The sequence below is a fragment of the Burkholderia sp. 567 genome (assembly GCF_040545115.1).
GTDB classification, from domain to species: Bacteria; Pseudomonadota; Gammaproteobacteria; order Burkholderiales; family Burkholderiaceae; genus Burkholderia; species Burkholderia ambifaria.
Genome location: NZ_JBEPLG010000009.1, coordinates 55494 through 111109, shown reverse-complemented (window position 1 = coordinate 111109; position 55616 = coordinate 55494). Strand labels below are relative to the sequence as shown.

The 55616-nt window shown below is 66.4% G+C and carries 53 protein-coding genes and 3 pseudogenes (2 of these 56 cut by a window edge); 33 read left to right on the top strand and 23 right to left on the bottom strand.

Annotation, left to right across the window (positions count from 1 at the left end; all coding sequences use genetic code 11):
* Positions 1-487, bottom strand: partial view of an SDR family NAD(P)-dependent oxidoreductase gene (locus ABIC50_RS24940; protein WP_165753047.1) — the 5' portion only. 314 nt of this gene lie to the left of the window's left edge; only the first 487 of its 801 coding nucleotides appear in the window; it begins with the start codon at positions 485-487; the stop codon falls past the left edge of the window.
* Between the two features lie 142 nt (positions 488-629).
* Here ABIC50_RS24940 and ABIC50_RS24935 point away from each other — a divergent pair, with 142 nt between their 5' ends.
* A complete protein-coding gene (locus ABIC50_RS24935) occupies positions 630-1589 on the top strand; it encodes a GlxA family transcriptional regulator (RefSeq protein WP_354167512.1) in 960 nt (319 codons plus the stop codon).
* Between the two features lie 10 nt (positions 1590-1599).
* Here ABIC50_RS24935 and ABIC50_RS24930 read toward each other — a convergent pair whose 3' ends face one another.
* Positions 1600-2091 carry a 2,4'-dihydroxyacetophenone dioxygenase family protein gene (locus ABIC50_RS24930; RefSeq protein ID WP_175654837.1) on the bottom strand — a complete coding sequence of 164 codons (492 nt, stop codon included), beginning with the start codon at positions 2089-2091 and terminating at the stop codon, positions 1600-1602.
* A gap of 167 nt (positions 2092-2258) precedes the next feature.
* Here ABIC50_RS24930 and ABIC50_RS24925 point away from each other — a divergent pair, with 167 nt between their 5' ends.
* A complete protein-coding gene (locus ABIC50_RS24925; RefSeq protein WP_354167509.1) occupies positions 2259-2729 on the top strand; it encodes a MarR family winged helix-turn-helix transcriptional regulator in 471 nt (156 codons plus the stop codon).
* Positions 2730-2873: 144 nt separating this feature from the next.
* Entirely contained in the window at positions 2874-4124 is a 1251-nt protein-coding gene (locus ABIC50_RS24920; protein WP_354167506.1) for an MFS transporter, read from the top strand.
* A gap of 6 nt (positions 4125-4130) precedes the next feature.
* Here ABIC50_RS24920 and ABIC50_RS24915 read toward each other — a convergent pair whose 3' ends face one another.
* Positions 4131-5111, bottom strand: a complete 981-nt coding sequence (locus tag ABIC50_RS24915; RefSeq protein WP_354167503.1) for a LysR family transcriptional regulator — start codon at positions 5109-5111, stop codon at positions 4131-4133.
* Positions 5112-5216: 105 nt separating this feature from the next.
* Between ABIC50_RS24915 and aptA the strand changes: the two genes are divergently transcribed.
* Both aptA and ABIC50_RS24905 read left to right on the top strand, forming a co-directional pair.
* Positions 5217-6575, top strand: a complete 1359-nt coding sequence (aptA, locus tag ABIC50_RS24910) for an omega-aminotransferase AptA (protein ID WP_354167501.1) — start codon at positions 5217-5219, stop codon at positions 6573-6575.
* Between the two features lie 49 nt (positions 6576-6624).
* Positions 6625-8142, top strand: coding sequence for a CoA-acylating methylmalonate-semialdehyde dehydrogenase (locus tag ABIC50_RS24905; protein WP_354167499.1), 1518 nt, complete (start codon positions 6625-6627; stop codon positions 8140-8142).
* A gap of 162 nt (positions 8143-8304) precedes the next feature.
* Here the strand turns inward: ABIC50_RS24905 and ABIC50_RS24900 are convergent, their stop codons facing one another.
* From ABIC50_RS24900 to ABIC50_RS24890, 3 genes are all read right to left on the bottom strand, one after another.
* The gene (locus ABIC50_RS24900) at positions 8305-8679 is read right to left on the bottom strand and encodes a COG4315 family predicted lipoprotein (RefSeq protein ID WP_012366002.1); all 375 of its coding nucleotides are present in this window, start codon (positions 8677-8679) and stop codon (positions 8305-8307) included.
* A 306-nt stretch (positions 8680-8985) separates the two neighbouring features.
* Positions 8986-9918: an AEC family transporter gene (locus ABIC50_RS24895; RefSeq protein WP_354167496.1), complete on the bottom strand. Its 933-nt coding sequence runs from the start codon at positions 9916-9918 to the stop codon at positions 8986-8988.
* 174 nt (positions 9919-10092) lie between these two features.
* Positions 10093-10977 carry a LysR family transcriptional regulator gene (locus ABIC50_RS24890; RefSeq protein ID WP_354167494.1) on the bottom strand — a complete coding sequence of 295 codons (885 nt, stop codon included), beginning with the start codon at positions 10975-10977 and terminating at the stop codon, positions 10093-10095.
* Between the two features lie 271 nt (positions 10978-11248).
* On the opposite strand from ABIC50_RS24890, the gene ABIC50_RS24885 reads away from it, so the two are divergent.
* Positions 11249-11626, top strand: a complete 378-nt coding sequence (locus tag ABIC50_RS24885; protein WP_006754380.1) for a nuclear transport factor 2 family protein — start codon at positions 11249-11251, stop codon at positions 11624-11626.
* A gap of 18 nt (positions 11627-11644) precedes the next feature.
* Here ABIC50_RS24885 and ABIC50_RS24880 read toward each other — a convergent pair whose 3' ends face one another.
* Positions 11645-12445, bottom strand: coding sequence for a helix-turn-helix transcriptional regulator (locus ABIC50_RS24880; protein ID WP_354167491.1), 801 nt, complete (start codon positions 12443-12445; stop codon positions 11645-11647).
* A 183-nt stretch (positions 12446-12628) separates the two neighbouring features.
* On the opposite strand from ABIC50_RS24880, the gene ABIC50_RS24875 reads away from it, so the two are divergent.
* A complete protein-coding gene (locus ABIC50_RS24875) occupies positions 12629-14035 on the top strand; it encodes an APC family permease (protein ID WP_354167488.1) in 1407 nt (468 codons plus the stop codon).
* 64 nt (positions 14036-14099) lie between these two features.
* Positions 14100-15209 carry a DmpA family aminopeptidase gene (locus tag ABIC50_RS24870; RefSeq protein ID WP_354167485.1) on the top strand — a complete coding sequence of 370 codons (1110 nt, stop codon included), beginning with the start codon at positions 14100-14102 and terminating at the stop codon, positions 15207-15209.
* A 159-nt stretch (positions 15210-15368) separates the two neighbouring features.
* Here the strand turns inward: ABIC50_RS24870 and ABIC50_RS24865 are convergent, their stop codons facing one another.
* Both ABIC50_RS24865 and ABIC50_RS24860 read right to left on the bottom strand, forming a co-directional pair.
* Positions 15369-15581, bottom strand: a complete 213-nt coding sequence (locus ABIC50_RS24865; RefSeq protein ID WP_011658750.1) for a hypothetical protein — start codon at positions 15579-15581, stop codon at positions 15369-15371.
* A 157-nt stretch (positions 15582-15738) separates the two neighbouring features.
* Entirely contained in the window at positions 15739-17919 is a 2181-nt protein-coding gene (locus ABIC50_RS24860; protein WP_354167482.1) for an FUSC family protein, read from the bottom strand.
* Positions 17920-18109: 190 nt separating this feature from the next.
* Between ABIC50_RS24860 and ABIC50_RS24855 the strand changes: the two genes are divergently transcribed.
* A complete protein-coding gene (locus tag ABIC50_RS24855; RefSeq protein ID WP_011658752.1) occupies positions 18110-19057 on the top strand; it encodes a LysR family transcriptional regulator in 948 nt (315 codons plus the stop codon).
* A gap of 145 nt (positions 19058-19202) precedes the next feature.
* Here the strand turns inward: ABIC50_RS24855 and ABIC50_RS24850 are convergent, their stop codons facing one another.
* Positions 19203-19505: a DUF4148 domain-containing protein gene (locus ABIC50_RS24850; protein WP_354167479.1), complete on the bottom strand. Its 303-nt coding sequence runs from the start codon at positions 19503-19505 to the stop codon at positions 19203-19205.
* 227 nt (positions 19506-19732) lie between these two features.
* Positions 19733-20875, bottom strand: coding sequence for a porin (locus ABIC50_RS24845; protein WP_175699100.1), 1143 nt, complete (start codon positions 20873-20875; stop codon positions 19733-19735).
* Positions 20876-21182: 307 nt separating this feature from the next.
* On the opposite strand from ABIC50_RS24845, the gene ABIC50_RS24840 reads away from it, so the two are divergent.
* The 3 genes from ABIC50_RS24840 to ABIC50_RS24830 all read left to right on the top strand — a co-directional run bounded on the left by ABIC50_RS24840 (position 21183) and on the right by ABIC50_RS24830 (position 24474).
* The gene (locus ABIC50_RS24840; RefSeq protein ID WP_229082180.1) at positions 21183-21647 is read left to right on the top strand and encodes a VOC family protein; all 465 of its coding nucleotides are present in this window, start codon (positions 21183-21185) and stop codon (positions 21645-21647) included.
* 72 nt (positions 21648-21719) lie between these two features.
* Positions 21720-22961, top strand: coding sequence for a cytosine deaminase (gene codA / locus ABIC50_RS24835; protein WP_354167476.1), 1242 nt, complete (start codon positions 21720-21722; stop codon positions 22959-22961).
* 178 nt (positions 22962-23139) lie between these two features.
* Positions 23140-24474, top strand: coding sequence for a chloride channel protein (locus ABIC50_RS24830; RefSeq protein WP_354167473.1), 1335 nt, complete (start codon positions 23140-23142; stop codon positions 24472-24474).
* A 158-nt stretch (positions 24475-24632) separates the two neighbouring features.
* Here ABIC50_RS24830 and ABIC50_RS34015 read toward each other — a convergent pair whose 3' ends face one another.
* Both ABIC50_RS34015 and ABIC50_RS24825 read right to left on the bottom strand, forming a co-directional pair.
* A complete protein-coding gene (locus tag ABIC50_RS34015) occupies positions 24633-24989 on the bottom strand; it encodes a hypothetical protein (RefSeq protein WP_502913504.1) in 357 nt (118 codons plus the stop codon).
* A complete protein-coding gene (locus ABIC50_RS24825; protein ID WP_502913502.1) occupies positions 24929-25126 on the bottom strand; it encodes a hypothetical protein in 198 nt (65 codons plus the stop codon). The genes ABIC50_RS34015 and ABIC50_RS24825 overlap by 61 nt, the downstream gene beginning before the upstream one ends.
* A 758-nt stretch (positions 25127-25884) precedes the next feature.
* Here ABIC50_RS24825 and ABIC50_RS24820 point away from each other — a divergent pair.
* From ABIC50_RS24820 to ABIC50_RS24790, 7 genes and pseudogenes are all read left to right on the top strand, one after another.
* A pseudogene (locus tag ABIC50_RS24820) lies at positions 25885-25968 on the top strand (type VI secretion system contractile sheath small subunit); the annotation flags it as partial.
* Positions 25966-26097 (top strand): annotated as a pseudogene (locus ABIC50_RS24815) (type VI secretion system contractile sheath domain-containing protein); the annotation flags it as partial. The pseudogenes ABIC50_RS24820 and ABIC50_RS24815, both read left to right, overlap by 3 nt.
* Before the next feature lie 193 nt (positions 26098-26290).
* Complete coding sequence (locus ABIC50_RS24810; protein WP_354167471.1) at positions 26291-27307, top strand: hypothetical protein; 1017 nt, start codon at positions 26291-26293, stop codon at positions 27305-27307.
* Positions 27308-27396: 89 nt separating this feature from the next.
* Positions 27397-28194, top strand: a complete 798-nt coding sequence (locus ABIC50_RS24805; protein WP_354167468.1) for a DUF3304 domain-containing protein — start codon at positions 27397-27399, stop codon at positions 28192-28194.
* A complete protein-coding gene (locus ABIC50_RS24800) occupies positions 28187-30418 on the top strand; it encodes a hypothetical protein (RefSeq protein ID WP_354167465.1) in 2232 nt (743 codons plus the stop codon). The genes ABIC50_RS24805 and ABIC50_RS24800 overlap by 8 nt, the downstream gene beginning before the upstream one ends.
* A gap of 387 nt (positions 30419-30805) precedes the next feature.
* A pseudogene (locus tag ABIC50_RS24795) lies at positions 30806-31091 on the top strand (type VI secretion system baseplate subunit TssG); the annotation flags it as partial.
* A complete protein-coding gene (locus ABIC50_RS24790) occupies positions 31071-31223 on the top strand; it encodes a hypothetical protein (protein WP_354167833.1) in 153 nt (50 codons plus the stop codon). The pseudogene ABIC50_RS24795 and the gene ABIC50_RS24790, both read left to right, overlap by 21 nt.
* Here ABIC50_RS24790 and ABIC50_RS24785 read toward each other — a convergent pair.
* From ABIC50_RS24785 to ABIC50_RS24770, 4 genes are all read right to left on the bottom strand, one after another.
* The gene (locus ABIC50_RS24785) at positions 31184-32512 is read right to left on the bottom strand and encodes an MFS transporter (protein ID WP_354167463.1); all 1329 of its coding nucleotides are present in this window, start codon (positions 32510-32512) and stop codon (positions 31184-31186) included. The genes ABIC50_RS24790 and ABIC50_RS24785 overlap by 40 nt on opposite strands.
* 233 nt (positions 32513-32745) lie before the next feature.
* Positions 32746-33678, bottom strand: coding sequence for a 3,5-dioxohexanoate:acetyl-CoA acetone transferase (kce, locus tag ABIC50_RS24780; RefSeq protein WP_006752654.1), 933 nt, complete (start codon positions 33676-33678; stop codon positions 32746-32748).
* Positions 33679-33713: 35 nt separating this feature from the next.
* Positions 33714-34511 (bottom strand): SDR family oxidoreductase, encoded by a 798-nt coding sequence (locus ABIC50_RS24775; RefSeq protein WP_126225365.1) that lies wholly within the window; start codon positions 34509-34511, stop codon positions 33714-33716.
* A gap of 73 nt (positions 34512-34584) precedes the next feature.
* Entirely contained in the window at positions 34585-35295 is a 711-nt protein-coding gene (locus tag ABIC50_RS24770; protein WP_175654819.1) for a GntR family transcriptional regulator, read from the bottom strand.
* A 323-nt stretch (positions 35296-35618) separates the two neighbouring features.
* Between ABIC50_RS24770 and ABIC50_RS24765 the strand changes: the two genes are divergently transcribed.
* Complete coding sequence (locus ABIC50_RS24765; protein WP_006759284.1) at positions 35619-35936, top strand: helix-turn-helix transcriptional regulator; 318 nt, start codon at positions 35619-35621, stop codon at positions 35934-35936.
* Positions 35929-37188: a type II toxin-antitoxin system HipA family toxin gene (locus ABIC50_RS24760; protein WP_354167460.1), complete on the top strand. Its 1260-nt coding sequence runs from the start codon at positions 35929-35931 to the stop codon at positions 37186-37188. Before ABIC50_RS24765 ends, ABIC50_RS24760 begins: the two co-directional genes overlap by 8 nt.
* Before the next feature lie 15 nt (positions 37189-37203).
* Here the strand turns inward: ABIC50_RS24760 and ABIC50_RS24755 are convergent, their stop codons facing one another.
* Together ABIC50_RS24755 and ABIC50_RS24750 are read right to left on the bottom strand one after the other, a co-directional pair.
* Positions 37204-38622 carry a cytochrome-c peroxidase gene (locus tag ABIC50_RS24755; RefSeq protein WP_354167457.1) on the bottom strand — a complete coding sequence of 473 codons (1419 nt, stop codon included), beginning with the start codon at positions 38620-38622 and terminating at the stop codon, positions 37204-37206.
* 111 nt (positions 38623-38733) lie between these two features.
* A complete protein-coding gene (locus ABIC50_RS24750; RefSeq protein WP_354167454.1) occupies positions 38734-40407 on the bottom strand; it encodes a phospholipase C in 1674 nt (557 codons plus the stop codon).
* A gap of 401 nt (positions 40408-40808) precedes the next feature.
* On the opposite strand from ABIC50_RS24750, the gene ABIC50_RS24745 reads away from it, so the two are divergent.
* Positions 40809-41666, top strand: a complete 858-nt coding sequence (locus tag ABIC50_RS24745) for an EamA family transporter (RefSeq protein WP_175705784.1) — start codon at positions 40809-40811, stop codon at positions 41664-41666.
* A 45-nt stretch (positions 41667-41711) separates the two neighbouring features.
* Here ABIC50_RS24745 and ABIC50_RS24740 read toward each other — a convergent pair whose 3' ends face one another.
* On the bottom strand, positions 41712-42185 hold the full coding sequence (locus tag ABIC50_RS24740; protein WP_006759289.1) for an Lrp/AsnC family transcriptional regulator: 474 nt from the start codon (positions 42183-42185) through the stop codon (positions 41712-41714).
* Between the two features lie 319 nt (positions 42186-42504).
* Between ABIC50_RS24740 and ABIC50_RS24735 the strand changes: the two genes are divergently transcribed.
* From ABIC50_RS24735 to ABIC50_RS24710, 6 genes are all read left to right on the top strand, one after another.
* Positions 42505-43890 carry an amino acid permease gene (locus tag ABIC50_RS24735; protein ID WP_105831010.1) on the top strand — a complete coding sequence of 462 codons (1386 nt, stop codon included), beginning with the start codon at positions 42505-42507 and terminating at the stop codon, positions 43888-43890.
* Positions 43891-43933: 43 nt separating this feature from the next.
* The gene (locus ABIC50_RS24730) at positions 43934-45136 is read left to right on the top strand and encodes an amino acid aminotransferase (RefSeq protein ID WP_354167451.1); all 1203 of its coding nucleotides are present in this window, start codon (positions 43934-43936) and stop codon (positions 45134-45136) included.
* A gap of 129 nt (positions 45137-45265) precedes the next feature.
* Positions 45266-45664, top strand: coding sequence for a DUF488 domain-containing protein (locus ABIC50_RS24725; RefSeq protein ID WP_011658771.1), 399 nt, complete (start codon positions 45266-45268; stop codon positions 45662-45664).
* A 117-nt stretch (positions 45665-45781) separates the two neighbouring features.
* Complete coding sequence (locus ABIC50_RS24720; RefSeq protein WP_126225373.1) at positions 45782-46075, top strand: DUF1488 family protein; 294 nt, start codon at positions 45782-45784, stop codon at positions 46073-46075.
* A 16-nt stretch (positions 46076-46091) separates the two neighbouring features.
* On the top strand, positions 46092-46331 hold the full coding sequence (locus tag ABIC50_RS24715) for a hypothetical protein (RefSeq protein WP_006752669.1): 240 nt from the start codon (positions 46092-46094) through the stop codon (positions 46329-46331).
* Positions 46332-46473: 142 nt separating this feature from the next.
* Positions 46474-46830 (top strand): metal ABC transporter ATPase, encoded by a 357-nt coding sequence (locus tag ABIC50_RS24710; RefSeq protein WP_354167449.1) that lies wholly within the window; start codon positions 46474-46476, stop codon positions 46828-46830.
* Between the two features lie 24 nt (positions 46831-46854).
* Here ABIC50_RS24710 and ABIC50_RS24705 read toward each other — a convergent pair whose 3' ends face one another.
* From ABIC50_RS24705 to lhpI, 3 genes are all read right to left on the bottom strand, one after another.
* Entirely contained in the window at positions 46855-47628 is a 774-nt protein-coding gene (locus tag ABIC50_RS24705) for a helix-turn-helix domain-containing protein (RefSeq protein ID WP_354167447.1), read from the bottom strand.
* A gap of 17 nt (positions 47629-47645) precedes the next feature.
* Positions 47646-48053 (bottom strand): response regulator, encoded by a 408-nt coding sequence (locus tag ABIC50_RS24700; RefSeq protein ID WP_006752672.1) that lies wholly within the window; start codon positions 48051-48053, stop codon positions 47646-47648.
* Positions 48054-48241: 188 nt separating this feature from the next.
* Complete coding sequence (lhpI, locus tag ABIC50_RS24695; RefSeq protein WP_354167444.1) at positions 48242-49177, bottom strand: bifunctional Delta(1)-pyrroline-2-carboxylate/Delta(1)-piperideine-2-carboxylate reductase; 936 nt, start codon at positions 49175-49177, stop codon at positions 48242-48244.
* 262 nt (positions 49178-49439) lie between these two features.
* Between lhpI and ABIC50_RS24690 the strand changes: the two genes are divergently transcribed.
* From ABIC50_RS24690 to ABIC50_RS24670, 5 genes are all read left to right on the top strand, one after another.
* The gene (locus tag ABIC50_RS24690; protein ID WP_006755371.1) at positions 49440-50177 is read left to right on the top strand and encodes a FadR/GntR family transcriptional regulator; all 738 of its coding nucleotides are present in this window, start codon (positions 49440-49442) and stop codon (positions 50175-50177) included.
* A 121-nt stretch (positions 50178-50298) separates the two neighbouring features.
* Complete coding sequence (locus ABIC50_RS24685; protein ID WP_105831018.1) at positions 50299-51420, top strand: branched-chain amino acid ABC transporter substrate-binding protein; 1122 nt, start codon at positions 50299-50301, stop codon at positions 51418-51420.
* A 54-nt stretch (positions 51421-51474) separates the two neighbouring features.
* The gene (lhpH, locus tag ABIC50_RS24680) at positions 51475-52482 is read left to right on the top strand and encodes a trans-3-hydroxy-L-proline dehydratase (protein ID WP_354167441.1); all 1008 of its coding nucleotides are present in this window, start codon (positions 51475-51477) and stop codon (positions 52480-52482) included.
* Positions 52483-52688: 206 nt separating this feature from the next.
* The gene (locus ABIC50_RS24675) at positions 52689-55256 is read left to right on the top strand and encodes a penicillin-binding protein 1A (RefSeq protein ID WP_471685736.1); all 2568 of its coding nucleotides are present in this window, start codon (positions 52689-52691) and stop codon (positions 55254-55256) included.
* A gap of 78 nt (positions 55257-55334) precedes the next feature.
* Positions 55335-55616, top strand: the 5' portion of a protein-coding gene (locus ABIC50_RS24670; protein WP_354167436.1) for a PilZ domain-containing protein. The gene runs 594 nt beyond the window's last position; only the first 282 of its 876 coding nucleotides appear in the window; it begins with the start codon at positions 55335-55337; its stop codon lies beyond the right edge, outside the window.

Below are 55616 nucleotides of genomic sequence, written 5' to 3'. Positions count from 1 at the left end.
GCACGAACGCCTTGCTGCCGCCATAGACACCATTGAGCGTTTCCGGCGACAGCGCGACGATCGACGAAATGTTGATCACGGCGCCGCGCCCGCGTGCGACGAAGCCGGGCACGGCCGCATAGGTCAGGCGGGTGAGCGCGGTCACGTTCAGGTCGATCAGCCGCGTCATCGCGTCGACGTCGCTGTCGAGCAACGGCGCGTGGGTGCCGACGCCCGCGTTGTTCACGAGCAGCGTGATGCTCGCGTCCTGCTTCAGCTTCGCCTCGACTGTGGCGAGCGCGGCGCGGTCGTTGAGATCCGCGCCGACGATTTCCACGCTGCGCTGCGTGTCGTTCGTGATGCGCTCGGCGAGGGCGGTCAACCGGTCGCGGTTGCGCGCGACCAGGATCAGGTCGTAGCCGCGGCGCGCGAGCCGGTCGGCGTAGATTGCGCCAATGCCCGACGATGCGCCGGTAATGACGGCGGTACCGCGATGTGCTTCAGTCATGATGTCGCTCCGTTGCGAAGAAAGGGTGAGTGCGTGAAAGCATTCTGGCTTCGAATCACGGCGACGCAAATGACGTAGATGGGTATGATTTCGGACATCGGGGTGGTCATGACGGCCATCACCCCCGGCACCGGAGACACGCATGCACCGAATCGGCTTTTTGATCAGCGACGGCTTCCAGATCATGGCGCTCGCCGCGCAGTCGGTGTTCGAGTACGCGAACATGGGCGCCGGCGAACCGTTCTACGTGCTGGACAACTATTCCGTCGACGGCGGCGACGTGCGCTCGTCGCTCGGGTTGCCGGTCGCGACGCGCGCGCTGCGCGTGCGGCTCGACGTCGATACGTGGATCGTCGCGGGCGTCAACGATCCGGTCGCATCGCCGGCGCCGGCCGGCGTCGTCGCGTTCCTCCGCCGCCCGAACGCGCGCGCGCGGCGAATCGCCGGCATCTGTACCGGTGCGTTCGTGCTCGCCGAGGCCGGGCTGCTCGCGCAGCGTCGCGCGACGACGCATTGGGCGTACGGCCGCGACATGCAGAAGCACTTTCCGGAGGTTCGCGTCGAGGAAGACCGGATCTATATCGTCGACGGGCCGATCTGGACGTCGGCCGGGATGACGGCCGGCCTCGACCTGGCGCTCGCGATGGTGGAAAAGGATCTCGGCGCGGACGCCGCGCGCTCGGTCGCGCACAAGCTCGTGATGCACCAGCGCCGCGCGGGCGGGCAGTCACAGCATTCGGAAATGCTCGATCTCGCGCCGAAATCCGACCGGATCCAGAATGCGCTGAACTATGCGCGCCAGCATCTCGGCCGCGCGCTGACCGTCGAGGAACTCGCCGACGCCGCGCACCTGAGTCCGCGCCAGTTCAGCCGCGTGTTCACGCTCGAAACCGGGCAGTCGCCGGCGAAGGCGATCGAGCGGCTGCGGCTCGAGGCCGCGCGGCTGATGATCGAGCAGAGCCGGCATTCGCTCGACGTGATCGCGAAGGAGAACGGTTTCCGCGACCGGCGCCACCTGCGCGATGCGTTCGTGCGCGGCTTCGGCGTGCCGCCGCAGGCGGTGCGGCGCGACGCGCGGGCCGACGAGCGCGAAACGGCCTGAGCGGTGCTGCTCAGCGCGTGACGAACGCCGTGGCGTCGTGCGGCGCCGTGCGTGCATGCTTGCGCTGGCGCAGCAGCGCGACGCGGCAATTCTCGCGCGCGGTCTCGCGGCCGTCGTCGTCGAGCAGCACCAGGTCGCCGCGCATCACGTTGAGCGTGATCACGTCGTCGCCCGGTGCGCCGAGCGTTTCCGGCGTATGCACGGACCCGGCCGGTTCGAGCACCGTCGAGCCGGCTTGCGCGATCCAGTCGTACTCCCGGTAGCGCCACGCCCCCTGCAACGTATGGACGAACACGTCGCCGTCGTGACGATGGCGCGGCAGCGTGCCGCCGGCCGGCATCTTCAGCAGCGCGGTCAGCGTGTCTTCCGCGGCATTGATATGCAGATACTTGATCGCGAGCCCCGGCAGGTCGGCGCTCATCGGCAGCCACGGCAGCGCGTCGCCGGGCAGGCACGAAATCGGCGGCAGGTCGGTGGGAAGCGGGGCGGACGGCTGCGTCATGGCGGGAGGCGGAGCGGAAACGGGGAGTGCGCATTATCGCAGAGGCGGATCGGGCTGCAGGGCTGACATGGATTGCCGGGGCGCCGGCGAGCGGACACGCGTTCTTCCTGCATCGATATATACAGCTTAACTGTACAGTTTTTCTGTAGATATGCTATCGTGGATTCATGAACGTCCCATCTTCGTCCCCCGAAACGCCACCCCTGGCCGGTCTCGCCGGCGAACTCCGGATCTCGGTCAGCAAGCTGATGCGGCGGCTGCGCGAGCAAACTCATCCGGATGACCTCACCTCGTCGCAGAAGTCGGTGCTGTTGCGCCTCGACCGCGACGGCCCCGCGACTGTCTCCGCGCTCGCGCGGGCGGAAAGCGTGCGGCCGCAGTCGATGCGCGTGACGGTGGCGACGCTGGAAGCGAGGGGCGCCGTCAGCGGCGCGCCCGATCCGACCGACGGTCGGCAGACGCTGATCGCGCTCACGCCGGACTTCCGCAAGCGGCTGCAGGCCAACCGCGCGGCCAAGGACGATTGGCTGTTTCGCGCGCTGCATGCGCAACTGTCGGCGCACGAGCAGGCCGAACTCGCGTCGGCCGTGCAGCTGATGCAGCGGCTCGCCGAATTCCAGGACGCGGCGCGCCCGTGAACCCGATCGACCCGCCCGGCGGGAGGAACGCCCGAACATGAACATCCTGCATCTCGTGTCGTACTTTTTCGGCGGCGCCTTTCTGACGAATGCCGTTCCACATCTCGTCAGCGCGCTGCACGGCGGCAACGCGCCGCAGCGGCCATGAGCGTGCCGGCCGCGGGCGTGTTCCGCTCGCTGCGCAGCTTCAACTATCGCATGTGGGCGGCCGGCGCGCTGGTGTCCAACGTCGGCACGTGGGTTCAGCGCACCGCGCAGGACTGGCTGGTGCTCACGCAGCTCACACACCATGACGCGTCGGCGGTTGGCATCGTGATGTCGCTGCAGTTCGGCCCGCAGCTTCTGTTGCTGCCGTGGACGGGCTATGCGGCCGACCGTTTCAACCAGCGCCGGCTGCTGATGGCAACCCAGGCGCTGATGGGCGGCCTCGCGCTCGCGCTGGGGCTGCTGACGGTCGCGGGCGTCGTGCAGCTGTGGCATGTGTATCTGTTCGCGTTCCTGTTCGGCTGCGCGTCCGCGTTCGATGCGCCGGTGCGGCAAACCTTCGTCGCGGAGCTGGTCGGCGACCGCGAGCTTGCGAACGCGGTCGCGCTCAATTCGACGTCGTTCAACGCGGCGCGGATGATCGGGCCGGCGGTGGCCGGCTTCATCATCGCGTCGGTCGGCACGGGCTGGGCGTTCCTGCTGAACGGCGTCAGCTTCGTCGCGGTGCTCGCGTCGCTGTCGCTGCTGCGCGCCGACGAGCTGCGCGAGAACACGCGCGCCGTCCATACGCGGGGCAGCCTCCTCGACGGTTTTCGGTACGTGTGGCGGCGCCCGGACCTGAAGACGACGCTCGCGATGCTGTTCCTGATCGGCACGTTCGGGCTGAATTTTCCGCTGTTCATCTCGACGATGGCGGCCGGTGTGTTTCACGTCGATGCGCGCGGCTTCGGCATCCTGTCGTCGATGATGGCAGTCGGCACGATCTCGGGCGCGTTGCTCGCGGCGCGCCGCGAACGGCCGCGGTTCCGGCACTTGTGGATCGGCGCGGCCGTGTTCGGGATCGGCTGCACGCTCGGCGCGATCGCGCCGAGTTACTGGCTGTTCGCGGCGGCGCTCGTGCTGACCGGGATCGCCGCGATGACGTTCACCACGTCGACCAATGCACTGATGCAGCTGTCGACCGAGCCGGCGATGCGCGGGCGCGTGATGGCGCTGCGCCTCGCGGTCGCGTTCGGCGGCACGCCGATCGGCGCGCCGGTGGCGGGTTGGGTCGCGAACCATCTCGGCCCCCGCTGGGCGCTCGGCGTCGGCGCGGCGTCCGGGTTCGCGGCCACGCTGGTCGCCGTGGTGTTCCTGATCCAGGGGACGCGACAGTCGCTGCCCGACAGCGGCGCCGGCGGCGAAGCCTGAGCCCGGTTACACGTCACCGCCGTCGCCGCCATCGCCATCACCGCCCAGCCGCACCGCCGCATGCGCGGCTTCGAGGCACGACTGGAACAAGAGCGCCGCGCGTGACGGCCGCGGCGAGCGTCGCAGCAGGCTCACGAACCGGCACCGGTAGTTGAAGCGGTGCGGCGCGATCGCCTGCATCAACCCTTTGTTTTCGAAGCTCTCCGCGTAATGGTCGGGCAGGAAGCCGAGGTAGCGGCCCGACAGAATCAGCGTCGCGATCGATTCCTGATCCGACGCGGTCGCGCTGCGCGTGAGCTTCGCGCGATGGCTCAGTTCCATGTTCGGCGAATGGAAGCCGAGCCCCGCGAATGCGTGGTTGCGGATCGTCGTCCACGTGAGCTTGCCGTGCGGCGCGTCGAAAAGCGGATGCTGGCGGCCGCAGTACAGCAGCATCCGTTCGTCGAACAGCTCCGAATACACGAGGCTCCCCGAACTGCGGTGCGCGGGGATGATCCCGACCTGATAGCTGCCGTCGATGATCCCGCGCTCGACCTCGTTGATCGACGCGACATGCAGGTTCAGCGCGACGTCGGGCGCCTCGTCCGCGAACTGGCGGATCGCGTCGCCGAGCCGCGCCTTCGGGTTGGTGGCCGTCTTGTCGAATACGGCGATGTGCAGTTCGCCGCCCATTTTGTCGTGAATGCCGTCGATCCGGCTGCGAAATGCCTCCATCGACGCGAGCAGCCGCAGGGTTTCCTCGTACACCGTCTGCCCCTCGGCCGTCAGCGTGAAGCCCGCGCGGCCGCGCCGGCACAGCACGAGGCCGAGGCGCGTTTCGAGATCCTTCACGTGCCGGCTGATCGTCGAGATGCCGATATTCAGTTCCAGTTCGGCCGCCGCCATCCCGCCGCACTGCACGACGCCCTTGAAAACCCGCAGCAGCCGCAGATCCATGTCGCTGAGCTGCCCGAGCAGCGCGCGGCTCTTCGGTTTCTTTGCTTGCATAGATGAGCAAGTGAACATTGATATTGCGATATTCAAAAGACTAATTGGCCTCCCGACAATGCGCAACATCAACACAAGCACGAGGGGCGCGTCGCGCCGACCGACATGACCAATACGATCACCACTCCCCAGCACGAAGAGACCGACCTCCGCACCGACGCCGCGTGGCTCGACGCCCACTGGATGCCGTTCACGGCGAACCGCCAGTTCAAGTCGGACCCGCGCATGATCGTGTCGGGCAAGGACGCGTATTACACCGATGGCGAAGGCCGCAAGATCTTCGACGGCCTGTCGGGCCTGTGGTGCACGGGGCTGGGCCACGGCCGCGCGGAAATCACGGAAGCCGTGAGCCGTCAGGTCGCGCAGCTCGACTACGCGCCGGCGTTCCAGTTCGGCCATCCGAAGTCGTTCGAGCTCGCGAACAAGATCAAGGACCTGACGCCGGCCGGCCTCGACTATGTGTTCTTCACCGGCTCGGGCTCGGAAGCGGCCGACACGTCGCTGAAGATGGCCCGCGCATACTGGCGCGCGAAGGGCAAGGGCACGAAGACGCGCCTGATCGGCCGCGAGAAGGGCTATCACGGCGTGAACTACGGCGGCATCTCGGTCGGCGGGATCGGGCCGAACCGCAAGCTGTTCGGCCAGGGGATCGACGCCGATTTCCTGCCGCACACGCAACTCGCCGAAAACAAGTTCTCGCGCGGGATGCCGGAGAACGGCGCCGAGCTCGCCGACCGTCTGCTCGACCTGATCGCGCTGCACGACGCGTCGAACATCGCGGCCGTGATCGTCGAGCCGTTCTCGGGTTCGGCGGGCGTCGTGGTGCCGCCGAAGGGCTATCTGAAGCGCCTGCGCGACATCTGTACCGCGCACGACATCCTGCTGATCTTCGACGAAGTCATCACGGGCTTTGGCCGTGCCGGCGCGATGACGGGCGCCGACGCGTTCGGCGTGACGCCGGACATCATGAACTTCGCGAAGCAGGTGACGAACGGCGTGCAGCCGCTCGGCGGGGTGATCGCGACGAAGGAGATCTACGACACGTTCATGGCCGTGGGCGGCCCCGAATACATGCTCGAGTTCCCGCACGGCTATACGTACTCGGCGCACCCGGTCGCCTGCGCGGCCGGCGTCGCGGCGCTCGACCTGCTGGTGAAGGAAGACGCGGTGGCCCGCGTGCGCGATCTCGCGCCGCATTTCGAGGCGGCCGTGCACGGGCTGAAGGGCCAGCGCCACATCACGGACATCCGCAACTACGGGCTGTCGGCCGGCCTGACGATCGCGGCGCTGCCGGGCGAGCCGGCACGGCGCCCGTACGAGATCGCGATGCGCTGCTGGGCGAAGGGCTTCTACGTGCGCTACGGCGGCGACACGATCCAGCTCGCGCCGCCGTTCATCTCGGAGAAGCGCGAGATCGACAACCTCGTCAACGCGCTGTCCGACGCGCTGAACGAAGTGGACTGAGCCGCGTGCTGCCCTGAGCGACAACCGAATTCACGAAAGAGTCTGAACGATGAAACACGACAGCAATGTGACCTCCACCGTCGGCCACCTGATCGACGGCAAGCGCGTCGACGGCGGCAGCCGCGTGCAGCCGGTGTTCGACCCGGCGACGGGCGAATCGCACAAGAGCGTCGCGCTCGCCGACAAGCTGACCGTCGAAGCCGCGATCGCGTCCGCGCAGGCCGCGTTCCCCGCGTGGCGCAACACGCCGCCGCTGAAGCGCGCCCGCGTGATGAGCCGCTTCAAGACGCTGCTCGAGGAGCACGCGGACGAACTGTGCGCGCTGATCACCGCCGAGCACGGCAAGGTGCTCGCCGACGCGATGGGCGAGCTGCAGCGCGGGATCGAGAACGTCGAATACGCGACCTACGTGCCCGAGCTGCTGAAGGGCGAACACAGCAAGAACGTCGGCCCCGCGATCGATTCGTGGAGCGAGTTCCAGGCGCTCGGCGTGGCCGCCGGCATCACGCCGTTCAACTTCCCGGTGATGGTGCCGCTGTGGATGTGGCCGATGGCCGTCGCGTGCGGCAACACGTTCGTGCTGAAGCCGTCCGAGCGTACGCCGTCGTCGACGCTGCGCATGGCCGAGCTCGCGCTCGAGGCCGGCCTGCCGCCGGGCGTGCTGAACGTCGTGAACGGCGACAAGGAGGCGGTCGACACGATCCTGACCGACGCGCGCGTGAAGGCGGTGAGCTTCGTCGGCTCGACGCCGATCGCCGAATACATCTATTCGACCGGCTGCGCGCACGGCAAGCGCGTGCAGGCGCTCGGCGGCGCGAAGAACTTCGCGGTGGTGATGCCCGACGCCGACATCGGCAACGCGGTGAACGCGCTGATGGGCGCCGCGTACGGTTCGTGCGGCGAGCGCTGCATGGCGATTCCGCTGGTCGTCGCGATCGGCGATGAAACGGGCGACAAGGTGGTCGAAGGGCTGAAGGCCGAGATCGAGAAGATGAAGGTCGGGCCGGGCAACGGTGCCGGCATCGACATGGGGCCGCTCGTCACGAAGCAGCATTTCGAGAAGGTGACGGGCTTCGTCGAAGCGGGCGTGGAAGCGGGCGCGACGCTCGTCGTCGATGGCCGCGGCGTGAAGGTCGACGGCCACGACGGCGGCTACTACCTCGGCCCGTGTCTGTTCGATAACGTGAAGCCCGGCATGCCGATCTACCAGCACGAGATTTTCGGGCCGGTGCTCGGGGTGATCCGCCTGAAGTCGCTCGACGAGGCGATGGCGCTGATCGACGCGCACGAATACGGCAACGGCACGTGCCTGTTCACGCGCGACGGCGAAGCTGCGCGCTACTTCAGTGACAACATCCAGATCGGCATGGTCGGCATCAACGTGCCGCTGCCGGTGCCGGTCGCATACCACTCGTTCGGCGGCTGGAAGCGTTCGCTGTTCGGCGACCTGCACGCGTACGGCCCGGATGCGGTGCGGTTCTACACGAAGCGCAAGACGATCACGCAGCGCTGGCCGTCGGCCGGCGTGCGCGAAGGGACGGTGTTCAGCTTCCCGTCGAACCGCTGACAAACGCTGACGCGCATTCCGGCTGCACTTGGTGCCTGCCGCCCGGCGGGTGTCGCCATGCAGCCGGCGCAAGCATGCCCAAGCCTGCCCCGATCCGCGATCGGAGCAGGCTTTTTTACGCGTGCCGCGGCCGTGCCGACACGCAACGCGTGGAACGAACGCTTACGGGGCGACCACGTGCCACACGTTCTTGAAATTGTCGCCGTTGCGATCGCCCTGTTTCATGTCCTTCGAGAAGAAGTACAGCGGCTTGCCCTTGTACGCCCATTGCGGGCTGCCGTCGTCACGCTTGACGATCGTGTAGGGGCCGGCCGGTACGTCGGTCGCGCTGGCCTTGTACGGCGGCCAGAGGGTCTCGCATGGGCCCGAGCAGGCACTGGTGCCGGCGTTGGGCTTGTCCTTGTCGAATGCGTAGACGGTCATTCCGTTGGCTGCGACGAGCGCGCCGTTTTCGACTTTGGTGATCGAGCCTTGAGCCGAAGCTGAAATGGACGCCATGGCGAGCACGGCGGAACTGACAAGCAGCACGGCTTTCATGGGTACCTCCTTATAGTCCGGTGGGCGGCGCGAATCGCGTGCACGGCCGGGCGTGCGCACGATCGCGGGGAATGGTGCCGGAACACGGCGCCGTGTCAGCCGGTGCGAGCGACGCGGAGTCGAATGGCGGCTGAACGGACGCCATTCATTCACCATAGGCGGTTTTTGGCAGGGCTGCGAGAAGAACCGGGGGCGCATCGGCAGCGCGTAGGCCCCGCGCAACGGGGCGGCGGTTGCGCGCGGCGGGCGGATTCGGGCCCGTTCAACGGCGATTGCGGTTTCGTTGCGCGCGCCTGTGCCGGGCGGTCAGCGAAACATCGGCGCCGACGCGAGCGTCGTCAGCACGGCCGGCATCGCGAGCGCGGCGACGATCGTCTGGAACGCGGTGATGCCGGCCATCAGCGGTGCGTCGCCGCCGAGCTGGCGCGCCATGATGTACGACGAGGACGATGTCGGCAGCGCCTGGAACAGCAGCGCGATGGTCAGCGCGGCATCGCCGAGCCCGAACAGGCGGCCGGCCGCGAGCGTGACGAGCGGCATCGCGAGGAACTTGAAGGCCGATGCGATGCACATCGGCTGCATCCATGCGCGCGCCGCATCGAATTTCAGCGCCGCACCCACGCACAGCAGGCCGAGCGGCATCGACGCGGCGCCGAGCGCGCGCACGGCCGGTTCGACGGCGGCCGGAAACCCGACGCCGGCGGCCTGCATCGCGATCCCGAGCGCGCAGCCGACGACGAGCGGATTCGACAGTATCTGGCGCACGAGCGCCCCTGCGCCGAGGCGCGTTTCGCCGTAGCGCGCGAACACCAGCACGCACATCAGATTCACGGTCGGGACGATCGCCGCGACGCACACGGCCGCGAGCGCGATCCCGTGCGCGCCGAGCAGTCCGGCGGCGAGCGCCGTGCCGACATAGTTGTTGAAACGCACCGCGCCCTGGAATACCGACGTGAACCCGGCGCCGTCCACCTGCACGAACCGGCGGACCAGCAGAAGCAGTGCCGCGACGAGCACGGTCGAACCGACCAGCGCCGCCGCGAGCGGCAACACGGGCAACGATTGCAGCCGCGCATTCGCGAGGCCATGCGCGAACAGCGCGGGCAGCAGCACGTAGTAGCAAAGCCGCTCGGCATGCGGCCAGAACGCATCGCCGATGAAGCCCGTGCGCCGCAAGCCGTGGCCGAACGCGACCAGCAGCGCGACCGGCGCGAGCGCGAGCAGGATCGGGCTGATCATCGGCGCGCCTTCAGGTGGATGGGGCGGGCCAGGCGGGACGGCCGGCAGGCGCAGCAGCGGAGCGAAGCGGGGATCCATCCAGCGGGCGACATGGCGGTGCGTAATCCAAAGAGTAACGATGCTGCCAAGTTAAACACGCGGAGGAAGCAGGAATAATGGTTAATTATCGGGTGTTCAATGAGAAATTCTCATCGATGACGCGGTGATTTCCGCGCCCAGCGCACGCGCGAAACGCTCGGCCGGGCGCGACCGGTGTTCGAGCAGCACGACCGCGCGGCCCATCTGCGGCTGGCCGAACGGCAAGCGCGTGACGGGCGGCAGGCGCGCGAGCGTCGAGTCGGGCAGCGCGACGATCGCCGCGCCGAGGCCGCGCGCGACCATGCGTGCGATCGTCTCCGCGCTGTCGAGCACCATTTCCTCACTCACGCGCACGCCGATGCGGCGCAGCTCGGCGGCGATCATCCGACCTGCCCACGCCTGCGCGTCGAAGCGGATGAACGGCAGCGCCTCGAGCAGCGTGCGCGCGTCGCGCTCCGCGTAGTGCGGCGGCGCGAGCAGCCAGAAGCGGTCTTCGTACAGCGTGGTCCACGTGAGTTCCGCCGGATGCGGGCGCACCGGGCGGGTCGTGATCGCCGCGTCGAGTTCGCCGGCCGCGACGCGGTTCGCCAGTTCGGCCGACATGCCGGCCGATACGTGCACGCGCAACGACGGATGCGCGTCGCGCAGCGCGAGCAGCGCATCGGGCAGCGGGCCGGACAGCGCGGTCTGGATCGCACCGACCCGCAGGCGACCGACGAGCTTCTTCTCGTCGCTGAGCGCATCGGGAATCCGGTCGACCATCGCGAGCACCTGCTCGGCCTGCGCGACGAGAATGTTGCCGGCTTCGGTGAGTACCGGCTGGCGGCGCGAACGGTCGAACAGCTGGACGTTGTATTCGCTTTCGAGCGCCTTGATCTGCAGGCTCACGGCGGACTGCGTGAGCCCGATCGCCTCGCCGGCGCGTGCGACGGTCCGGTATCGGGCGATCGCGACCAGCGTTCTGAATGCGCGTAGTGACATGGACTCGGTGAGGTGGGCGGCCGGGGCCGGCACGCGGATTGCTCGATGATGCCGGCGGCGGCGCATGAACGGCACGCCGATTGCGGCCCCGATGGCCGCGGACGCAGCCCGCACGCCGGCGGACATCATGCCCGTGCGTGCGCAAACGGGCAACCGCGGCATCGGCTGGCCGACCCGAAAAGCGGTGCGCGCATGCCGCCCATACATGTTTCATCGATGCATCGGGGCGACGCGGGCCATCGCGTCGTCCCGGTCCTTCGCGGAGGGAACGATGCCTGACGACCCCGGTGATGTAGCACGCGCGAGCTATCGCGCGTATGTCGACAAGGACCGCGACGCGATCGAAGCGCTGATCGCGCCGGACTTCCATTTCACGAGCCCGCTCGACAACCGGCTCGACCGCGACGCGTATCTGGCGCGCTGCTGGCCGAACAGCGCGATGCTCGCCGGTTTCGACTTCGTCGATGTTGCCGTGCACGGTGAATACGTGTTCGTCGTGTATGAAGCCGAAACGAGCGCCGGCCGGCGCTTCCGCAACGCGGAGCGATTGCGCGTGCGCGGCGGGCGGATCGTCGAGGCCGAGGTGTATTTCGGCTGGTATGTGCCGCACCAGGCGCCCGATGGCGGGTTCATCGAATCGGGTCGTTGACGGCGCGCATCGACATGCTTACCCCGCCGCATGCTCTCCCAGCGCCTGAATGAACCGCGAAAACAGCTCCGGCTGGGACGAGATCCCGAGCTTCGCGTAGAGATGCCGCCGATGCACCTTCACCGTCTCCGGTGAAATCGCAAGCCGCTCCGCGATCGCCTTCGACGAATTGCCGCGCAGCACCATTCGCGCGATCGACATCTCGCGATCCGTCAGCACGCCCGCGCCGAAGCGCGCGAGCGCCTGCTCGACGCGCGCGCCGAGATCGTCGTCGGGCGTCGCGCGCGCGGCATCGCCCACCAGCCGCCAGTGCTGCCGGATCGCCGCGAGCACCCACGGCATCGCGGCTGTCAGCTTGCCGAGCGGCTCGACGTCGAAGCGCGTGGATGCGCCGAGCGACAACGACAGCAGCAGGTCGGGGTTCGGCCGCAGCAGGATCTGGATTTCATCGTCGCCGACCGCATCGCGGAAGTAGCTCAGGAAATATTCGCTCTGCCGGAACAGGTCGGGCGCGACTTCCTCGAGCCGGTAGCAGCCGTCGGCGAGCCCGTCGTGCGCGGCCTGCAGGAACGGATCGAGCAGATATAACCCGTTGAGGTAAAGCGGCACCGGCGACGCGCTGTCGGTGCCGCCCGTGTCGTATTCGTCCAGCACGAGCGGCACGCCGTCGCGGCCGATCGCGGTCGCGAGCGCGTTGTCGAACGGCGCCATTTCGTTGAGCAGCAGCACCAGGAACCGCCAGAAGCGCGGCTGGCCGAGATGATCGATTGCGCGGCCGAGCGCCTGGTGCATCGCGATTTCGGAGAAGAGTCGATCCATACCACCACCGGAGGGCGTAACACGAAGGGGGGATAGCGGTCCTGAATTTGGCTTCCTAGACTGCCACGCAATCAATCGGGCCCGAGTATGGGCGTTCAAAAAAACGGCGCAAAGGATCTGTCCGCGCATGAAACGCGCAGGCGTCATGCATGGGCGGAAAGGCCGCAAGCACAGGAGAACGAAATGGCGATGATGTCGGAATCGACGGGCACGCTGCAAGCGACGCCTGCCACGGAACACGCGCCGCGCGCGTTGTCGCAGACGCTCAGCGTGCGCGATGCGGTGATGATCACCGTGTCGGGCGTGACGCCTGCAAGCTCGATCTTCGTGATCGCGCCGTTCGCGATCCAGCAGGCCGGCAGCGGCGCGGTGCTGTCGTTCCTGCTCGGCGGCGTGCTCGCGCTCGCGTTCGCGCTCTGCTACGCGGAGCTCAGCGCCGCCCACCGCAGCGCGGGCGGCGAGTACGTGATGGCCAAGCGCGTGTTCGGCACGCTGCCCGGCTACCTGACTTTCATCACGGTACTGTCCGTCAGCGTGTTCATCCCGGCCGTGCTCGCGAGCGGCGCCGCGCCGTACCTGAACAACGCGCTCGGCACGCACTTCGGCAACCAGTCGGTCGCGCTGACGATCGTGCTGCTCAGCTACGTGCTCGGCATGCTGAACATCAAGACGAATGCGTGGATCACGGGCGCGTTTCTCGTCGTCGAGATCGGTGTGCTGATGCTGATCGCGGGGCTCGGCTTCGGCGCCCCGCATCGCGGCGCCGAGGTGCTGGTCGCGCCGGTCGTCGCGAGCGGCACTGCGCTGGTGCCCGCCACGTTCGCGGCAATCGTGCCCGCGATCGGCACGGCAATCTTCTGCTACAACGGCTTCGGCTCCGCCGCGTATCTCGCGGAAGACCTGCGCGGCGGCAACCGCAATGTCGCGAAGGCGGTGATCTATTCGCTGCTGGTGATCCTCGTCGTCGAACTGATCCCGCTCACCGCGATCGTGCTCGGCGCGCCGTCGCTGACGGAGCTGACGAAGAGCGCCGACCCGATCGGCTATGTCGTGCGTTCGCTGAGCAACCCGGTGGTATCACGCGTGGTGAGCGGCGGGATCTTCCTGTCGGTGTTCAATGCGATCATCGCGATCGTGATCACGATGGGACGTCTGCTGTACAGCAGCGGCCGGCATGCGCTCTGGTCGCGCACCTGCAACCGCGCGTTCTCGACGATCCATCCGCGCTTCGAATCGCCGTGGCTCGCGACGCTTGCGCTGGCGGTACCGTCGTCGGGGCTGGTGTTCGTGTCGAGCCTCGACGAGCTGACCGCGTTCACGGTCGACCTGCTGCTGCTGATCTATCTGGTCGTCGGGCTGGCCGCGCTGGCGAGCCGGTTCGTGCGCCGCGACGTCGAACATCACTACCGGATGCCGCTGTGGCCCGTGACGCCGCTCGTCGCGGTCGCGGGGGCCGCGTACACGCTCTATACGACGCTGGCGACGGCGACCAAGCCGACCGACCTGATCATCATCGGCGCACTGCTGGCGGCCGCGCTCATGATGTATGCGGTCTGGGCGCGCCACAGCGACGCGTTCCGCGCGCTCTGAACGCCGCGTCGAAACCTTTGCATACCGAAACACCGAACCATCGAAACACGGGAGGACATGCATCATGCGCACGAGGGATCTCGGCATCCGCATCGGACTCGGCACGCCGGGCCGTTTCAACGCGATCACGGACGTACCGGGCGTGCGGGTCGGACATTGCACGCTGAACGTCGAGAACGGCGCCGCATCGATCCGCACCGGCGTGACCGTCATCGAGCCGCGCGCGGGCGCCGCGCACGATTCGCCGTGCTTCGCGGGTGTCCACGTGCTGAACGGCAACGGCGATGCGACCGGGCTCGAATGGATCCGCGAAGCCGGCTTGCTGACGACGCCGATCGCCTATACGAACACGCACAGCGTCGGCGCGGTGCGCGATGCGCTGGTCGCGAACGAACGCGAAGCGGCGGCCGGCCGCGTGTACTGGTGCATGCCGGTCGTGATGGAAACCTACGACGGGCTGCTCAACGATATCTGGGGGCAGCACGTGAATGTCGCACACGTCCAGCGTGCGCTGGCCGCGGCGCAGTCGGGGCCGGTCGCCGAAGGCGGCGTCGGCGGCGGCACGGGGATGATCTGCCACGAGTTCAAGGGTGGCATCGGCACCGCATCGCGGGTGGTCGCGGCCGACGCGGGCGGCTGGACCGTCGGCGCGCTCGTGCAGGCGAACTACGGCGTGCGCGAGATGCTGCGTGTGGCCGGCTATCCGGTCGGCGAAGTGCTGCGGCACGTGCATTCGCCGTTCCGCGCGCCCGATGCGCGAGGCGAAGCCGGGATGGGCTCGATCGTCGTCACGATCGCGACCGACGCACCGCTGCTGCCGCACCAGTGCACGCGCCTCGCGCAGCGCGCGAGCGTCGGGCTGGCCCGTGTCGGCGGCGGCACGGAGGATTCGAGCGGCGACATCTTCCTCGCGTTTGCGACGGGCAACCACGGGCTGCCGGCCGCGAACTACGGCAGCAAGGGTGCGCCCACGACGGCCGTGACGATGGTGAACAACGACCATATTTCGGCGCTGTTCGCCGCCGCGGCGGAAGCGGTGGAGGAAGCGATCGTGAATGCGCTGGTCGCGGGGAGCGACGTCGAATCGCGCGGCGCGCAGGTCGAAGGGCTGGGGCACGCGCGCTTGCTCGATGCGTTGCGCGAAGTGGGGTGGCGGCCGGGACGCGGCGCTTGAAACGCGATGCGCCGCTTCAATCGAAGCGGCGAGGCGGGCAGGGTCGTTGCGGTGGTCGTTGCGGCGAGCGGCCGGCGCGTCGTGCGCGCGCGCATGCGATGCGTGTACGGCATGCGATGCGTGCGCGGCGAGCGTGGCCGTGACGACGCGGCGTCATGCTCAGCTGCCGAAGTAGACGTTGCAGAAGCTAACGGGGCCGACGCATGCGTTCGGGTCTTCCTGCTTCGATTGCGCACGATCGACGCGACCTGCGGCCTGGACGGCTTCGGCGCGGTTCGCCGGTTGCTGCGCGTGGTCGGCCGGCGCGGGCTGCGCGTGCGCGACAGCGGCGGTGAGCGACAGGGCAACGAGGGCGAGGTGCAGCGGCTTCATTTGAGTTTCTCCTGGGTCAGTGCCAGTCTCGCTGGCAGTGAGGAAACTATAGGCGCGCACTGCTTGAAGATTAATCGCCGCGGGTGCAGAGCTTATTTCCAATCGGAACAAGGATGACGTTGCGCGCGCATCGATCGTGGTCGACCGCCGTCGTCGATCAATGACGATGGCGATTGAACGGCGCGTCCTTGTCCAGCAGCGCGCTGCGGATGAAGTGCAGGCAGCCGACGATGCGCTGCATCCGGTGGCGCTCGGCGGGCACCGCGTACCACGCATGCAGCGTGTGCTGCGCGGCGCGGATCGCCAGGTTCACGGATTTGAGCGTGCGCGCGTGGTGGACCGGCGTCGGATCGTCGAAGAAGCGCGGCAGCTCGTGCAGTACCGCATCGACCGACACGGTCCAGCGTGTGGTCTGCGGCGGTTTCGATTCGCAGAAACCGTGCAGCTCGTCGCGCAGGTCGATCACCGCGTGGCCGACTTCGAGCGTCGACAGCATCCAGCGCAGCGCGTCGCGATGCTGTCGCGTGCGCCTGACGAGCAGCGTGCGCAGCTGCGCCATCAGGTCGTGCGTGCTCGACTGGAAGCGCGCCGCGAGGCCCTCGCGCGTGCCTTCGCAGGCGAGCGTGACCTGGCGGCGCAGATCGTGCGCGATGCGCGACGTGAGCCACGGCATGTGGGTCGGAAACACCACCGCGAACACGATCGAGCACGCCAGCATTGCGATGACGACGGCGAAACCATTGTTGACCAGCACCTCGGGGGTATACGCGATCGCGTTGTCGGGCCCCGCGAGCAGGCAGAAGAACACCGCGAAGCCGATCCCGTAACCGGATAGCCCCGGACGCATCGCGAGAAACGCGCCGAGGCCGAGCACCGGCGCGAGTGCCGCGCACAGCAGCGGAAAGCCGTCGATGTTCGGATACACGTAGCACAGGAATACATAGCCGACCGCCGTCGCGAACGCCGCGCCGACGGCCATCTGCGCGACGAACTTCGACGCGCGCGGCGAGGTCGAGCTCAGCGCGCACGCGATCGCGGTGGCGATCACGGCGAGCGAGCCGCTCGGCCATTCGGACGCGATCCAGAACGCGCTCATCGCGCCGACGGCGACGAGCGTGCGCAGGAACGCGAAGCCGACGAAGAATGAATTGGTCTTCACCGCGTAGCGCGTGACCGAGCGTTCGAACGCATGATCGTCGCGGTCGAGCGACGCATACGTGTCGGCATAGCCGACATACTCGCCGATGAAGCGATACATCAGCTCGATCGCGGTATCGAAGTCGAGCAGGCCGCCGGCCGCGTGATCCTCGAGCGCGCGGCGCGACGCGCGGGCAGCCTTCGGCAACGCGCCGTGAAAGCGGCGCAGTTCCAGCAGCGCGCCGGTCGTCGACGCGATCCCGCGCTGCCGCTCGTCGCGCAACGCGGTGATGTGCCGCGCGAGCCCGTCGACATGCGGCGCGAGCGCATCGAGCACGACGTCCGAGCGGTTCGCGCGCAAGCGTTTGACGAGCTGGTGCAGCGCATGCAGGCGCGTGCATGCGTTCATGTACTCGCTGTTCAGCCGCGCGAGCCGGCGGCTGCGCGCGCGAATGTGCGGATCCTCGAACGACGCGAACGCGCGATTGGCCTCGAAGCCGACGATTTCGTCGACGAAATCGGCGAAGCGCCGCTCGAAATCGCCGCGCGCGAGCTCGCCCGACAGCGCGCCGGCCGCGAAGGCCGGGAACTTCACGTGGCGGGCGCTCAGCGAGCGCATCAGCGCCTTCGCGGAGCTGAGCGGCAGGATCAGCGCGCTGACGGCGCCGGAGCACGCAATGCCCAGCGCGACTTCCGCGGCGCGCGTGAGCGCGGACTGGAACAGCGTCTGCGGCGTCATCACCGCCGGCAGCCCGATCAGCGCGGCGGTATAGCCGGCGAGCACGAACCCGTACCAGCGGAAGTGGCGGTTGCGCACCGCGAGCGCAATGCAGGCGCCGATCCACAGCGTGATGCCGGCCATGTACAGCTCCGGCTGCTGCGCGAACAACCCGCCGAGCGCGAGCGCGGCGACGAGGCCGGCCGCCGTGCCGAGCACGCGATAGAAGCTCTTCGCGAACACCATCCCCGACATGGGCTGCATCAGCACGAACACGGTCGTCATCGCGGTGCGCGGCTGCGACATCTCGAGCCGCATCGCGATGCCCATCGCGAGCAGCGCGGCGAACACGGTCTTGGCGAGGTGCAGCCAGATCAGCCCGTCGCTTACGGCCCAATCGCGCGCGGCGCCGCCGAGCGGGTCGAGCCAGGCGCTCCATCGTGCGGGTTCGACGGAAGGTCGCTCGGCAGGTTGTGGCTTCATGAAAAGGAAAGGGCGCGCGCGGTGTGGCGGCGCGTCCGGACGGGTCCGTTCGACTGATGAGGCGCCGATTGTAGGAGCGCGGCGCGCGGGCATTAACGCAGCTACGGGGAAACGATAGTTGCAGGCCGCGTAACAATCTGTCGCCTCCACTGGAGGAAAATGGCGGCTCCGCTACAGGTGGCTCACACGAATGGATACCCTACAAAACATGCGGGTGTTTACGCGCGTCGTCGAGACGGGCAGTTTCACCGCGGCCGCGCAATCGCTGAATTCGACGACGGGCGCGATGTCGCGCGCGGTGTCGGAGCTCGAGGCGCGCCTGCGCACCCGTCTGATGAATCGCTCGACGCGCCGTCTCGCGCTGACGTCGGCCGGCGAAAGCTATCTGCGGCGCTGCCGGCAGATCCTCGCCGACGTCGATCGCGCCGAGGAAGAGGCAAGCTGCGCGCACGAGCGGCCGGCCGGCGTGCTGCGCATGCATAGCTTCGCGAGCGTCGGCCATCACTACGTGATGCCCGCGCTGACGCGCTATCACACGCAGTATCCGGACGTGTCGATCGAGCTGTCGCTGTCGCAGCGCATGCCCGACCTGTTCGACGGCACGAGCGACATGGCGGTCGTGACCGCGTCGTCGCTGCCCGATTCGGAACTCGTGTCGCACCTGCTGGGCTCGACCTTCAGCATCCTGTGCGCGTCGCCCGAGTACGTGAAGCGCCACGGCGCGCCCGCACGCCCGCAGGATCTCGGCGCGCACGCGTGCCTGACGCTCTGCACGCCGGCCTTCCCGACTCACGAATGGGTGCTCGAAGGCGCCGAGGGCGTCGAGCAGATCCATGTCGCCGGGCCGGTGCAGACCAATACGGCCGAGTCGCTCGCGCTCGCGATCCGCGACGGCATCGGGATCGGCATGCTGCCGCTGTATTCGGCGATCGACGCGCTGCGCGACGGCACGCTCGTGCGCGTGCTGCCCGATCACATCCTGCAGAAGATGAACGTGTATGCGCTGTATCCGTCGCGCCGCTTCGTCGACGCGAAGGTGCGCACCTGGGTCGAGATGCTGCGGGCGCAGGTGCCGGGGATGATCGCGCGCGACGTCGAGATGCTGAACGCGATCGACCGCGAACCGCAGGCCGCGTGACGGCGGGCGAATACGGAAAGAAACAGAATGGCAGCGTGCCGGACGGCGCGCTGTTTGTCCGGCCGCGTCATCACGGGCCGGTTCGCGCGATAGCCGCCGCGCCCGCACGCTAAGCGTCATGCGGGCGCGGCGTTACCGTATGCATTCACAGCGCGGGCTTCGCTGCCACGCCCGATTCGGTTGCGCCCGCACCGGCCGGGCCGTATCCGCTTTGCGCGGCCTTGTGCTCGGCGAGCCGTTTTGCCGCCAGGCGCTCCTGCGCGGCCATGATGTCGTCCGGATAGTTGCCGACGTCGCCGAGCGCCGGGTTGTAGCCCACCGATTCGAGGTCATAGAGTTCCTGCAGCACCTGCGCGCGCGTGACGGGCGACTTGGCGGACTGCGCGAACGACAGGACCGGTGCGGCAAGCAGGACGGCAGCGGCGGCGGTAACGACGAGCGATTTCACGATGTTCTCCTGTAGACGGGGTGTGAGGCCGGTTCGGCGATCGGTGTGCGATGCGAACCATCGACGCCAGTCTATGCAGCGCACGGGGCCGTAAAAACCCCGATTCCAGGCAGGCTGCTTTCCAGATGGCACAACATTGGCGCACGTCGCCCGTGTCGGCCCGACCCGTGCGCGACGACACGGGCATGGCCGGCGGGCGACGCGTTATCTCGTGATGCCGACGGCGGTCAGAAGCGCGTGCGCATGCCGATCGTGCCGACGATCTGGTTCGCGGTGCTCGATGCGCCGCCCGACGTGTTGATGAACGCCTGGTAGCCGCGGCCCGATGCGTGCTGGTACATCGCTTCCGCGTACAGGTCGGTGCGGCGCGACAGCTTGTACACCGCTTGCAGGTCGACCTGGTGCCACTTCGGATCGGTGCCGTGCTTGCTGTCGGGGTTCGACACGCTGGCGTCCGTGTACACGTAGGCCGCGCCGAGGCTGACGGCCGGCGTCACCGCATAGCGCACGTTCACGTCGTAGTTGTTGAACGCGACCTGGCCGGTGGAGCCGAACGAGCCCGAGTTGTCGTACTGCGAACGCGTATAGACGAAGCCGACCGTCGCCGGGCCGAACCCGTAGCTGACACCGCCGCCGTACGTGCGCATGCGGTCCGCGCCCACCGACCAGCCGCCCTGGCTCACGCTCTTCGCTTCGGCCACGTCGGTCGCGCCGGGGCTCGCGCTCGTCGAACCCTTTGTGCCGTTCATCTGCAGGTACGCGCCGGCCAGCTTCAGCGGGCCGTTCGTGTAGCTCGCCGCGACGCTGTACGCCCGGTTGCCGGCGAAGTTCGTCGAGTTCGAGAAGCCGTACAGCGCGCCGACCTTGAAGCCCGCGATCGTGTCGCTCGTGTACTTGACCGCGTTGTTGATGCGCACCGAGTGGTTCAGGTTGTCGTTGTCGAACGGATGCGCGAAGCCCGTATCGCCGAAGTCGCCGGCCGTCGCGGACAGCGGCGCGACGAAGTCGACCATCGTGTCGTACTGGCGGCCGAGCGTCAGCGTGCCGAAGCCGCCGCGGCTCAGGCCGACGTATGCATGGCGGCCGAACAGCTTGCCGTCCTGGCCAAGCGCGCCGTTGTTCGCGTTGAAGCCGTTCTCCAGCACGAACAGCGCCTTCAGGCCGCCGCCGAGGTCCTCGGTGCCGCGCAGCCCGAACCGGCTGCCGTTGATGGTGCCGGTGGTCATTCGCCACTGGGATCCGCCGTTCACGTTGTTGGTGTACGCGATGCCGGCGTCGATCAGGCCGTACAGCGTGACCGAGCTCTGCGCGTGCGCGAGCGGGGCGAAGAGTGCGGTGGCGGAGGCGGCGGCAATCAGGGTTTTGTTCATCTAAATGCTCCTGCGTGTGGGACGGTGATCAAAGTTCGGCGCAAGTGTAGGGGCGCGTCCGTTCGATTCCGGCGGCTGGCGCGCGAGCGCACCGTTGCGAGCCGCGCAAGAGTGCGTCATACGGCGTTCACAAACCGGAGCGGCCGCGGCGAGCCGGGCGTTTTCGCGGAAGGCGCGCTGCGTGATGTGCGATTGCCGCGCCTGCCGTGTCGCGCATTGACAACACGCGCGTCGCCGGCGCGGGAGTTGCTCGCCGCCTCGCGCACGTGGAGAATGAGCCATCCCATGCCGGGACAAGGAGACATCGATGACTACGCATCACCGTCCGTCCTTCAGTGCCGCGCTTTGCTACCGCGACCCGAAAGCCGCGCTCGCATGGCTCGAACATGCATTCGGTTTTGAGCGCTCGCTCGTCGTCACCACGCCGGAAGGCGACATCGCCCATGCCGAAATGAAATTCGGTGACGGTCTCGTGATGATCGGCGGCACGTGGGCCGACTTCATCGCGTCGCCGGAAGACACCGGCGACCGCAATACCCAGCACGTCCACGTGCATCTGCCCGACGACGCGGACATCGACGCGCACTGCGAACGCGCACGCGCGGCAGGCGCGGAGATCCTGCAGACGCCGGCCGACCAGTTCTACGGCGACCGCATGTATCGCGCGCGCGACCCCGGCCGGCACGTATGGACGTTCGGCAAGCACGTGCGCGACGTGACGAACGACGAGATGAGCGCGGCCACCGGCCTGAAGATCGAGGATTTCGGCTGAATGCCGGACCGCTGAACGAGCCGGATTTCCCCACCACGCGGCGCGCTGACGCCGCATGACGCCAGGACCCACATGAATCTCTTCAATGCACGCCTGCGCGGTCGCGACGGGCTCTTCACGATCGGCATCGACGGCGACAGGATCGCGCGGATCGACGCGCAAACCGCGCCGGTCGCGCCTGCCGGCGCCGACGACATCGACGCCGGCGGACGTGTCGCGATCCCGCCGCTGGTCGAGCCGCATATCCATCTCGATGCGGTGCTCACGGCCGGCGAGCCGGCCTGGAACATGAGCGGCACGCTGTTCGAGGGGATCGAGCGCTGGTCCGAGCGCAAGGCGACGATCACGCACGAGGACACCAAGACGCGCGCGCATGCGGCGATCGGCATGCTGCGCGATCACGGGATCCAGCACGTGCGCACCCACGTCGACGTCACCGATCCGACGCTCGCCGCGCTGAAGGCGATGCTCGAAGTGAAGGACGAGGCGCGCGGGCTGATCGACCTGCAGATCGTCGCGTTTCCGCAGGAAGGCATCGAGTCGTTCGACGGCGGCCGCGCGCTGATGGAGCAGGCGATCGATCTCGGCGCGGACGTCGTCGGCGGGATTCCGCATTTCGAGAACACGCGCGAGCAGGGCGTCAGCTCGATCCGCTTCCTGATGGAACTGGCCGAGCGCACCGGCTGCCTCGTCGACGTGCACTGCGACGAGACCGATGATCCGCATTCGCGCTTTCTGGAAGTGCTCGCGGAAGAAGCGCGCGTGCGCGGGATGGGCGCGCGCGTGACGGCGAGCCACACCACCGCGATGGGCTCGTACGACAACGCGTACTGCTCGAAGCTGTTCCGGCTGCTCAAGCGTGCCGGGCTGAACTTCGTGTCGTGCCCGACCGAGAGCATCCACCTGCAGGGGCGTTTCGACACGTTTCCGAAGCGGCGCGGCGTCACGCGCGTCGCAGAGCTCGATCGTGCGGGCCTGAACGTGTGCTTCGGGCAGGATTCGATCAAGGACCCGTGGTATCCGCTCGGCAACGGCAATATCCTGCGCGTGCTCGACGCCGGACTCCATATCTGCCACATGATGGGCTACGAGGACCTGCAGCGCTGCCTCGACTTTGTGACCGATCACAGCGCGACGACGCTGCATCTCGGTAACGGTTACGGGATCGCGGTCGGGCGGCCGGCGAACCTGGTCGTGCTCGACGCGGACAGCGACTACGAAGCGGTGCGCAGGCAGGCGAAGGCCACGCTGTCGGTTCGCCACGGGAAGGTGATCATGCGGCGGGAACCGGAGCGCGTCACGTATCCGGAGTGACGCGGTCGCGTGGGAGGCGGCGCGCGCCGCCGCGCGGCGCCTTCGCTCGTTCATTCGTCAAATACATGAGTTGATCAGAAAAATACGTTTGTCTCATGATCGACCCACGCCTACGATTCGGACCTGACGGCGGCGTGCATGGTGCGCGCCGCCTTGTCGATCCTCGTTCGCCGACCTCATGCGCCTCGATCTCACGTCCGCTCCCGCGTCTTCTTCGCCGTCCGCCAGCCCGTTCACGCGGATGGCTGTCGTCACCGTCCTGACCGGCATCGGGGCGGGCCTCGGCGGGATGCTGCTCGCGCTGCTGCTGCACGCGATCCAGCATGTCGCGTACGGCTACAGCCTGTCGCACATGGTCGGGACTCAGAGCTTCCTCACGGGCGTGACGCTGGCCGACCCATTGCGCCGGCTCGTGGTGCTCGTGGTCTGCGGACTCGTCGCGGGCGGCGGCTGGTGGGCGCTCTACCGGTACGGCCGGCCGCTCGTCAGCATCCGCCGCGCGGTGCGTGCGGCCGATCCGCGGATGCCGTTCGTCAGCACGACGGTTCACGCGCTGCTGCAGATCGTCACCGTCGCGCTCGGTTCGCCGCTCGGTCGCGAAGTCGCCCCGCGCGAGATCGGCTCGCTGCTGGCCGGGCAGCTCGCGCACCGTGCGGGGCTCACGTCCGCCGACTGCCGGCTGATGGTCGCGTGCGGCGCGGGCGCCGGTCTCGCGGCCGTCTACAACGTGCCGCTCGGCGGCGCCGTGTTCGTGCTCGAAGTGCTGCTCGGCACGTTCGAATTGCGCGCGCTGGTGGTGGCCGTCGTCACGTCGGCGACCGCGGCGGCCGTCGCGTGGATCGGCCTCGGCAACGAACATCAGTACACGGTGCCGGCGTTCGTGCTGAGCACGCCGCTGGTCGCGTGGTCGATCGTCTGCGGGCCGCTGTTCGGTTTCGCCGCATACGGCTTCGTGCGGCTCACGACCCGTGCGCGGGCGGATGCGCCGAAGGGCCGGCTGCTGCCCGTGCTCGCGCTGGTCAACTTCGCGGTGATCGGTGTGCTCGCGATGCGGTTTCCGCAACTGCTCGGCAATGGCAAGGGGCCGGCTTCGCTGGGTTTCGACGGCACGCTGACGATCGGCGTCGCGGCGACGCTGCTCGTGCTGAAGGTGCTGATCGAGGCGGGCAGCCTGCGTGCGGGCGCGGAGGGCGGGCTGCTGACGCCGGGCCTCGCGAACGGTGCGCTGCTGGGCGTGGTGCTCGGCGGGCTGTGGGGCCTCGTATGGCCCGGCGCATCGATCGGCGGGTGCGCGCTGATCGGCGCGACCGCGTTTCTTGCCGCGTCGATGCAGATGCCGATCACGGCCGTCGTGCTGCTGCTCGAATTCACGCGCGTGAATCACGACAGTCTCGTGCCGATGCTGCTGGCCGTGGCCGGGTCGCTCGTGGCGTATCGCTTCGCGCAGCAGCTGGCCGAGCGGCGCGCGAATGCGATCGCGACGGTCGGCACGCCGGAGATGGCGGCGCGCTGACTCGCGGAGCCGCGCCGTCATCCGTCCACCGAAGTCATCCGCACGGGCGGCTCCCCGGGGCTGCCCGACGTCGCTTACCTTCCCGTTTCTTCGCCTGTTCTCGTGCGTATCGCCGCCGGATCACGATGGTGCGTTTCCGTGTAGAGGCGTTCTAGTCATCACGAAATTCGGCTGACGCCTTTTTCATTCCGTCTGCTTGCATTTGCATTCAGTGTCACGCTGTCGCACGTCATGATGAGCAGTAGAACTACAACCGTGCGCCGGCATGACGGCCGCTGAAAGCCATGCCGTTCATCGCTGAGCGGCCACAGCCAGAAATGCCGCATCCACTCAGCGTCAAAGCCGCGATAATGAGCCGAGTCGTAGCCGTACTGAGCAGCGACCGCTACCACGATGACCGACGCGAGCGCCATGTCGCCGGCCACCGTCTCATCGCGGTCGACGAAATCGATCGTCAGGTTGCCTTCCGCCGAGCTCGACAGCACGGTCTTCGCGGGCGTGGCGCCGGTGGCCATGCGCGCCCGCAGCTACGCGAGACGGTGGGCAGGATACGCGGGTTGAGGAACGCGTCGACGTTGCGCGCGCCAGACTCGCGCGCGCCCCAAAGCTCGGCCATCGCGCCGATCAACGACTCGTCGCAGGACAGCTCCACGTCGTGCCGTCGGCGCAGGCGGTCCGCAACCTTCGCGAGCGTCGACCTCGACGCCGAGCGTGCTCCGCGGTTGCGCGATGCAACAGTCGCGAACTGCTGCATCGCGCCCCCCGCCCGTCGGTCCTGCTGCTGGAAGTGCTGCTGCGTGAGGATCAAGCCCCCATGCCAGAGCGGCTTGTCGATCCGCGTAGGCTTGGTGGACGGCTCGTCGTTGATTATGAGAGAGCGAATTCTAATGGACGGGTTCGTAAAATGTAAAAGCAGACGAGCAGTTCGTCATGCGAAACGTCAGAGATTGTCGCCAAGTTAAAAAATTGAACGTATATGCCGGCAACATCAAGGATGGGTGATGGTTTTTTGAGGCGCTCGTCCCGCCATCTCATGATAAATATTTACAATTATCAACAATGATAAAGTCATGTGAACCTTGCTGGATGAGTGATTCGTATTTTCGATTTCCTATACACCATCTCTATAACAATTCGCAATGAGATGAATCTGAAAATGACGTGAGTCGATAATATTCCGCGTTGCGTCGTATTCTCGCGACGTTGTTTGGCTTTGACGGCGAGCGGGTAAACCTGTTTAATACGTCGTGGCAATAACGTTGCGCGAATGGACGTCACGCCATGGAGTGACGTCAGTATTCCTTTGTGAGTCGCAGCAGGCGCGAGCGGCTACGCATGCGCACGAAGGAGGTCATCACATCGCAACGGGGGGGCTGCGGGGATATTGAATCTGATTAGATAAGGATTACTATGGACAGTTTCCAGCGAGAAATTCCGAGATCGAGGGCGTCGATCACGCTCGACCCGCATACGGGTGGGGCGCAGAAGAAGGTCAGCGACTTCGCGTTCGCGAATTTGCCGATGGACGTTGCACTGCCGTGCAACATCTCGAAGGTGGTTGCCGCCGCGCACATGCCGTTCATCAGCTGGGTCGGGCCGGCGTTCTTCGGCAAGCAGTCGATGTAGGGCGTCGCCGCGATCCAGGATATCGGCAACTATTTGACATCGGCATGGAGACCTTAACGAGATTATCTGCCGCAACGATGCTGCTACCGCAGATCTTGCGATCATTGGCGAACAGCTTCTGTCGGTTGAGCAACACAATAAACTGCTCCGGTTGGGTGCGGCCGATAAGCTTGCGATGCAGTTGCGAGAAATGTACGGCACGATCCTCGACAGCATTTCGGACACGACATTGTTTCATCGTGTGTCGGAACAGCTTGGACGTGCCGCACGGTACCGCATTGCCGACGATGACGATCTCTTGAGCTATGTTTCCAAGGGGCTCGTAGTTTCACCCTGGTTTGACGAACATCCGGTCATCAAGGAGCGGCTAACCCGTGGCGTGCAAGGTGAGATGACTTACCGTGAGGCACCGAGTCAAATCGATCCCGATGTTCTGCAAGCGGAGTCACGGATCGAACCGGGTCAACCCTCACGATTCATTGGATCGAACTTAAAAATGAGACGCCTAATTGTTCTGGTACTGTCCGCAGCAGTATCTATAGCTGGCTGCGGTCCGCAATCGTTACGTTCGGTGACGGCAAGTGGATCATCGATAGAACCTCGTTCTTTTTCAGAGGAATTGGCTGATCCACCTAAGGATATCAAGAAAGATCGCGTATTTGAGGCCATTACGGAGGGGAAGACGCCCAACAGCATTGCCGTCATTGCGCTCAGAGGGGCGAAAACCGGCTGCCCTGCGTTATCGGACGTTGTTCTATTTAATCACATTCGACTGATTTCCAATATTCTGGGTGAATCGAGCGCGAATGACTGTGCCTCACTTCTTAAAACGACTATCGCATCAACCGACACGGTAGCGATATTTGATAGAGCCTTTCAGAAATTGAGCACATCGGATCGGCAAGCTTTTCTCGATGAAACATTTCAAGCACTTCGAGTTTCGATTTTCGCTAATGCCAAAGAGCCCGACGTAGATTTCAGATCGGCATTCGATGCCTACGGGCGCCTTGTGGATAAACTGTCATTTACCGATCATGTCGCCACCTATTTTCTTCTTAAGCACCTCTCGAAAGGAGAGGAGTTGCCGCCGTCAATCGATGACGAAACTTTATGTGGTGCCGTTCGAAATTTGTATGGCCACTTCCCAACTCTTTCGCAATCGGATCAGAGATTGCTTGCAAGGGAATTAATAAAGATGTACTGGTAAGAAGATTCGTAGATGCGACGTGATGCCGTTATCCTGAATTTTTGTAGATACGATTTGGCTGATTTTCATGAAATCGGAGTTGCTTGCACATGATCAAACGGCTTATTTTGCTAATTTTCGCGACGCTAGCCCTGGCTGGCTGCGATGCCTTCTCTTCGCAGCCGACTTACAGTGGCCTGAGCATAGGCGGAAATAATTACACGTACTTTAATCTCGACAGGTTCACTATTCGGGATAAATACGGCAACACCGCAAGCGGGGGCGGCGATCTCCCGCCGAGTGCTGGCGCTGGTAGTCTGAGTTGCTGCTACAAGTTGAAAGGAACGGACTTCACCGTCGATTGGGAAGTGTATGACGCGGACGAAGCCATCAAGGCAATAGATGCACATAAGCCGATCGTGACAATCCACAAGACAACGCAGGTACATTTTCCAAAGACAAAAACATCTGGTGGCGCCGGGGATGTAGTACTCGCCGTGCATTTTTACCCCGACGATCATGTCGAGTTTGAATTCCGCCATGATATGAGCGGAACGAGGATCGATTATACGGACGTCGACCACTGGTTCCAAACCAAATATGGGAGGGCAGCCAATCCCGACGGTCTCGACTGGGCGGCATCCCTTCGGAGAACTGCACTCGTCGCGTCTCAAGGCTGGCTGAAATACCGGTTGACGGACTCGACGGACCTAGAGCAGTACGTGTACTACACGCTGCTTGTCAACGCGAAGTTCGATGAGCATCCGGCCGTGCAACGGATTCTCGAGGAAACGAAGGGGAAGCCCGGTGCGTTCGGCGCGGCGATGCAGAAGCTACCCGACACCGTAGTTCAGGAAATCAAGAGCGACCATTTTGACCACGTGCGGACAGGAGCCGAGCATGGCTAACACGACTCAACTCGACCCCGCCGACAAGACGCCTCTTCACGTGGTGGCTGCGATGGGCGAAAACCGGAAAGCCTATCCAAGCAACGACTGTATTCCGTGCGGCGCAGTAATTCACATCGGCTTCTTCTTCGACGGATTTGGGCGCCATCGTGATCTTGACGATCCTGCCACCTCGCGATATTCGAATATCTGTCGTTTGTGGGAAGCGCATCGAGATAATGTTGATGTGCGGCGCAAGAATACGCCAAATCAGTTCTGGTATCGCCTCTACTACTCTGGCCTCGGCACCGACCTGAATGAAGAGGCCAGAAAAGGGGCTGTCACATCAGCACTGCTTAAGGCTGGCAAGGAAATCGTCAAGACTGCTGAAAAAAAGGCAACCGCGGTCGGTAAAAGGGTGATTGGTGTCGACCGTGTGGTGGATAAAGCAAAGGGCACCATCACTGACGCTTTCAAGAAGGGGCTCGAAGACTTTTCCTATCGACCGATCATCCAATCCTTCAGCGATTTGGAAACATCCGCATCGAAAAATATTGGGCGAGTGTTGACGCTGGAGCGCGACGATCGCTGGGTGCGACGAGGACGTGCGGCCGCGCGGGCGATGCTCTTCGAAGCGGGAAAGAACCCGATGACGGTTGGGTGGGACGTCGCGAAAGAAGTGTTCACCAGCATGGCGCTCGACTCGATTCCGTGGTGCCGCGATAATCGTGCCGTGGCGCGCCTGTTCGGGACCGGCGTCGAGGATCGACTCGCGGCCGCGAAGAAGCAGTTTGAAAAAGCCATCGAAGACACGAAGTTGAAGATGCCGAAGATCCAGCGGATCCAGGTATCCATTTTCGGTGCTGATCGAGGGGGCGTGCTCGCACGGGCATTGGCGAACGAGCTGACGGAAAAGTACAAGCACCCGAGCGAAGCAAAGCTCGCGTACGTGGATCCGAAGGATCCCAACCACACGGCGGTACCGATCGAGATCAAGTTCCTTGGGTTGCTCGACGCCGTGTCGTCGCTGATGGAAGAGAACAAGCTGCTGGGCATGGTGCCCGTTCTCAACATGATCAAGCAGAACTACGGTGACCAAAAGCTTGCCGTACCCGAGTCGGTCGTGCGATGCGTGCATTTCGCCGCCGCTCACGAGCTACGTTTCTATCAGCGACTCGACAGCCTCGAGAAAACGCGTGGCGTTCAATACCTCTATCCAGGCACCAGCGAAGATATTACGGGTGGAGCGCCGGCCGGTACACTTGGCGCCCGCGCCGAATTGCAGCGCGTGGTATTGCGCGACATGTTGCTCGAGGCGATCTCGCATGGGGCAATACTAGACACAATGGAGGATTTGAAAACTAACAAGCCGAAAACGTATGAAAGGTTCACGCTCGCCCATCCGATCTCCGACGGTAAAACGACCTACAAAATCTGGGAGCTGATCGATGCGTACCGCGAGATTGTGCCCTACGTCGCCCGACTGAACTTCCTCGAACACATGCAGGTGTTCCTGCGCTGGATGGTGGTGCGATATCAGTCTCCCGCGTTCCGCTCATCCGTGACGAGCCACTTCGAGTCGCTCGATGCACGGCATCGCGCACTGCTGAAGGAAAACCAAGATGCCGAGGCCGATTACATCGCGCTCAGAAATCAGAGTCCGCCGGTGGATAACGTGACGCTTGGCAAAGCCTACGCTCGCTGGCAGAACTCCATCATGCCGGAGATGGTTTCCGGCCGCGACGCAGGCATCGAGAAGCGCCGCCCCTCTGAGGGGGTGTGGGAGCGCATCCAGCGGGAATCTCAGGACATGATGAATCGCGAGTCCCAGCAGGCTAATTTGCGACGTTCCGCCAACAAAATGCAGGACATGGCTCAAAATCGCGATCTTCCATGGGATGCGGACCCCCAGTTCAGCATGGACGTGATTCAAGGGATGATGATGTCCCCAGATCAAGAAGCGCTCGGGCAGGCATGGAAAATGGGCCTGAGCGGTACCAATCCGCTTCCCCCCAAGGTCATGGCGCTATTCGATCTGCTGGTGCATGACACGATGCTGACAAGCTGGCACGATCATTTGCTGTCATCGAGCCTCTACTTCCAAACACGAGCGACCGATACCTTCGGTGTGAGCAACTACGTCAAGGAGGAAAAGAAGGGCGAACGCGCCGAAAAGGCTGCGGAGCGCGTCAGGCAGGTTACCGATGCCATGACGCCGGCCCCCCGGATACCGGGTCGTCTTTGAGCGCATCTCAACTACGTCCCGATTCGTCTGAAGGTGATGTTTTTCGTGCTGTTGTTTATTAGTATCTTTGCGGTTCTCATGCTCTGGCCAGCGGGCGAGTCAACGCACACGCCGTGGTTCTGGACCTGCATCACTGTCTATCCGGCTGGCATCGCCGGTTTTTTGTCTCGCGCGTCTTCAGCGTCTATGAGGGGCGTCGTCTCGATGCACTCGCATGGAATACAGCGTGCAAACAATATGCCCAGCAGGGGCTCACGCAGGAAAGCGTTCCCCTACGTATCCCGTGCAGTACGCGGAAATCAACGTCTTCACGAAGCTATCGATCGTGAGCCTGCCGTCGCGGACCCGCATGGACTGCCCGCGCAGCGAGGCACAACGGGCGCCCCTATGAAGCCGCACGCCGGGCAGGAAGCCCCCTTAGTGGACGAGTTGCCCAATCTCGCCCCGCTCGTGGCGTCGCTGCTCGCCCGCGCTCCGCAGATGAACTTAATGCCGGAGCACGAGCCCGTACGCTTCCGCCCGCGCCCGTGCGCCGGTTCCCCGTTGGTGAAATTGCGTCCGTAGAGTTCGACGACGAGCGACCGGATGCGCCGCCTACCGTGCGCACGACGTTCATGGGCCTGTATGGCGGCGACGCGGCGATGCTCCGCACATGATCGACGAGATCGTGCTGCCCGCCGACGAGGACCGCATCATCAACATTGCGCTCGGCGTCTTGCAGGCGGGCGGCCCGCCACATCGCGCCGGCTCGAATCGCGCGCGGGCTCAGCCTTGCGATCGCGCAGCGGGCCGCTCGTGCCCGTGACGCAGTGCGAGACTCGCGAACGCGGCGACGACGAGCGCCGCGGTGAGCAGCGTCAGTCCGTTCTTCGCATTCCCGGTCGCCTGTTCGATCGCGCCGACGACGGTCGGGCCGACGAAGCCGCCGAGCAGGCCGCACGTGTTCACCAGACCGAGGCCGCCGGCCAGCGCGCTGCCGGCGAGTCGCGACGCCGGAAACGTGAACACGATCGACTGCACGACGAAGAACATCGACGCGGCGATGCATACGCAAGCAAGGCCGGCCACCGGCGACGCGTTTGCGGCGCCCACCATTCCGGCCGCCATCACGATGAGGCCGCCGCACAGGATCCGGCGCGAATGATGCGACTCGCGCGCGAAGCGCGGCAGGGTTGCGGCGCCGAGTGCGGCGGCGAGCCAGGGCAACGCCGTCAGCAATCCGACCGCGAACGGTGAAAAGCGTCCCGATGCGCCGATGATGCCCGGCAGGAAGAAGATCACCGTATAGATCGTCAACTGATGGCAGAAGTACACGAAGATCGCGAGCCAGATCTGCGGATCGCGCAGCGCGGCGCCGAACCTGTGGCCGCCGTGGGCGGCGACCCCGGCATCCTGTTCGGCTGCGAGCGCGCGTTCGAGTGCGCGGCCGGTTTCGGGGGCGAGCCACGGCGCGCTGCTCGGACGGTCCGGCAGGCGCGTCCACACGACGAAGGCGAGCAGGATCGCCGGAATCCCTTCGACGACGAACAGCCATTGCCAGCCGTGGAAGCCGAGCGTGCCGTCGAGTTCGATCAGCGCGCCGGCCAGCGGCCCGCCGACGATGTTCGCGATGCACACGCCGAGCAGGAAATAGCCGGTCGCCCGCGCACGCTCCTCGCGACCGAACCAGTACGTGAGATACAGCATCACGCCCGGAAACAGTCCCGCTTCGGCGGCGCCGAGCATCAGGCGCATCACGTAGAACGACGTCGGGCCGCCGACGAACGCCATCGCGACCGACAACGCGCCCCACGTGATCATGATCCGCGTGATCCAGAAGCGCGCGCCGACGCGATGCATGATCAGGTTGCTCGGAATCTCGAACAGCGCATAGGTGAGGAAGAACAGGCCGGCGCCGAGCCCGTAGGCCGCGGATGAAATGCCGAGATCGACGCCCATCGAGTGCTTCGCGAAGGCGATGTTGGTGCGGTCGAGGAAGCTGATCACGTAGGCGGCGATCAGCAGCGGCATGAGCTTGCGGAACAGCAGCCGGTTCAGCGACGCGCTTGCGTCGTCGGCTGCGGAAGGCAGGATCTGGACGTGTTGAGTGGACATGCGGACGACTCCGGTAAAGGCGAACGGGCGCACACGGCAAGCACGGCGCGCTGCGTTCGGCAGAGGCCGCTGCGTCGCGCGCAGCGGAGGGGCAGACGACGGAGCCGCGCCGGCGGCGCTCGGGCGGGAGCGGGGCGATCAAGGGCGTCCTGGCGCCGGCCGGCTCGGGCCGGCGCCTTGTCTCTGCGCTTGCGGGTCCTGGTGTTGGGCGGGTATCGGGCGCGCCCCGGCGGTCAGAACCGAACCGCGTCGCCACCCTTGAGATCGAGCATCGCGCGCGCCTCGGCCGGCGTCGCGATCTCCAGCGACAGCCCCTCGAGCACCTGCCGCATCTTCAGTACCTGCGCGGCGCTCGATTCGGCGAGCTGGCCGGGCGCGATCCACAGCGAATCCTCGAGCCCGACCCGCACGTTCGCGCCCTGTGCGGCGCCGATCGTCGCGAGCGGAATCTGGTTGCGGCCCGCGCCGAGAATCGACCACACGTAGTCCTGGCCGAACAGGCGGTCTGCCGTGCGGCGCATGTGCATCAGGTCTTCAGGATGCGCGCCGATGCCGCCGAGCAGGCCGAACACGCTCTGCACGAAGAACGGCGGCTTCGCGAGCCCGCGGTCGACGAAGTGCGCAAGGTTGTACAGGTGCGAGATGTCGTAGCACTCGAACTCGAACCGCGTACCGTTCGCGCCGCAGCGCGTGAGGATCGTCTCGATGTCGGCGAACGTGTTCTTGAACACCAGATCGCGGCTCTTCTCGAGATGTTCGCGTTCCCACGGATGCTTCAGTTCGCGAAAGCGCTCGAGCATCGGATAGAGTCCGAAGTTCATCGAACCCATGTTCAGCGACGCGATTTCGGGCTGGAAATACAGCGCGGGCTGCAGCCGTTCGTCGACGGTCATGTGCGGGCTGCCGCCCGACGTGAGATTGATCACCGCGTCGGTCTGCGCCTTGATGCGCGGCAGAAATTCGGCGAACACGGCCGGGTCCTGCGTCGGCTTGCCGTCCGACGGGTTGCGCGCGTGCAGATGCAGGATCGCGGCGCCGGCCTGCGCGGCCGCGACGGCGGCCGTCTCGATCTGATGCGGCGTGACGGGCAGGTACGGCGACATCGACGGCGTGTGGATCGCGCCGGTCGGCGCGCAGGTGATGATGACTTTGCGGGCGTTTGCCACGATAGGATTCCTTACGATGAGCGACGCAGGAAGCGTCAGAGCACTTCGACGTTGCCGCAGACGGAAATCGCCTGCCCGGTGATGCCGTGCCCGCCGGGCGAGCACAGGAACAGCGCGGTCGCGGCGATTTCGGCCGGATCCGTCATGCGCCGCAGCGAGATCTTCTCGAGATAGCGCTTCTCCATCTCGTCGTAGCCGATGCCGAGCTGCTGCGCGCGTGCTTCGATCACGCGGCGCATCCGCGGGCCGCGTACGATGCCCGGCTGGATCGCATTCACGCGTATGCCGAGCGGCCCGAGCTCGATCGCGAGGCTTTTCACGAGACCGACGACGGCCCACTTGGTCGCCGCATAGGGCGTGCGGAACGCGTAGCCGAGCCGCCCCGCGACCGACGACAGCGCGATGATCGCGCCGCCGTGCTTCGCGTCACGCAGGAGCGGCACCGCGCGCCGCGCGAACTGGAATTGCGCGTTCAGGTTGATCGCGACCGTCTGCTCCCACTGCACGGGGTCGATTTCGTCGATGCCGCCCGTGGGGCCGGCGATGCCTGCGTTGTTGACGAGCACGTCGAGGCCGCCGAGCGTCGTCGCTATGTCCGCGAACACGCGCTCGACCGCGGCCGGATCGGATACGTCGGCCAGCGTCGCGCTGATCGCGGCGCGCGATGGCCGGTCCGCCAGCGCCGCGATCGCGGCTTGCGACGCATCGCACACGTGGACGCGCGCGCCGCATTCGGCGAACGCGTCGGCGATCTCGAGACCGATGCCGGACGCGCCGCCCGTCACGAGCACGCGCAGGCCGTCATAGGGTTTCAGCAGGTCGGAAGCTGTCATGCCGGGTTGTCTCCATCGTTGAAGTTATTGGATGCGGCGCGCCTTCGGGGCTGCTTGCCGCGGAAGGTCGCCGCTACGGCTTCGCATTCGCGCGCCGCGGCGTCTGCTCGGCCCGCAGCGTTTCGGCGAGATCGTGCGCGGCGCCGCCGATGTCGAGCGCGATGCCGGCACGTACGCCGGTGCCGTCGCGCCGTTCGAGCGCGTCGACGATCGCGCGGTGCGCATCCATCGAGCGCCGCATGTGCGGGATATCGAGCGCGACCATGTTGAGGAACGGCCCGACGCGCATCCACAGGTTCTCGACGATCGCGAGCGTGCTGTCGCTCGCGCCGTGCGCGTAGATCGCGCTGTGGAACGCGAAATTGCTCTGCAGGTAGGCGCGCGAACGGCCGGCCTCGACCTGCGCCTGCATCGTTTCGCAGGTCTTGCGCACGGCGGCGATCTGCGCGTCGGTCATCCGTGCGCACGCGCGTTCGGCGATGCATCCTTCGAGCGCGATCCGCACGTCGCGCAGTTCGTCGAGCATGTCGAGCGTCATCGGCGGCACGACGAGCGCGCGGTTCGGGCCGTCGACCAGCGCGCGTTCGGCGCGCAGCCGCGTGAGCGCGGCGCGCACGGGCATCGTCGACGAGCCGACGGCCTCGGCGACGCTGCGCAGGCTCAGCGCCTGACCGGGCGCGAAACGGCCGCTCATCAGCGCTTCGCGCAGTTGCTGGTAGACCTTGTCGGCCATCGTTTCCGATTCGATGACTTTCAGTGCGGGCGGGACGATACGGGGTGCCAAGGCCGGGGTTCTCCTGGGTTTGATCTGCGATCTGTGATCACACTTGCGATGGGCAAAGTGTTGTCGATGGGGACGGGTTGCGTCAAGGAGTTCGAGGTAGGGGAAAACGCGGGGCGCGAAGCGGGGTGTGGCCTGTGGCATCAAGAACATGGCGCGATGTGACGGGCACCCGCCCACCGGGAGTTAATTCTGCTTTACTGGTGATAGTGACGGTATAGGCGCATGTAACGCCCAATATAAGGGAATTACGGTTGTTGAGCATGCTAACGCTTTAACTCTATAATATTGTGAGTTATATGCCCTATGGCGCCACAAGACCCACTATGTTGGAATTAAGCTTCCGCAAACCCGATGAAATCGTCACACTTCTTTGCGAGCGGCTTCGCACGGAGCGGTTGGCGTTGCAACTCACCCAGGCCGACGTGGCCGCGCGTGCCGGCGTCGGCGCCAATACGGTGTCCAACCTGGAAGCCGGACGCAATGTGAGCCTCGAAACGGTCATTCGTGTCGCGATGGTTCTTGGACGAAGCAAGGAACTCGAAGCGCTGTTCCTACCGAAGCTCGATAGCCTGGAAGACGTTCACCGGTATGAAAAGAGCGCCAAACGTCAGCGCGTCAAGAGGACGACGAGAAATGATTGAGCGGGTCGATGTCTACTACGACGGCTGGGGGGAGCACTGGCTGTGGGGATCGCTGGTCTCGACGACGGCCATCACGGGGCGCCCGTTGATCGTATTCGAATATAGCGATGACGCCCGCAAGAGGGGGCTCGAGCTGTCGGCTTATGCACTGCCGGTGCATGGGAGCAGGCTGCGCAAGGATTTTCCGTCCCATCAGCTAGGGCTGCCCGGGCCTGTCTACGACGCGCTGCCCGACGGATGGGGCATGTTGCTGATGGATCGGTTGTTCAAACGCCGCGGCCTCAACGCGGCACGCATCGGGCCGCTGGAGCGGCTGGCTTATATTGGCAGCCATGCGATGGGGGCCATGTCGTTCGAGCCCGTCGCGCCCGAGATCCAGGAGCCGCAGCCGAATATTCCCCTGGATCGGCTCGCGGCCGAGGTACAGGAAGTCCTCGATGGTGAAGGCGGAGCGTTCCTTCATCAGTTGCTGCAGGTCGGCGGTTCTCCGCAAGGCGCTAGGCCGAAGGCGCTGGTCTATCGCGATCCGCGCTCCGGCGTCTTTACCACGGCCCCCGCGGCGGATTTTGACGCGTGGCTGGTCAAGTTCCCGGCGCGGCAAGAGCATCCGGAGGTGTGCGCTATCGAGATGGTCTACGCCGAGTGCTTGCGCCTGTGCGGCATCGAGACGCCGGACACGTTGCATTTCGATTTGCCGGGCGGGATGGCGGCATTTGCATCCAGGCGTTTCGATCGACGGGACGGTCTGCGCGTGCCCATGCAAAGCGTCGCTGCGTTTACCGGTGCCGATTACAAAACGCCGGGTGCGCTGGATTACGTGAATTTCCTGCGTGCGACCCACATGTGCACCAATGACGTCCGGGAAAAGGCGCGGGCGTTCGAGCGGGCGGTCTTCAACGTCGCATTCAACAACCGGGACGATCATCCCAAGAACTTCGCGTACATCATGGCGCGATCCGGCGAGTGGAAGCTCGCGCCGGCCTATGACGTGACGTTCTGCGAGGGACCGGGCGGTTATCACCAGATGGACGTCATGGGCGAGGCGCTGCAGATCGACCGAGCGGCCTTGCTCGGGCTGGCAAAGGAGGCGGAGATTTCCGCCGCGGCGGCCGGCGACATGATCGACCGCATGTGCTCGGTGGCCAGCCGATGGTCGACCATTGCGACGCGCGACTATCAGGGCACCATCACCGACGATACTCTGATGCACATTCAGCATCGGATCGACGAGAACGTTGCGCTGCTTCGCTAGTGCAACGGCGATTCCTCAGCGAGCCGGCTCGTCGGTCAGCGTCCCGAGAAACGCGACGATATCCTTGATGTCCTGCTCGGTCATCGCGGGCTTGTCGCCCGGCTTGCGATCGAACGGTGCATCGGTCACGTCGACGTTCGCGCGGTACTTCGGCGGAATATCGTCGTACACATCGACCTTGCCGTCCGCGCCGCGCGCATAGAACTTCTGCGGCGAGATGCTGCGCTCGTTGTAGAACGCCATGACCTGATCGAGCGTATGGAACACGCCGTTGTGGAAGAACACCTGGCGCGTCGCCGCGTTGCGCAGCGTCGGCGTGAGGAACATCCCGCAATACTGCGTCTGGTCCTTCAGGTCCTCGCGGAACGGCCCGCACACGCCGAGATCGTGGAACGCCGGGTTGCGGTTCTGCGCGAGCGCCCGGTTGCGCGGCGCGCCGAGCGCCTCGTACTGGTAGTCGGTAAACATCGGCGGCAGGCCGTCCTTGCCGGGTTTGGACAGATGGCAGCCCGCGCAATTCGCCTTGTCCGGATCGTTGAAGAGCCTCAGCCCGCGCAACTCGGCCCGCGTCAGGCGCGCGCGGCCCTCGAGCCAGCGATCGTACTTGCTGTTGTATGGATGGAACGACGGATCCTCGACCTGATAGCGCGCGATCGCGAACATCGCCTCCGACACCAGAAGCTGCGGGCTGGAGAACACATGCGCGCCGAACAACTGCTCGAACTGCGTGCGATGCGACGACTGCGCGAGCTTGCGTGCGACGTCGTCGACGCTCGCGTTCGCCATCTCGACCGGATTCAGCAGCGGCCCGAACGCCTGCTGCTGCAGCGTATCGGCGCGGCCATCCCAGAACATCCCGCCTTGCGGCACGAGCTGCGGCGCGGCCGACGTGCCGGCCACCTTCTGCGCCTTCACGACGCCGGCCGCGGCTGCCGCCTGCTGCGCGACGCTCGGCGCGGCGTCGTTTTCGCCCGCATCGGGGCCGATGCTGAAATTCGGCTGGCGGTACAGGTACATCAGCGACGGCGGCGGACGGTAACCCTGCTGCGTCATCGCGAGGCCGCCCGGCTGCACATCGAGCCCGTTCGGCGGCCCGTATGCATGGTCGGGGCTGTGGCACGACGCGCACGACTGCTTGCCGGATGCCGACAGCGACGGATCGGCGAACAGTGCACGCCCAAGTTGCGCGACCGCGGACAGCGGCTGCGCGGCCGGGCGCTGCAGCACGACCGGATGCGGATTCGCGCCCGTCCAGTCGGCGACGACGTCGCCGATCGCCGCCGGCGTGCGGGCCGGAAACGCGATCGCGAACGCGCCGTAGCCGAGCACGGCCGCGCCGAGCACGAACGCCGCGCGGCGCAGCACGCGGGCAGGGGAACGCGGCGCGGCGGCGCCGGATGCGTCGGGAGACGGGAACGCGGGACGAGCTGTCATGCTGGCGGTCGAAAGTCGGGCGCCGCGTAAAAGCGGCGCGTTGAATGGAAACGGCCGGCGCACGATGCGCCGGCCTGCTGCTGCTTGCTGCTAGCGATCAGGCAATACCGGTCAGATCGACGGCGCCGCGCTCAGCACGGTGCCTTGCGTCGGATCGAGATACAGCGGCGCCGTATTCGGCTTCGACGCGAAGTCGAACAGCCCGCGCATATCGCCCGCCGTCGCATCGAACGAACCGCCGCCGATGCGCTGGCCGCCGAGCCAGTTGTCCTCGATGAAGCGCACGACGGACGCCTGGTCGATCATCGTGTGGTCGACATAGTTCTGCTTCGCGTACGGCGAGATCACGACCAGCGGAATGCGCACACCCGGACCGCAGCGGCCGTTCACGGTGCCGCCGTTCACGCCGGTGGTGCCGCCCGAGCCGCATGCGCCGTTGCCGTTCACCTGGTCGACCGCATCGGACGACGCGTGGGTCGGCGCCGTGTACGCGTGGTCGTACCAGCCGTCGGAGTCGTCATAGGTGACGATCACGGCCGTGTTCTTCCAGTCGGGCTGCTGCTGCAGGAAGTTGACGACCTTCGTCACGAACGCCTGCTCGTCGAGCGGATCCGAGTAGCCCGCGTGCGCATCCTGCGCGGCCGGCGCCTTGAGGAAGCTGACCGACGGGAAATTGCCGGCCTTCACGGCCGCGAAGAAATCGTCGCTGTCGTACTGGTGGTTCGCCGGTTCAGCCGTCTTGCCGTCGGCCTGGACGCTCGAGCCGATCGCCGCGACGCTGCTCGGGCGCGTGTGCTGCGGGTTCGCGGTCGATGCGTAGTACTGGAACCAGTTGTGGTGCGGGATGTAGTCGGCCGTCGCCGCGTTCACGGCGGTGGCGACGGTGCTGCGGTTACAGCCGGTCGTGCCGTTGCCGTTGGTCGTCGACAGGTTGAAGCCGCCCATGAAGCCGCCCCACGTGATCTTCGCGGCGTTCAGCAGGTCGCCGATGTTCTTGCCGGTCATCATCGCCTGGTCGGTCGTGCTCGAGCACACGTCGAAGCCGGGGTCGACGTCGTTGATCATCGTGAAGCCGCCCTGGCCGTCGTTGATGTAGTACGAGGTGGCCGCGAGCGTCGACGGCTGCTTCGATGTCTTGACGATCTGCATCCCGTTGGTCTGGCCCGACACGACGTTCAGCGCGCCCGGCGTCGACGGTCCGTAGACCGTCGTATACGCGTTGTCGCTCATCGCGAAGCGCTGCGCGTAGTTCCACAGCGCGGTGACGGTGTTGCCGTCGAAGTAGCCCATCACCTGGCCCTTCGTGCCGAACGCGCCGGCGCCGCCCGACGAGCCCTTGCCGGTGTATTTCGGGAACAGGTCGGCGAGGCCGTTGTCCTCGGCCTGCTGCTCGGCCGTGTACGCGTGGTTCTGGTCGGCCGTCGCGGCCTGCGTGCGGTCGAGGCGGAACGGGTTCGCGGCGTCGGTGCCGTTGGCCGTGTTCGTGAAGTTCGGGTTCGCGGTGAGCAGCGTGCCCGTCAGTCCGTTGATCGTCGGCGTGCCGGGCTTGGCGGTGAAGGCCGGTTCGCCGGATGGGTTCGACGCGTTCGGGTAGGTGCCGAAGTAATGGTCGAACGACACGTTTTCGCCGTAGATCACGACGACGTGCTTGATCGGCGTGGCGGTCTGCAGTGCATCCTGCGACGACACCGCGGGCGTCGACGTCGGATCGTCGCTGCCGCCGCAGGCGAACAGCGCAAGCGCTGCGGCTGCACAGGCGGTGACGAGCAAGGCTTGACGGAACATCGGGAAACTCCAGGTGAGGTGGTCGATGGTGGAGAGCGGCCCCGTCGCCGTCTCGGTTCGGCGCGGGGCTCGTGATGGAGCACCGGCATTGAAACAGCCCGGTATGAAGATATGGGGGCGAATCGGTTTCGTGACGGTTGCGCCGCGGTATCGATTCCATTACGGCGCGACGCGGCGCGAAAGACAGTGGAAAGGCGCGGGCTGATGCAATCAGCGCGACACATTCGGCGGCGGGCGGCGGTCATCGCCGTGGATGCCGTGCCGGGCGGGCCGCGGCACGCGCCGGGGCGGTCGGTCCGCGAGGTCGTGCAGCGGGCTTTTTTGACAATCCGGTGACACATTCATACGATGATCGGCCCCGGCAGCGATTTCGCGTTGCCGGCCCCCAGCGAGTATTCAACGTGCCGATCCCCGTTCTGCTTGCCGTCCTGTGTGCCGCGTTCCTGCATGCGTCGTGGAATGCGCTCGTGCGCAGCAGCGGCGACCGGCTGCGCTCGGCCACGGTGCTGCAGATCGCGATCGGGCTGTTCGCGCTGCTGTTCCTGCCGGGCGCCGCGCCGATCACGCCGGCGAGCTGGGCCTGCGTCGTCGCGTCGGCGGTGATCCATGTCGTCTATACGTTGCTGCTGGTGCGCGCGTACGAGCACGGCGACCTGAGCGTTGCTTATCCGGTCGCGCGCGGCACCGCGCCGCTGCTCGTCACGCTGGGCGCGGCGGTGTTCGCGGGCGAGCGCCTGAACGTGGGCGCGCAATGCGGACTCGTGCTGATCTGCGCCGGCATCCTGGCGATCGGGCTCGAGCGCAGGCGGGGCGCGCCACACCGGATGGCACCCGTGTTGCTCACCGCATTCGCGACCGGCGTATCGATCGCCGCGTACAGCGTGGTCGACGGGATCGGCGTGCGGGAAAGCGGCAGCACGGTCGGCTATACCGGGTGGATGTTCGTGCTGACCGGGCTGCTGATGGCCGCGTACTACCGGCTGCGCGCGGGGCCGCTGCGGCTCACGCAGGATATCGGCGAGACGGCGAAGGCCGCGGGCGGCGGCGTGTTCGCGGCCCTCGCTTACGGGATCGTGATCTGGGCGATGGATCGCGCGCCGATGGGGCCGGTGTCGGCGCTGCGCGAAACGAGCGTGGTGTTCGCGGCGCTGATCGCGCGCGTGTATCTCGGCGAGCGGCTGACGCCGCGTCGCGCGGGCGGGTGTCTGGTGATTGCTTGCGGGGCGCTGCTGATCAGCGCGTTCGAGGCGGTTCGGTGAGCACGACGGGCGAAGCCGCTTCCCGTGGCAGCGCGCGGCCGTCGATCAACTTTCCAACGGCATCGCACTCGTGCACTTGATTTCATCGAGACACACGCTCGAATGCACGCCGCTGACGCCGGGAATGCGCATCAGCGTTTCGAGCAGGAACGTGGACAACCCCTTCAAGTCATGCGCGACGACCTTCAGCACGTAATCGATATCGCCCGTCACCGAGAAACATTCCTGGATCTGCGCGAGATCCGACACGAGTTTCTGGAACTTCGACAGGTCGCGGATATGCCCGCGCTCCATCGTCACATGCACGAACGCGGTGACGCCGAACCCGAGCGTATCGGGGCACAGACGGGTTTCGTAGCGGCGGATCGCGCCGATTTCCTCGAGCCGGCGATGGCGCCGCAGCGTCTGCGCGGGCGACAGGCCGACGGCCTTCGCCAGATCGAGGTTCGACGCGCGGCCGTTCTCCTGCAATACCGACAGCAAGTGGCGATCGATGCGATCGAGAACCGGTTCAGGCATTTTTGTTTCCTCGTCTGTCTCCGGGGTGCAATTTTATCTCATAATGTAGGGTTTGCATGAGCGGGTTACGCAACCCGATTTCGCCGTCGCGACGCTAAACTGACGCCGGATTTTCGTGCGCGGCCGCAACGACGCGGGCGAGGACGACGGTCGGCGGCCGGGCTGGCGGGCCTGCCGACAGGAATCGGGCGTCACCGCGCGAAGATCGCAGTCCCCAACCCGGCGGCTCCACGAACGGCCGCCGGCACAGCAAAACAACGCCCGGCACACCGAGGCGTGCCGCACCGCTTCCGGCGGCGGCGGGCAACATGGAGAAGACATGGTTTCTGGAAACGAGAAGGACGGCCTGAAGCGGGGGCTGAAGAACCGCCACATCCAGCTGATCGCGCTCGGCGGCGCGCTCGGCACGGGGCTGTTCCTCGGCATCGCGCAGACGATCAAGATGGCCGGCCCGTCCGTGCTGCTCGGCTACGCAGTGGCCGGCGTCGTCGCATTCTTCATCATGCGCCAGCTCGGCGAGATGGTCGTCGACGAGCCGGTGGCCGGCTCGTTCAGCTACTTCGCCGATAAATACGTCGGCCACTTCACCGGCTTCCTGTCCGGCTGGAACTACTGGGTGCTCTACATCCTCGTGAGCATGGCCGAGCTGTCGGCCGTCGGGATCTACGTGCAGTACTGGTGGCCCGGCGTGCCGACCTGGGTGTCCGCGCTGGTGTTCTTCGTCGCGATCAACCTGCTGAACCTGGCAAGCGTGAAGTCGTACGGCGAGACGGAATTCTGGTTCTCGATCATCAAGGTCGCCGCGATCGTCGGGATGATCGGCTTCGGCGGCTGGCTGCTCGCGAGCGGTCACGCGGGCCCGGAGGCGAGCATCGCGAACCTGTGGCAGCACGGCGGCTTCTTCCCGAACGGCGTGTCGGGGCTCGTGATGTCGATGGCGGCGATCATGTTCTCGTTCGGCGGGCTGGAGCTGATCGGCATCACCGCGGCCGAGGCTGACGATCCGAAGCACAGCATTCCGCGCGCGACCAACCAGGTGATCTACCGGATCCTGATTTTCTACATCGGCGCGCTGGCGGTGCTGCTGTCGCTGTATCCGTGGGAAAAGGTCGTCACCGGCGGCAGCCCGTTCGTGCTGATCTTCCATGCACTGAGCAGCAACCTGGTCGCGAACGTGCTGAACGTGGTCGTGCTGACGGCCGCGCTGTCGGTCTACAACAGCGGCGTGTACAGCAACAGCCGGATGCTGTTCGGCCTCGCGAAGCAGGGCAATGCGCCGAAGGTGCTGTGCTCGGTGAACAAGCGCGGCATTCCGCTCGCCGCGCTCGGCGCGTCGGCGCTCGCGACCGGCGCATGCGTGCTGGTCAACTACTTCATGCCGGGCAAGGCGTTCGAGGTGCTGATGGGTCTCGTCGTGTCGGCGCTGATCATCAACTGGGCGATGATCACGCTGATCCACCTGAAGTTCCGCCAGGCCAAGCGCATCGCCGGGGAGCAGACTTCGTTCCGCAGTCTGGGCTATCCTTTCACGAATTACCTGTGCCTGGTGTTCATGGCCGGCATTCTCGTCGTGATGTACCTGACGCCGGATCTCCGTCTGTCGGTGTACCTGATCCCCGTATGGCTCGCGGTGCTCGCGATCGGGTATCGCTTCCGGCAGAAGAATGCGGGCTACGCGATGCGCGACGGCGCGTCCGCGCGCTGACACGGGCACCACGACCATCCTTCCAGACGAGACCGACATAGCCATGTTCGAACACATCGACGCGTACCCGGGCGATCCGATCCTGACGCTCAACGAGAACTTCCAGAAAGATCCGCGCGATCAGAAGGTCAACCTGAGCATCGGCATCTATTTCGATGCCGAAGGCCGGATTCCGGTGATGGGCGCCGTGCGCGAAGCCGAAACCGCGCTGCAGCGCGACCTCGGCCCGAAACCCTATCTACCGATGGTCGGCCTCGCCGCGTATCGCGACGCCGTGCAGGCACTCGTGTTCGGCGCCGATCACCCGGCGCGTGCGGCCGGCCGCATCGCGACCGTGCAGACGCTCGGCGGCTCGGGCGCGCTGAAGGTGGGCGCCGATTTCCTGAAGCGCTACTTCCCGGACGCGCAGGTATGGCTCAGCGATCCGAGCTGGGAGAACCACCGCTTCATCTTCGAGCGCGCCGGCTTCACGGTGAACACGTATCCGTACTACGACGAAGCGACGGGCGGCCTGAAGTTCGACGCGATGCTCGCGGCGATCGACGCGCTGCCGGCGCGCAGCATCGTGCTGCTGCATGCGTGCTGCCATAACCCGACCGGCGTCGATCTCGACGAAGGCCAGTGGGAGAAGCTGATCGACGTGATCGAGGCGCGCGGGCTGCTGCCGTTCGTCGACATGGCGTATCAGGGCTTCGGCGCGGGCCTCGACGCGGATGCGTTCGCGGTGCGCGAACTGGCCCGCCGCGGCGTGCCGGCGCTCGTCGCGAACTCGTTCTCGAAGAATTTCTCGCTGTACGGCGAGCGGGTCGGCGGCCTGAGCGTCGTCTGCGAGGATGCGGCCGCGGCCGAGCGCGTGCTGGGCCAGCTGGCCGGCGCGGTGCGCTCGAACTACAGCAACCCGCAAACCTACGGCGCAAAGGTCGTGGCGACCGTGCTCGACACGCCGGCGCTGCGCAAGCAGTGGGAAGAAGAGCTCGCCGCGATGTGCCGCCGCATCGCGCGCATGCGCCAGTCGATCCACGACGGCCTGCGCGACCACGTCAGCGGTGAAGCGCTCACGCGCTATGTGAAGCAGCGCGGGATGTTCACGTACACGGGCCTGACCGAAGCCCAGGTCGACGCGCTGCGCGAAGTGCACGGCGTGTACATCCTGCGTTCGGGCCGCATGTGCGTCGCGGGCCTGAACGATTCGAACGTCGGCATCGTCGCGGAATCCATCGGCAAGGTGCTGAAGAGCGGCGTCTGACCGCACGCCTCCGGGCGCCCGATCGTTTCGCCGAACCGGCTGTCTCCTTCGTGGAGGCAGCCGGTTTTTTGTTGCGTGGCGGCGGCGCGGCGCTACGATGGAAACTCGAACGCATGACCAAGGAGCGGCATGGCAATTCGAATCGTACGGCTCGGCACGCCGCGCGCGGCCGGCGAGGGCCTGAGGATCGGCACGGTGCGGCGACCGCCGCGCGGCGTACCGAAGGCGGAATTCGCGTCGCGCAACTACTATGATGTATGGTTGCCGACGTTGTCGCCGAGCCCCGAGCTCGTCGCGCAGGCGCTGGCGGCCGAAACCGACGCCGAATGGCGCGCGTTCACGCGCCGCTTTCGCGCGGAGATGGCGCATGGCGACGCGCCGAAGGTGCTGGACCTGCTCGCCGCGCTGTCGGCGACGAGCGCGTTCTCGATCGGCTGCTACTGCGAGGACGAACGCCGCTGCCATCGTGGCGTGCTGCGCGAACTGCTGGCCGAGCGCGGTGCGGCAATCGACGCGGACGCGGGCTGAACGCCGCTCCACGCCATGCGAAGGGCGCCGCATCGTGCGGCGCAGCGAAGCCGTTGACGTGGGTCAAGCGTGCGGCCGTGCAGGCGGCTATGCTCATGTCATGGGATCGTCACGACGATGACAGGCGGACAGATGCAGATTGCCTTTCCACCGGAACCGCCCGAATATTGCGGACGCGATCTGGTCGTCGCATTTTCGGCGCTGGTCGATGGTCGCTGTGTGCAGTGCGCGATCACGGCCGAAGCGCTGGAAGATCATTTCGGCGCGCCGTCGCTGCTCGAGCGGGATCTGCTGGCTGCGTTCGAAGCGCATCGGTCGGCGATCGATGCGATGGCACGACGGATGCTCGAAGAAATCGGGGGACGGCCGGTGTTGCTGCATAGCGGTCATTTCCGGCTCGAGGAAGACTGATCCCGCAGGAGGGCGCATGACACTGCAAGGTACGATTCATGAACGCGACTGGTCGGTCGAAATCGAGACGCGACCGTGCGAATCCGGCGAGTTCCGCTGTCGTGTGTCCGTCGAGCATGGCACAGGGGCGGCGCGTTTTCATCACACGTTCGAACACAGTCACGCGTATCCGACCGAGCACGAGGCGGCGATCGAAGGGCTGCGGGCCGGGATGACGTGGATCGAAATGAAGGCGTCGCAGACATTCAGCGTATGAATTCTCTCGCGCCGGTGGTTGCGCGCAGGTGGGGCTGCCACGGGCAGTGAGCGCCGCGTCGGTCATCGCGCCGCGTACGGGACAGGGATACACAGTGACAGGTACGCGGTCGATGGGCACCGATCTCGTCAGGAGGCGCCCCATGGGCGTGGGCATGCAGATCGTCTGCGTCGGATTCACGGGGTACGCCGCACTCGAAGCCGAGGCGGGGGCGCAACTGGTGCGGCTCGAGCGATTCCGAGCACGGCTCGTCGATTGCCGGCTGACGATCGAGTCGCGCACGAGCGGCGATGGAGACCGGACCTACGACGTGCGGCTCGAACTGCTGATGCACGATCGCGCGCCGGCATCGCTGCCGTCGAGCACCGGCCACGACGTGAACGACACGCTGCGCCGCGCGTTCGCGCACGCCGAACAGGCGCTGTCCGCGTGGCACGCGGACGAATCCGAAGCCGCCGTCGCGTTACGTCAGGTCAAGACGGGCGCCGCCGCGCAATGATGCCAGCCGCACGCGCTCTATCCGTCAGACCTGAGCGAGCGCCTGCGCGTCGATGATCCGCACGCGCTTGCCGCGCGTTTCGACGAGCGACTCCCGATGGAACCGCGAGAACATCCGGCTCACCGTCTCGAGCTTCATGCCGAGATAGCAGCCGATTTCCTCGCGCGTCATCCGCAGGTTGAATTCCGATGCCGAATAACCGCGCGCCTCGAAGCGCGACGACAGGTTCAGCAGGAAATGCGCGACGCGCTGCTCGGCCGACATCGTGCCGAGCAGCAGCATCTGGCTCGATTCGCGGACGATCTCGCTGCTCAGCATCTGATAGAGAAAATGTTGCATCGATTTCATTTCGCGGCACGCCGCTTCGAGCGCGACGAACGGAATGATGCACACGACGCTGTCCTCGAGCGCGATCGCGTCGCAGCAGTGGTGGCCGGTGCCGATGCCGTCCATGCCGAGCGTTTCGCCGGCGATCTGGAAGCCGTTCACGTGCTCGCGGCCGTCGCGATGCATCATCACCGTCTTGAACGAGCCCGCGCGCACCGCATAGATGCTCTGGAACGGGTCGTCGGTGCGGAACAGCGAGTCGCCCTGGCGAACGTGGCGGGTCGAGCAGATGATCGCGTCGAGGCGGCCGTATTCATCGGCAGTCAGGTCGGGCGGCAGGCACATCGAGCGCATCGCGCACACTGAGCAGCGCGCGGCCGGATGTTTGGCGGTATCGGTGCGTGCGACCGCGTGAAGCGGCATCGGTGGCCGAGCCGCGGCGGGCGGGGCGGTGGCGAAGGCGGTAGACATGAATCACTCCGGCTCGATCAGGGTTGGTGCGCGCGAGCGTGCACCAGGGATTCGATGACGCGGCATGCGGCGTCGAATTCGGCGGTCTTGTCGAAGAAATAATCGGCTCCCGCCGCTGCGCATGCCTCTCTGAATGCAAGCGCCGAGTGGTTCGTCAGCACGATCGTGACGACGGGCGGCGCGGCCTTCGACAGCATCCCGATCAACTCGAGACCGCCGCCGTCCGCGAGCCGCAGGTCGACGATCACGACGTCCGCGCGGCTGCTGCGGATGTGTGTCCACGCGTCCTGGCCGTCTTCTGCTTCGCCGACGACCACGACGCCGCCGATCGCGCCGACGAGCAGCGCGATGCGTTGCCGCACGGCGACGGCGTGATCGACGAGGAACACCCTGAGCGCGACGGCGGGTGACAGGCTGGCATTCATGCCCGCAGTATCGTGTTGCGCCGCCGAAAATGAAATCGGCCGAATTGGAAGTTTGTGTAGGCCGGTTCGACGCGTTGTAGGGCGATTCCTACAAGCGTGGGCGAAAGCGGCGGCGACGCGGGGGGCGGGCCGCCGGCGGGCGTGGGCGATTGTCGGCCGCTGCCGTCGTTGCTGCCGCGGCCGTCGAATCAGCCGCCCCGACGCGCGTCCAGCGCATCGCGTGCCGTGCGGCACGCGGCCAGATCCCATGCGGCACAGCCGACGGTCTTGAACAGCAGCGGTCCGCTCCGCTCGAATGCGCCGCGCAGGACGTCGGCGAGCGACGCGACCCGTTGCCAGTCGACCTGCGCGACGATCAGGTCGCCGGCCTCGTGGCGCGCGCCGGCCGGGTCGTCGACGACCAGCCGGCTGTGGCGCACGGTGTCGGCGTCGATCTCGGCGGCGTCCGCGGTGAACGCGCCGACGCCGACCACGAGGCGGCCTTCGCGCGCCGCTTCGCGATAGACGGGCGTACGGCTCGTCGTCAGCGTGACCACGACATCGATCGCATCGGGAATCGCGTCGCCGTCGAGCGGCGCGAGCTGCGGTGCCTGCGCGCAGTGCGCGGCGCAGAACGCGGCCGCGCTGTCGGCGCGCGAGCCGCGCACATGCAGGCGCGCGTCCGGAAAGATCGCCGCCAGCGCTTCCGCGTGATTGGCCGCCTGCTTGCCGGTGCCGATCAGCAGGATGTCGCGCGGCGCGGCGCCGTGCAGCGCCTGGATGCCGAGCGCAGTGATGGCCGCCGTGCGGCGCCCGGTGACGGTCGGGCCGTCGAGCACGAAGCGCATCTCGCCCGTCGTCGCGTCGTACGCGCTCACCTGGCCGAGGATCGTCGGCAGCCCGCGCGCGGCGTTGCCGGGGCACACGTTCACGAGCTTGTGGCTCGCGAGGTCGCGCGCGCTCGACGGCATCGACAGCATCACGCCGCCTCCCTGCAGCGGCACGACGAGCCGTTCGGGGCTGACGATCTCGCCGGCCGCGTATTCGGCGACGGTGTGCGTGAGCGTGGCGAGCAGCGCCGGGTAGTCGAGCAGCGCGGCCGTTTCGGCGGCATCGAAAGCGGGAATCCGGGAGAGGGCGGTCATCGTGTCGGTCGGTTGGATCGGTGAGCGTGGACGACGGGCGCAACGCGCGCTCGCCACGAAAGCTGCCGGAAATCGCGACGGCAGGCGGTCTGGATCAAATCTATACCAGTTGATGGCCGCCCTGCAATCCGTAAAATCAGGCAGATGACTGATTTTGGTTCTAATATCCGTCCAGATGGGCCTTCGCACGTGCCGGCCCGCTGCGCTGCGGTATCGTGCGCACCATTCCCGAACCACGCCCCCGACCTGGCAGGAGCCCCAGATGATGTCCGCGCGTCCCGAATCCCTTGAAGCCGGTTTCCGGCCGCTGCAGATCTACGAGCAGGTCGCCGAGAAGATCCGCGACGAGATCCGCGCGGGGCGCTATCCGGCCGATTCGAGGCTGCCGTCCGAGCGCGAGCTCGCGGCGCTGTTCCAGGTCGGCCGGCCGGCGGTGCGCGAGGCGCTCGGCGCGTTGCAGAACGAAGGGCTGGTGTTCACGAAGCGCAATTCGGGCACCTACGTCGTGCCGGCGCCGCTCGACGTGCTCGCGCAGCGCGGCGACACGCGCAGTGCGCCGGATGCGGACTTCAGCCCGACGTCGACGCTCGACGTGCGGCTCATCCTCGAGCCCGCGATCGCGCGCCTCGCGGCCGCGCATGGTCGAGCCGATCCGATCGCCGAAGGCTATCTCGCGCAGATGGAAACCATCACCGATGTCGACGATCCGCGGCAGCGCGCGCTGTGGAACGAGAGCGATCGGCTGTTCCACCGGCAGCTCGCGCTAATGACCGGCGACGCGCTGATCGTGAAGATCGCCGACGAAGTCGCGAAGACGATGGACCAGCCGCTGTGGAAACGGCTGAAGGACGACGGCATCTACGACGCGGGCCGGATCCGGCTCTACGTGTCCGAGCACCGGCTGATCTACGAGGCGATCGTGTCCGGCGACGCCGACGCGGCCGCATTCTATGTCGAGCAGCACATTCTCCGCGTGCGGCGCGACATCACGCCGAAGTAACGCACGGCGCGGCATTCTGGTCTGAAATATGACCAGAATCGTAAATAGTATTTTGAAATTGCTTGCGTCGTGACCATGCGTGTCCTACATTGGTTTCACACAAAACCAATCAGGAGACGCCATGCGATACCTCATTACCGCGCTCTCGGTGGCCGTTGCCGCCGGCGCGCTGACTTCCGCGCACGCGCAGGAAGTCGTGACGATCGGCCACTCGGCGCCGCTGACCGGCCCGCAGGCCGCAAACGGCAAGGACAATGAAAACGGCGCGCGCCTCGCCGTCGACGAGCTCAACAAGGCGGGTGTGAAAGTGGCCGGCAAGACGGTCACGTTCAAGCTGGTGTCCGACGACGACCAGGCCGACCCGAAGGCGGGCGTGCAGGTCGCGCAGAGCCTGGTCGACAAGGGCGTCGTCGCGGTGCTCGGCCCGTACAACTCGGGCGTCGCGATTCCCGCGTCGCGCGTGTACTCCAATGCCGGCGTGCCGATGCTGCCGGTCGCGTCGAACCCGGCGCTCACGCGCCAGGGCTTCAAGAACATCTTCCGGATCGGCGCGAGCGACGAGCAGCTCGGCGGCACGATGGCGACCTTCGCCGCGAAGACGCTGAACGCGAAGACCGCCGTGGTCATCGACGATCGCACCGCGTACGGGCAGGGTGTCGCCGAGCAGTTCGCGAACGTCGCGAAGGCCAACGGGATCAAGATCGTCGATCAGGAGTACACGAGCTCGTCGGCGACCGATTTCCTCGGCATTCTCACCAAGATCAAGGCCAGCAATCCCGACGTGATCTTCTTCGGCGGCTATGCGGCGCAGGGCGCGCCGATGGCGAAGCAGATGAAGCAGCGCGGCTTGCGCGCGAAGCTGCTCGGCGGCGACGGCATCTGCTCCGCCGACATGGGCAAGGTCGCGGGCGAGGCCGCGTCGATCGTCTATTGCGCGCAGGGCGGCGTCGCGCTCGAGAAAACCTCGGCCGGCCGCGCATTCCTGAAGAAGTATCACGACACCTATCACACGGAGACGCAGGTCTACGGCGTCAACTACTACGACGGCATGAAGCTGCTCGCCGACGCGATGGTCAAGGCCGGCACGACCACCGACAAGGCGAAGCTGATCGCGCAACTGGCGAAATCCAACTACGCGGGTGTCGCGGGCACCTATTCGTTCGACGAACACGGCGACCTGAAGGGCGCGCCGACCACCGTCTACGTGATCCGCAACGGGCTGCCCGAACCGTACGCGAAGTAATCGCCCCCGGACGGCGCCGCGGCGCCGTCCTTCGTCCTCCCGCTTTCGATCCTCATGAAAATTTCCCGATCCCTTTCCACCGTCGAAGTCCATACCGGCGGCGAAGCCTTTCGCATCGTCACGAGCGGGCTGCCGCGCCTGCCCGGCGACACGATCGTCCAGCGCCGCGCGTGGCTCAAGGAGAACGCCGACGAAATCCGCCGTGCGCTGATGTTCGAGCCGCGCGGCCACGCCGACATGTACGGCGGCTACCTGACCGAGCCGGTGTCGCCGAACGCGGATTTCGGCGTGATCTTCCTGCACAACGAGGGCTACAGCGACCATTGCGGGCACGGCGTGATCGCGCTGTCGACCGCCGCGGTCGAACTTGGCTGGGTGCAGCGCACGGTGCCGGAGACGCGCGTCGGCATCGATGCGCCGTGCGGCTTCATCGAGGCGTTCGTGCAATGGGACGGCGAGCACGCGGGGCCTGTGCGCTTCGTCAACGTGCCGTCGTTCATCTGGCGGCGCGACGTGTCGGTCGACACGCCGTCGTTCGGCACCGTGACCGGCGACATCGCGTACGGCGGCGCGTTCTATTTCTACGTCGACGGTGCGCCGTTCGACCTGCCGGTGCGCGAAGCGGCGGTGGAGAAGCTGATCCGCTTCGGCGCCGAAGTGAAGGCCGCCGCGAACGCGAAGTATCCGGTCGTGCATCCGGAGATTCCGGAAATCAACCATATCTACGGCACGATCATCGCGAATGCGCCGCGCCATCCGGGCTCGACGCAGGCGAACTGCTGCGTGTTCGCGGATCGCGAGGTCGACCGCTCGCCGACCGGCTCCGGCACCGGCGGACGTGTCGCGCAGCTGTACCACCGCGGCCTGCTCGCGGCCGGCGACACGCTCGTCAACGAGTCGATCGTCGGCACGGTGTTCAAGGGGCGCGTGCTGCGCGAGACGATGGTCGGCGACATCCCCGCCGTGATCCCGGAAGTGGAGGGCAGCGCGCACATCTGCGGTTTCGCGAACTGGATCGTCGACGAACGCGATCCGCTGACCTACGGTTTCCTCGTGCGCTGAACGCCGGCGCACGGCATCGGGTTGTACCAGGCTTGGCGCGCGGTTCCCTTGCGGGGCGCGCGCTTTTTTTGTCGTGAAACCGCGCCATCGGATGCCATTTGCACGGGCCCGGGTCGGCCGCCGGCCGGTGGGCCGCGCGAGTTTTGGTACGATGCTGCCTTTCCAGCCGATCCCCCACCCGCGTGAATCGCCGAAACGTGTCGTCAGTGCGTGATCTCTGTGCCAAATGGGTCGCGCGCGCCCAACCCGTCGCGGCCGCTGCCGCCGTGCCCGTCAAGCGTGTGCTGGCCACCGCCTGGCGCCGTCTCCGTCATCCGACGCGCCGCGGCGTGCTGCTCGCGGCCGCCGCCGTGCCGGTGCTGTTCCTGCTGTACGTGCTGGCGCTGATTCCGTTCACGCCCGGCATCGGCGACATCCGCAAAGCACGCGTCGACCAGCCCGCGCAGGTGCTGTCCGCCGATGGCAAGCTGCTGGCGGAATTCAAGCCGTCGAACCGCGAATGGGTGCCGCTCAAGCAGATTTCGCCGCACATGGTCGATGCGCTGATCGCGACCGAGGACCACCGCTTCTACGAGCACCACGGCCTCGACTGGAAGCGCACGGCGTCGGCCGCGCTCCATACGTTCTCCGGCAACCGCCAGGGCGGCTCGACGATCACGCAGCAGCTCGCGCGCAACCTGTATCCGGACGAGATCGGCCGCGCGCCGACGCTCACGCGCAAGGTGAAGGAGGCGATCACCGCGCTGAAGATCGAGGCCATCTACAGCAAGCCGCAGATCCTCGAGACCTACCTGAACACGGTGCCGTTCCTGTACAACGCGTACGGCGTCGAGATGGCCGCGCGCACCTATTTCGACAAGTCGGCCGACCAGCTCGACGTGCTCGACAGCGCGACGCTTGTCGGGATGCTGAAGGGCAACAGCTACTACAACCCGGTGCTGAACCCGGAGCGCGCGCTGCAGCGGCGCAATACGGTGCTCGGCCAGATGGTGAAGTACGGCAAGCTGTCGCCGGCGCAGTTCGCGCAATTGCAGCGCCGGCCGCTGCGCGTCGATTTCGAGCGCCAGAAGGAGCCGCCGGGGCCCGCGCCGCATTTCGCGCAGCAGTTGCGCAAATGGCTGATCGGCTGGGCCGACCGCAACGACTACAACATCTACTCGGACGGGCTGATCGTGCGCACCACGATCGATGCGCGGCTGCAGCAGATGGCGACCCAGGCGCTGACGCAGCAGGCGAACCAGCTGCAGGGGATCGCGAATAACGCATGGAGCGGCCGCGACGGCTGCGGCACCGACAACGAGGTGTTCCGCACTTTCATGCGCGAATCGCCTGAGTACAAGGCCGCGCAGGACGCCGGCAAGGACGATGCGGCCGCGATGAAGCAGCTCGCCGCCGACCGAGGCTTCATGCGCGCGCTGTGCAAGGCGAAGACCGACGTGCAGGCCGGCTTCGTCGCGATCGATCCGCGCGACGGGCAGATCCGCGCATGGGTTGGCAGCCGCGACTTCACGAACGAGCCGTTCGATCACGTGTCGCAGGCACGGCGCCAGCCGGGTTCGACCTTCAAGCCGTTCGTCTATGGCGCCGCGTTCGCGAACGGGATGAAGCCGGAGGACACGTTCGTCGACCAGGCAATCGAAATTCCGCTGAAGGGCGGCGAGATCTGGCGGCCGAACGACGACGCGCCGCCCACCGGCAAGCCGATGACGCTGCGCGACGCGGTCGCGCTGTCGCGCAACCGGATCACCGCGCAGGTGATGGAGAAGGTCGGTCCGGCGGCCGTCGCGCGGCTCGCGCGCGACATGGGCGTGCGCGAGAGTCCGCTCGAGCGTGTGCCGTCGCTTGCGCTCGGCACGAGCCCCGTGACGCTGAAGGAGATGGTCGCGTCGTACGCGACGATCGCGAACGGCGGGCTGTACGTCGAGCCGCAAATGGTCACGCGCATCGAGACCCGCCAGGGCGACGTGCTCGCCGAATACGCGCCGGCGCCGCCCGAGCGCGCGCTCGACGCCGAAACCGACAAGACGCTGCTCGACGTGATGCGCGACGTCGTGACGCGCGGCACCGGCGGCAGCATCCGCACGCGCTTCGGGATTCGCGGCGACGTGGCCGGCAAGACCGGCACCACGCAGGACAACGCGGACGGCTGGTTCATCCTGATGCAGCCCGGGCTGGTCGCAGGCGCGTGGGTCGGCTTCGACGACGGCCGCGTGACGCTGCGCAGCGACTACTGGGGGCAAGGCGCGCACAGCGCGCTGCCGATCGTCGGCGACTTCTTCCAGCGCGCGCAGCGCGCCCGGATCGTCGACACGAAGCTGAAATTCGACACCGAGCCGTCGCCCGGCTGGTTCGCGTCGGCGCGCGAACGGGTGACGGACCTGTTCGACGTGTGGTTCGGGCCGGAGTCGAAGCAGGCGCCGGCGACCGTGAGGACGCAGCGTATCGAGCGTCAGCCCGACGAGGACACAGACGAGGCGTCGGCCGCGTCCGCCGCGTCGGCGCCCGGGCCGGCATCGGGCGGCATCGTCGAGGAATGGATTCCGGCGTCGGAGGTGGCGGCGTCGGCCGCCGCGTTGTCGGCGGGCGCGTCGCAATCGCAGCCCGTGCAGCCGCCGCCGGCGGTGGGAGGCAGCGCGGCGAGTTCCGGCAATACCGGTGGCGGCGGCCTCGGCTCCGCACCGGCCACGGCGCCTTCCACCGTGCCGGCACCTTCACCGGCTTCGGCCCCGGCACCGGCGCCCGCTTCACCCGACGCGACCAGCGGTTCGGAGTAACGAGCCGTTCAGATTTCGCGCGATGCTGCCGTAATCACGTTGTCACGACAGCTCGCGCGGCCGCTCCGCGCCATTCCGATGCCGCTCATCACCGATTACGTCGCGCTCGCGCGCGATGACGTCGCCGCCGGCGTCCCGCTCGGCTTCGATCTCTACGATGCGGGCGGCGCCGCGCTGCTGCCCGCCGGCGCCACGCTGCGCGATCCCGCGCAGCATGACTTCCTGTTCGATCACTTCCGGCCCGTTCGCAGGCGCGATGACGCAGGACCCGCTACGTCCGACGGCGACACCGTGCCGGCGGCCGCGCACATGGGACTGTCGGCCGGCGCCGCGATCGGCATCCGCCGGCGCGTCGGTGCG

What these genes read in the sequence shown, in the direction of transcription:
- ABIC50_RS24785 (WP_354167463.1), bottom strand. Translation starts at nt 32,512, where the DNA reads ATGTCCACTCAACACGTCCAGATCCTGCCTTCCGCAGCCGACGACGCA.
- lhpH (WP_354167441.1), top strand. Translation starts at nt 51,475, where the DNA reads ATGAAAATTTCCCGATCCCTTTCCACCGTCGAAGTCCATACCGGCGGC.
- ABIC50_RS34015 (WP_502913504.1), bottom strand. Translation starts at nt 24,989, where the DNA reads ATGGCCACCGGCGCCACGCCCGCGAAGACCGTGCTGTCGAGCTCGGCG.
- ABIC50_RS24805 (WP_354167468.1), top strand. Translation starts at nt 27,397, where the DNA reads ATGATCAAACGGCTTATTTTGCTAATTTTCGCGACGCTAGCCCTGGCT.
- ABIC50_RS24840 (WP_229082180.1), top strand. Translation starts at nt 21,183, where the DNA reads ATGACTACGCATCACCGTCCGTCCTTCAGTGCCGCGCTTTGCTACCGC.
- ABIC50_RS24730 (WP_354167451.1), top strand. Translation starts at nt 43,934, where the DNA reads ATGTTCGAACACATCGACGCGTACCCGGGCGATCCGATCCTGACGCTC.
- ABIC50_RS24700 (WP_006752672.1), bottom strand. Translation starts at nt 48,053, where the DNA reads ATGAATGCCAGCCTGTCACCCGCCGTCGCGCTCAGGGTGTTCCTCGTC.
- ABIC50_RS24920 (WP_354167506.1), top strand. Translation starts at nt 2,874, where the DNA reads ATGAGCGTGCCGGCCGCGGGCGTGTTCCGCTCGCTGCGCAGCTTCAAC.
- ABIC50_RS24800 (WP_354167465.1), top strand. Translation starts at nt 28,187, where the DNA reads ATGGCTAACACGACTCAACTCGACCCCGCCGACAAGACGCCTCTTCAC.
- ABIC50_RS24765 (WP_006759284.1), top strand. Translation starts at nt 35,619, where the DNA reads ATGTTGGAATTAAGCTTCCGCAAACCCGATGAAATCGTCACACTTCTT.
- ABIC50_RS24875 (WP_354167488.1), top strand. Translation starts at nt 12,629, where the DNA reads ATGGCGATGATGTCGGAATCGACGGGCACGCTGCAAGCGACGCCTGCC.
- ABIC50_RS24760 (WP_354167460.1), top strand. Translation starts at nt 35,929, where the DNA reads ATGATTGAGCGGGTCGATGTCTACTACGACGGCTGGGGGGAGCACTGG.
- ABIC50_RS24690 (WP_006755371.1), top strand. Translation starts at nt 49,440, where the DNA reads ATGATGTCCGCGCGTCCCGAATCCCTTGAAGCCGGTTTCCGGCCGCTG.
- ABIC50_RS24790 (WP_354167833.1), top strand. Translation starts at nt 31,071, where the DNA reads ATGATCGACGAGATCGTGCTGCCCGCCGACGAGGACCGCATCATCAAC.
- ABIC50_RS24705 (WP_354167447.1), bottom strand. Translation starts at nt 47,628, where the DNA reads ATGTCTACCGCCTTCGCCACCGCCCCGCCCGCCGCGGCTCGGCCACCG.
- ABIC50_RS24860 (WP_354167482.1), bottom strand. Translation starts at nt 17,919, where the DNA reads ATGAAGCCACAACCTGCCGAGCGACCTTCCGTCGAACCCGCACGATGG.
- ABIC50_RS24715 (WP_006752669.1), top strand. Translation starts at nt 46,092, where the DNA reads ATGACACTGCAAGGTACGATTCATGAACGCGACTGGTCGGTCGAAATC.
- ABIC50_RS24890 (WP_354167494.1), bottom strand. Translation starts at nt 10,977, where the DNA reads ATGTCACTACGCGCATTCAGAACGCTGGTCGCGATCGCCCGATACCGG.
- lhpI (WP_354167444.1), bottom strand. Translation starts at nt 49,177, where the DNA reads ATGACCGCCCTCTCCCGGATTCCCGCTTTCGATGCCGCCGAAACGGCC.
- ABIC50_RS24735 (WP_105831010.1), top strand. Translation starts at nt 42,505, where the DNA reads ATGGTTTCTGGAAACGAGAAGGACGGCCTGAAGCGGGGGCTGAAGAAC.
- ABIC50_RS24710 (WP_354167449.1), top strand. Translation starts at nt 46,474, where the DNA reads ATGGGCGTGGGCATGCAGATCGTCTGCGTCGGATTCACGGGGTACGCC.
- ABIC50_RS24755 (WP_354167457.1), bottom strand. Translation starts at nt 38,622, where the DNA reads ATGACAGCTCGTCCCGCGTTCCCGTCTCCCGACGCATCCGGCGCCGCC.
- ABIC50_RS24915 (WP_354167503.1), bottom strand. Translation starts at nt 5,111, where the DNA reads ATGCAAGCAAAGAAACCGAAGAGCCGCGCGCTGCTCGGGCAGCTCAGC.
- ABIC50_RS24900 (WP_012366002.1), bottom strand. Translation starts at nt 8,679, where the DNA reads ATGAAAGCCGTGCTGCTTGTCAGTTCCGCCGTGCTCGCCATGGCGTCC.
- ABIC50_RS24925 (WP_354167509.1), top strand. Translation starts at nt 2,259, where the DNA reads ATGAACGTCCCATCTTCGTCCCCCGAAACGCCACCCCTGGCCGGTCTC.
- aptA (WP_354167501.1), top strand. Translation starts at nt 5,217, where the DNA reads ATGACCAATACGATCACCACTCCCCAGCACGAAGAGACCGACCTCCGC.
- ABIC50_RS24810 (WP_354167471.1), top strand. Translation starts at nt 26,291, where the DNA reads ATGTACGGCACGATCCTCGACAGCATTTCGGACACGACATTGTTTCAT.
- ABIC50_RS24855 (WP_011658752.1), top strand. Translation starts at nt 18,110, where the DNA reads ATGGATACCCTACAAAACATGCGGGTGTTTACGCGCGTCGTCGAGACG.
- ABIC50_RS24870 (WP_354167485.1), top strand. Translation starts at nt 14,100, where the DNA reads ATGCGCACGAGGGATCTCGGCATCCGCATCGGACTCGGCACGCCGGGC.
- ABIC50_RS24845 (WP_175699100.1), bottom strand. Translation starts at nt 20,875, where the DNA reads ATGAACAAAACCCTGATTGCCGCCGCCTCCGCCACCGCACTCTTCGCC.
- ABIC50_RS24750 (WP_354167454.1), bottom strand. Translation starts at nt 40,407, where the DNA reads ATGTTCCGTCAAGCCTTGCTCGTCACCGCCTGTGCAGCCGCAGCGCTT.
- codA (WP_354167476.1), top strand. Translation starts at nt 21,720, where the DNA reads ATGAATCTCTTCAATGCACGCCTGCGCGGTCGCGACGGGCTCTTCACG.
- ABIC50_RS24895 (WP_354167496.1), bottom strand. Translation starts at nt 9,918, where the DNA reads ATGATCAGCCCGATCCTGCTCGCGCTCGCGCCGGTCGCGCTGCTGGTC.
- ABIC50_RS24830 (WP_354167473.1), top strand. Translation starts at nt 23,140, where the DNA reads ATGCGCCTCGATCTCACGTCCGCTCCCGCGTCTTCTTCGCCGTCCGCC.
- ABIC50_RS24725 (WP_011658771.1), top strand. Translation starts at nt 45,266, where the DNA reads ATGGCAATTCGAATCGTACGGCTCGGCACGCCGCGCGCGGCCGGCGAG.
- ABIC50_RS24880 (WP_354167491.1), bottom strand. Translation starts at nt 12,445, where the DNA reads ATGGATCGACTCTTCTCCGAAATCGCGATGCACCAGGCGCTCGGCCGC.
- ABIC50_RS24885 (WP_006754380.1), top strand. Translation starts at nt 11,249, where the DNA reads ATGCCTGACGACCCCGGTGATGTAGCACGCGCGAGCTATCGCGCGTAT.
- ABIC50_RS24865 (WP_011658750.1), bottom strand. Translation starts at nt 15,581, where the DNA reads ATGAAGCCGCTGCACCTCGCCCTCGTTGCCCTGTCGCTCACCGCCGCT.
- ABIC50_RS24935 (WP_354167512.1), top strand. Translation starts at nt 630, where the DNA reads ATGCACCGAATCGGCTTTTTGATCAGCGACGGCTTCCAGATCATGGCG.
- ABIC50_RS24930 (WP_175654837.1), bottom strand. Translation starts at nt 2,091, where the DNA reads ATGACGCAGCCGTCCGCCCCGCTTCCCACCGACCTGCCGCCGATTTCG.
- ABIC50_RS24685 (WP_105831018.1), top strand. Translation starts at nt 50,299, where the DNA reads ATGCGATACCTCATTACCGCGCTCTCGGTGGCCGTTGCCGCCGGCGCG.
- ABIC50_RS24905 (WP_354167499.1), top strand. Translation starts at nt 6,625, where the DNA reads ATGAAACACGACAGCAATGTGACCTCCACCGTCGGCCACCTGATCGAC.
- ABIC50_RS24775 (WP_126225365.1), bottom strand. Translation starts at nt 34,511, where the DNA reads ATGACAGCTTCCGACCTGCTGAAACCCTATGACGGCCTGCGCGTGCTC.
- ABIC50_RS24740 (WP_006759289.1), bottom strand. Translation starts at nt 42,185, where the DNA reads ATGCCTGAACCGGTTCTCGATCGCATCGATCGCCACTTGCTGTCGGTA.
- ABIC50_RS24720 (WP_126225373.1), top strand. Translation starts at nt 45,782, where the DNA reads ATGACAGGCGGACAGATGCAGATTGCCTTTCCACCGGAACCGCCCGAA.